General features: G+C 41.7%; 41 protein-coding genes and 2 tRNA genes (2 of these 43 cut by a window edge). 18 read left to right on the top strand and 25 right to left on the bottom strand.

What is annotated here, in order from left to right; all coding sequences use genetic code 11:
• Window positions 1–1,406: the 5' portion of an acyl-CoA dehydrogenase C-terminal domain-containing protein gene (locus L2764_RS01825; RefSeq protein ID WP_248938537.1), read on the bottom strand. The gene continues 385 nt to the left of window position 1, outside the view; 1,406 of the gene's 1,791 nt are visible here — the first part of the coding sequence; it begins with the start codon at window positions 1,404–1,406; its stop codon lies beyond the left edge, outside the window.
• Between the two features lie 241 nt (window positions 1,407–1,647).
• On the opposite strand from L2764_RS01825, the gene L2764_RS01820 reads away from it, so the two are divergent.
• Window positions 1,648–2,496, top strand: a complete 849-nt coding sequence (locus L2764_RS01820; protein WP_248938536.1) for a D-hexose-6-phosphate mutarotase — start codon at window positions 1,648–1,650, stop codon at window positions 2,494–2,496.
• A gap of 136 nt (window positions 2,497–2,632) precedes the next feature.
• Window positions 2,633–6,325 carry an intermembrane phospholipid transport YdbH family protein gene (locus L2764_RS01815; RefSeq protein WP_248938535.1) on the top strand — a complete coding sequence of 1,231 codons (3,693 nt, stop codon included), beginning with the start codon at window positions 2,633–2,635 and terminating at the stop codon, window positions 6,323–6,325.
• 236 nt (window positions 6,326–6,561) lie between these two features.
• On the opposite strand, the gene L2764_RS01810 is transcribed toward L2764_RS01815, so the two are convergent.
• The gene (locus L2764_RS01810) at window positions 6,562–7,155 is read right to left on the bottom strand and encodes a LysE family translocator (RefSeq protein WP_248938534.1); all 594 of its coding nucleotides are present in this window, start codon (window positions 7,153–7,155) and stop codon (window positions 6,562–6,564) included.
• 148 nt (window positions 7,156–7,303) lie between these two features.
• On the opposite strand from L2764_RS01810, the gene L2764_RS01805 reads away from it, so the two are divergent.
• From L2764_RS01805 to L2764_RS01795, 3 genes are all read left to right on the top strand, one after another.
• On the top strand, window positions 7,304–8,182 hold the full coding sequence (locus L2764_RS01805; protein WP_248938533.1) for a LysR family transcriptional regulator: 879 nt from the start codon (window positions 7,304–7,306) through the stop codon (window positions 8,180–8,182).
• A 200-nt stretch (window positions 8,183–8,382) separates the two neighbouring features.
• Window positions 8,383–8,541 carry a YnbE family lipoprotein gene (locus L2764_RS01800; RefSeq protein ID WP_376708364.1) on the top strand — a complete coding sequence of 53 codons (159 nt, stop codon included), beginning with the start codon at window positions 8,383–8,385 and terminating at the stop codon, window positions 8,539–8,541.
• A 27-nt stretch (window positions 8,542–8,568) separates the two neighbouring features.
• Entirely contained in the window at window positions 8,569–8,889 is a 321-nt protein-coding gene (locus L2764_RS01795) for a YdbL family probable chaperone protein (protein WP_248938531.1), read from the top strand.
• 73 nt (window positions 8,890–8,962) lie between these two features.
• Here the strand turns inward: L2764_RS01795 and L2764_RS01790 are convergent, their stop codons facing one another.
• A complete protein-coding gene (locus tag L2764_RS01790; protein WP_248938530.1) occupies window positions 8,963–9,427 on the bottom strand; it encodes a DUF2919 domain-containing protein in 465 nt (154 codons plus the stop codon).
• A gap of 554 nt (window positions 9,428–9,981) precedes the next feature.
• Between L2764_RS01790 and L2764_RS01785 the strand changes: the two genes are divergently transcribed.
• Together L2764_RS01785 and L2764_RS01780 are read left to right on the top strand one after the other, a co-directional pair.
• Window positions 9,982–11,241 (top strand): SGNH/GDSL hydrolase family protein, encoded by a 1,260-nt coding sequence (locus L2764_RS01785; protein WP_248938529.1) that lies wholly within the window; start codon window positions 9,982–9,984, stop codon window positions 11,239–11,241.
• Window positions 11,242–11,534: 293 nt separating this feature from the next.
• Entirely contained in the window at window positions 11,535–12,842 is a 1,308-nt protein-coding gene (locus L2764_RS01780; protein WP_248938528.1) for an MFS transporter, read from the top strand.
• 301 nt (window positions 12,843–13,143) lie between these two features.
• On the opposite strand, the gene L2764_RS01775 is transcribed toward L2764_RS01780, so the two are convergent.
• The 8 genes from L2764_RS01775 to L2764_RS01740 all read right to left on the bottom strand — a co-directional run bounded on the left by L2764_RS01775 (window position 13,144) and on the right by L2764_RS01740 (window position 32,255).
• Entirely contained in the window at window positions 13,144–14,154 is a 1,011-nt protein-coding gene (locus L2764_RS01775; RefSeq protein WP_248938527.1) for an HlyD family secretion protein, read from the bottom strand.
• A 72-nt stretch (window positions 14,155–14,226) separates the two neighbouring features.
• Window positions 14,227–15,243, bottom strand: coding sequence for an NADP-dependent oxidoreductase (locus tag L2764_RS01770; RefSeq protein ID WP_248938526.1), 1,017 nt, complete (start codon window positions 15,241–15,243; stop codon window positions 14,227–14,229).
• A gap of 56 nt (window positions 15,244–15,299) precedes the next feature.
• Window positions 15,300–15,911, bottom strand: coding sequence for a hypothetical protein (locus tag L2764_RS01765; RefSeq protein ID WP_248938525.1), 612 nt, complete (start codon window positions 15,909–15,911; stop codon window positions 15,300–15,302).
• Entirely contained in the window at window positions 15,908–17,533 is a 1,626-nt protein-coding gene (locus L2764_RS01760; protein WP_248938524.1) for an MDR family MFS transporter, read from the bottom strand. The genes L2764_RS01765 and L2764_RS01760 overlap by 4 nt, the downstream gene beginning before the upstream one ends.
• On the bottom strand, window positions 17,530–21,591 hold the full coding sequence (locus L2764_RS01755; RefSeq protein ID WP_248938523.1) for a non-ribosomal peptide synthetase: 4,062 nt from the start codon (window positions 21,589–21,591) through the stop codon (window positions 17,530–17,532). Before L2764_RS01755 ends, L2764_RS01760 begins: the two co-directional genes overlap by 4 nt.
• A gap of 64 nt (window positions 21,592–21,655) precedes the next feature.
• Window positions 21,656–27,136, bottom strand: coding sequence for a type I polyketide synthase (locus L2764_RS01750; protein ID WP_248938522.1), 5,481 nt, complete (start codon window positions 27,134–27,136; stop codon window positions 21,656–21,658).
• Window positions 27,137–27,179: 43 nt separating this feature from the next.
• Entirely contained in the window at window positions 27,180–28,985 is a 1,806-nt protein-coding gene (locus tag L2764_RS01745; protein ID WP_248938521.1) for a non-ribosomal peptide synthetase, read from the bottom strand.
• A gap of 102 nt (window positions 28,986–29,087) precedes the next feature.
• On the bottom strand, window positions 29,088–32,255 hold the full coding sequence (locus L2764_RS01740; protein ID WP_248938520.1) for an AMP-binding protein: 3,168 nt from the start codon (window positions 32,253–32,255) through the stop codon (window positions 29,088–29,090).
• 960 nt (window positions 32,256–33,215) lie between these two features.
• On the opposite strand from L2764_RS01740, the gene L2764_RS01735 reads away from it, so the two are divergent.
• Window positions 33,216–33,965: a hypothetical protein gene (locus L2764_RS01735; protein WP_248938519.1), complete on the top strand. Its 750-nt coding sequence runs from the start codon at window positions 33,216–33,218 to the stop codon at window positions 33,963–33,965.
• A 107-nt stretch (window positions 33,966–34,072) separates the two neighbouring features.
• Window positions 34,073–35,422, top strand: a complete 1,350-nt coding sequence (gene tolC, locus L2764_RS01730) for an outer membrane channel protein TolC (RefSeq protein ID WP_248938518.1) — start codon at window positions 34,073–34,075, stop codon at window positions 35,420–35,422.
• A 31-nt stretch (window positions 35,423–35,453) separates the two neighbouring features.
• Here the strand turns inward: tolC and L2764_RS01725 are convergent, their stop codons facing one another.
• Window positions 35,454–36,281, bottom strand: a complete 828-nt coding sequence (locus tag L2764_RS01725) for a DUF3891 family protein (protein ID WP_248938517.1) — start codon at window positions 36,279–36,281, stop codon at window positions 35,454–35,456.
• Between the two features lie 210 nt (window positions 36,282–36,491).
• On the opposite strand from L2764_RS01725, the gene L2764_RS01720 reads away from it, so the two are divergent.
• The 3 genes from L2764_RS01720 (at window position 36,492) to L2764_RS01710 (ending at window position 38,801) form a co-directional block, all read left to right on the top strand.
• Complete coding sequence (locus L2764_RS01720; protein ID WP_248938516.1) at window positions 36,492–36,803, top strand: hypothetical protein; 312 nt, start codon at window positions 36,492–36,494, stop codon at window positions 36,801–36,803.
• Window positions 36,804–37,231: 428 nt separating this feature from the next.
• Complete coding sequence (locus L2764_RS01715; protein WP_248938515.1) at window positions 37,232–37,711, top strand: CesD/SycD/LcrH family type III secretion system chaperone; 480 nt, start codon at window positions 37,232–37,234, stop codon at window positions 37,709–37,711.
• Window positions 37,712–37,739: 28 nt separating this feature from the next.
• Window positions 37,740–38,801, top strand: coding sequence for a hypothetical protein (locus L2764_RS01710; protein WP_248938514.1), 1,062 nt, complete (start codon window positions 37,740–37,742; stop codon window positions 38,799–38,801).
• Between the two features lie 114 nt (window positions 38,802–38,915).
• Here L2764_RS01710 and L2764_RS01705 read toward each other — a convergent pair whose 3' ends face one another.
• From L2764_RS01705 to thrS, 6 genes are all read right to left on the bottom strand, one after another.
• Window positions 38,916–40,199: an alpha/beta hydrolase gene (locus tag L2764_RS01705; protein ID WP_248938513.1), complete on the bottom strand. Its 1,284-nt coding sequence runs from the start codon at window positions 40,197–40,199 to the stop codon at window positions 38,916–38,918.
• A gap of 145 nt (window positions 40,200–40,344) precedes the next feature.
• Window positions 40,345–40,746 (bottom strand): GFA family protein, encoded by a 402-nt coding sequence (locus tag L2764_RS01700; protein ID WP_248938512.1) that lies wholly within the window; start codon window positions 40,744–40,746, stop codon window positions 40,345–40,347.
• A 171-nt stretch (window positions 40,747–40,917) separates the two neighbouring features.
• Window positions 40,918–41,277: a 50S ribosomal protein L20 gene (rplT, locus tag L2764_RS01695; RefSeq protein ID WP_248938511.1), complete on the bottom strand. Its 360-nt coding sequence runs from the start codon at window positions 41,275–41,277 to the stop codon at window positions 40,918–40,920.
• An 18-nt stretch (window positions 41,278–41,295) separates the two neighbouring features.
• Window positions 41,296–41,490 (bottom strand): 50S ribosomal protein L35, encoded by a 195-nt coding sequence (gene rpmI, locus L2764_RS01690; RefSeq protein ID WP_012155497.1) that lies wholly within the window; start codon window positions 41,488–41,490, stop codon window positions 41,296–41,298.
• Window positions 41,491–41,573: 83 nt separating this feature from the next.
• The gene (infC, locus tag L2764_RS01685; RefSeq protein WP_248938540.1) at window positions 41,574–42,116 is read right to left on the bottom strand and encodes a translation initiation factor IF-3; all 543 of its coding nucleotides are present in this window, start codon (window positions 42,114–42,116) and stop codon (window positions 41,574–41,576) included.
• A gap of 3 nt (window positions 42,117–42,119) precedes the next feature.
• Window positions 42,120–44,048 (bottom strand): threonine--tRNA ligase, encoded by a 1,929-nt coding sequence (gene thrS, locus L2764_RS01680; RefSeq protein WP_248938510.1) that lies wholly within the window; start codon window positions 44,046–44,048, stop codon window positions 42,120–42,122.
• A 436-nt stretch (window positions 44,049–44,484) separates the two neighbouring features.
• Here thrS and L2764_RS01675 point away from each other — a divergent pair, with 436 nt between their 5' ends.
• From L2764_RS01675 to L2764_RS01665, 3 genes are all read left to right on the top strand, one after another.
• Window positions 44,485–44,742: a hypothetical protein gene (locus L2764_RS01675; RefSeq protein ID WP_248938509.1), complete on the top strand. Its 258-nt coding sequence runs from the start codon at window positions 44,485–44,487 to the stop codon at window positions 44,740–44,742.
• 73 nt (window positions 44,743–44,815) lie between these two features.
• Window positions 44,816–45,565, top strand: a complete 750-nt coding sequence (locus L2764_RS01670) for a pteridine reductase (protein WP_248938508.1) — start codon at window positions 44,816–44,818, stop codon at window positions 45,563–45,565.
• A 40-nt stretch (window positions 45,566–45,605) separates the two neighbouring features.
• Entirely contained in the window at window positions 45,606–45,806 is a 201-nt protein-coding gene (locus tag L2764_RS01665; protein WP_248938507.1) for a CPXCG motif-containing cysteine-rich protein, read from the top strand.
• Between the two features lie 143 nt (window positions 45,807–45,949).
• On the opposite strand, the gene L2764_RS01660 is transcribed toward L2764_RS01665, so the two are convergent.
• Complete coding sequence (locus tag L2764_RS01660; RefSeq protein WP_248938506.1) at window positions 45,950–46,570, bottom strand: riboflavin synthase subunit alpha; 621 nt, start codon at window positions 46,568–46,570, stop codon at window positions 45,950–45,952.
• 403 nt (window positions 46,571–46,973) lie between these two features.
• Between L2764_RS01660 and L2764_RS01655 the strand changes: the two genes are divergently transcribed.
• The 3 genes from L2764_RS01655 (at window position 46,974) to L2764_RS01645 (ending at window position 48,821) form a co-directional block, all read left to right on the top strand.
• Window positions 46,974–48,341, top strand: a complete 1,368-nt coding sequence (locus tag L2764_RS01655; protein WP_248938505.1) for an MATE family efflux transporter — start codon at window positions 46,974–46,976, stop codon at window positions 48,339–48,341.
• Between the two features lie 195 nt (window positions 48,342–48,536).
• Window positions 48,537–48,613 (top strand) — tRNA-Val (locus L2764_RS01650).
• Window positions 48,614–48,744: 131 nt separating this feature from the next.
• Window positions 48,745–48,821 (top strand) — tRNA-Val (locus tag L2764_RS01645).
• A gap of 289 nt (window positions 48,822–49,110) precedes the next feature.
• On the opposite strand, the gene L2764_RS01640 is transcribed toward L2764_RS01645, so the two are convergent.
• From L2764_RS01640 to L2764_RS01615, 6 genes are all read right to left on the bottom strand, one after another.
• Complete coding sequence (locus tag L2764_RS01640) at window positions 49,111–51,651, bottom strand: Ig-like domain-containing protein (protein WP_248938504.1); 2,541 nt, start codon at window positions 51,649–51,651, stop codon at window positions 49,111–49,113.
• A 160-nt stretch (window positions 51,652–51,811) separates the two neighbouring features.
• Complete coding sequence (locus tag L2764_RS01635; protein WP_248938503.1) at window positions 51,812–52,360, bottom strand: pesticin C-terminus-like muramidase; 549 nt, start codon at window positions 52,358–52,360, stop codon at window positions 51,812–51,814.
• Between the two features lie 11 nt (window positions 52,361–52,371).
• Window positions 52,372–54,153, bottom strand: a complete 1,782-nt coding sequence (locus tag L2764_RS01630; RefSeq protein ID WP_248938502.1) for a hypothetical protein — start codon at window positions 54,151–54,153, stop codon at window positions 52,372–52,374.
• Between the two features lie 307 nt (window positions 54,154–54,460).
• The gene (locus L2764_RS01625; RefSeq protein ID WP_248938501.1) at window positions 54,461–56,098 is read right to left on the bottom strand and encodes a S1 family peptidase; all 1,638 of its coding nucleotides are present in this window, start codon (window positions 56,096–56,098) and stop codon (window positions 54,461–54,463) included.
• A gap of 2 nt (window positions 56,099–56,100) precedes the next feature.
• On the bottom strand, window positions 56,101–56,985 hold the full coding sequence (locus L2764_RS01620; protein WP_248938500.1) for a hypothetical protein: 885 nt from the start codon (window positions 56,983–56,985) through the stop codon (window positions 56,101–56,103).
• Between the two features lie 26 nt (window positions 56,986–57,011).
• Window positions 57,012–57,671, bottom strand: partial view of a hypothetical protein gene (locus L2764_RS01615; RefSeq protein WP_248938499.1) — the 3' portion only. It continues 354 nt past the right edge of the window; the window shows 660 of its 1,014 coding nt (coding positions 355–1,014); the start codon falls outside the window, past its right edge — the gene reads right to left on this strand; the stop codon is at window positions 57,012–57,014.

Below are 57,671 nucleotides of genomic sequence, written 5' to 3'. Positions count from 1 at the left end.
ATACCAGACCATAAGTTAAGTGCGGCCCCTTTATCTGACAGGAGTTTTCTACCAACTAAATCAAGTGCTTGAACACCATTAGTGCCTTCATAAATCATCGATATCCGCAAGTCTCGTACAAATTGCTCCATGCCCCATTCATGGATATAACCATGACCACCATAAACTTGTTGCGCATCCACACAAGCTTTAAACGCTTGATCAGTCACAAAGCCTTTTACAACGGGGGTAAAGAATGCCGCAAGGGCCGCCGCTTCTTTGGCTTTTCCGGGATTGCTATGTCGCTTTGATGTATCTAGCCATAATGATTGCTGGCCCATTAATCCACGAGTACCTTCATTAAACGTTTTTTGAGCCAGTAACATACGGCGAACATCACCATGTACCAAAATAGGATCGGCTGCTTTATCACTGTCTTTAGGACCACTTAATGCCCGCCCCTGAATACGATCTTTGGCATAAATCAGCGCATTTTGATAAGCAATATCAGACACGCCTAAGCCTTGAATCCCCACACCGAGACGAGAGTGATTCATCATGGTAAACATGGCACGTAACCCTTCATGAGGCTGACCCACCAGCTCACCGATTGCACCATCAAACAGCATGACACAGGTCGAGTTCCCACGTAGTCCCATTTTATGCTCGAGTCCTGTGGCGCTGAGCTGATTGGCCTCACCAAGACTACCGTCATCATTAATAAGATATTTCGGCACCGCAAACAGTGAAATGCCTTTCACACCTGCTGGCGCATCAGGCAACCTTGCTAACACAAGATGCACGATGTTATCGGTCATATCATGATCGCCTGATGAAATAAAAATTTTCTCACCCGTAATGGCATATTGTCCCTCCCCCACCGGTAAGGCTTTTGCTCTCAACAAGGCTAAATCTGTACCTGCATGAGATTCTGTCAAATTCATGGTACCCGTCCACTCTCCACAGCCAAGTTTTTCAAGATATTTCTGTTTGAGTTCATCACTTCCATGGGTATGGATAGCAAAATAAGCCCCATGGGTAAGACCTGGGTACATGCCAAATGACATATTCGTTGCTGCTGTTATTTCTAGAATAAACAAGCCTACGACACTCGGTAAACCTTGGCCTCCATACTCTGAATCACTGGTTAACGTGGCCCAACCGTTTTCAACAAATTGCTCATAAGCCCCTTTAAATCCTGTCGGCGTTTTCACCTGCCCACCTTCCAAACGACAACCTTCAAGATCCCCCACCGGATTTAAGGGCAACAAAATATTAGTACTGAAGTCCGCCATACCTTGTAATATAGCACTGACTAAATCAGTATCTATTTCATCGAACCCCTTAAGTCCATCTTGTTGATATACATTGAGCAATTCATTTAATACAAATTGATAATCACGCAGTGGTGCTTGATAAACTGGCATTTTGTCTTCCCTTTCTTGTTATTTTAACGCTGTCGTTACGTTAGGATCTGTTGATCCTTATTGGTTATTTCTGTAGACCCTAGATTCATTTGAGTAAAAACTCAGTATTATTCTCATTTTCGTCCTAAAAACGCAAATATAAACACAGCATTTTATTCAACTTGGTTTTTAACAGGCACGTTTCACTTAGTCCTAAGATACGGTAAGCTTACGTCAGATCAATCAATTAGAAGGAAGCACTATGGGCTCGGTGATCACCAAAACACACACAAATGGCTTAGAATACGTCGACATTAACACTCACCATTGCCAAGCCCGTATTTTTAAACAAGGTGCCCAAATTGATTTTTTTCAGCCTCAAGGCCAAAAACCGCTACTCTGGAGTTCAAGCAATAATGATTATCAAGTCGGTACCGCTATCAGAGGCGGGATCCCCATTTGCTGGCCTTGGTTTGGACTGCATGAGAATGCCAGCTGGCCTCAACATGGTTTTGCCCGCATCCAGATGTGGCAGCTCAGTGAGGTCAACATCAATGATACCGAAGTTGATTTACTCTTTACGCTAACGATCGATAAAAATAGCCAAACCTACTGGCCTTACCATACTCAACTCAGTGCGCGCTTTCGCTTAAGTGATCGATTAACAGTCAGTTTAATCAATACCAATCTTGATAGCCAAACGATAACGTTGACTCAAGCTTTACACTCTTATTTTCCCATTGGAGATATTCATCAGCTCCAAGCCAGTGGTTTTAGTCAATCGCACTATATTGAATTTGATAAAGGCCCTTTCGAACAAACGCAAGACAGAGTTCAATTTACCCAAGAAACCGACAGAATCTATCACCCATTAGGTCCTCAGCAATTACTACATACTCCCGATGGGATCATCCAAATCACCCGCGAGAACAGTCAATCCGCCATATTATGGAATCCTTGGCATGCTAAATCCAAGCGCTTATCACGCTTCAATAATGATGATTACCGCTCTATGGTGTGTTTAGAAGCGGCCAATGTCCTCGATGATAAGGTCACACTCGCCCCCAATGAAACTCATACATTAAGCACCACTATTCAATGGAAAAAATAATCAATCGTTTAGTAAATCCTACTTTAATTGCCACTTTACTAAACAACAAATAAGAAAGATCAAGAAAAAATAGCACAACATCGCTAAAATCAGCTGAGTGCCTGAAATAAATTTGGCTCAACACAGGGAGTTGTCATTGAAACGGCGTTTTGTTTTTTCTTTTTTTACTGTATTCGCCTTCATCATCGGCTTATTTATTGTGGCCAGCTTTAATGTTGAGCGATTAATGAAAAGCACCATTAATCACTATCTCGCGCCTTTTGATACACAAGTAACTCAAGTTGAAGTGTCTCCGAGAAGCTTAACCCAATGGTCTATTCCGACATTAAGTTTAAAAATAAACCAAAATAGAGTCCAGCTTAAAAATATTGACATACATTTTAAAACAGACACCTCTCTTTTTCAGTTATCGGCAGCCGATCTGAGTCAAATCGATATTCATCAAGCCGACATCGAAATAGAGACAACCGCATTCAAGCAACGGCTCACGCAGTGGCTCTTCACCGAGCCAAACACTGCTCCCGCCAATCCTGTCTTTAGCTTTAATAAATTAGATGCCAGCTTAGCATTATGGTTAACCCAATTGCCTCAGCTTAATATCGGCAAAACCCGTTTTCACCTCCATCAAGCCACGCCTGCAGACAATATCAAATACTCTGACAAAAACACTGGTATTGAAACTTGGGAAAGTAGCCAAGCTTCTGACGGTTCAAATGTAGATATTCCCCAGTTTAACTTGGACTATCTACACTTAAATCAGGGTAAGCTAACAGCTGAATTATCGATAAAAAACAAGTCACTTTTGTCAATCAATGCCACACTCATGCCCAAGCAATGGCAAGTATCTAGCACGTTGTCCTTGACGCAATTAGACCGTGTCTTGAGTACATTAAAAACCATGATGACATCGCTTTCATCGCACTCAGATCCATCAAAAAAAGATGTCTTTTCTCAATGGTACTCAAGCCTTAACGCATCTGCTTTTCCTCACTCAGGAAGCCTGTACAGTCAACTCACTTTGCAATTTCCAAATGCAACTGACATAAACGTTGTTAACACAAGCGTCGCTAATATCAACGCAGCGAATACGAAAGCTGCTAATACAAAGACCACCGACTCAAGTACCACTCACTCCAATCTATATCACACCCGTATAAACTTACAATCCGTACATCAACTGTGTGATGCCAATTTTAATTTCCCCCCCAGCATGTTAAAAGAAATAAGCTCTTCATTGAATACGGTCAATTTAACCCAAGCAGATGACATCCCGCTACTCATTGCATCCTTAGCGGACACCAAACCTCAAGAAGAGCAAAAGCACAAACAAGGGCAATGCCAAACACCTGATTTGGACTTTAGCGTCTCTGGGCCAATACAGAACCTAAACTTGTCAATACAACCAGCGTCACTCACTCTCAGTCCTAATGACGCACAGATTGCTGCACTTGTTTCTCGCTTTGAACTCCCTCCTGAATTACTGAGCCTATTATCACTTTTTAATAACAACGATCATCAAGAAAGCTTATCTCACGGGGAGGCTAGCCCTCTATTAAGCCTAACTATTGAACGCCCTTTGACACTGAATTTGGCATCGAAACAATTAAGCTTGCCACAAACCCGAGCTGAAATTGATTTAGCGCGACTAAAGGCTGTTGTTCATGTGTCAGATCTAGTGATAACCCCCAAAAAAGAGCATAAAATCACCTCGACGCCTTCTATAACAACATCTTCAATAACGGATATATCAGTACTTCCTCCTATCACGGCTAAATGGGTAATCGCCGTTGATCAAAAATATCCAATGACGCTCAATACTCAAACATTCAGAGCGCCATCAGTGACAGCCCAAGCTCGTTCCAATATGAGTAGTTATGATCTGTCTATTGATCGCTATAAATTAAGCAGCCGAGGAGCATTTACACAGCAAAAAAATGACAACCTAATTCAATATCTGATCCAGTTCGACTCGCCCATCACCATGAACACGGGACAAATCACCCTCGATGAAACCCCCACTGTAGTTTTAGCCACAAACGCTAAAGATAGCGCACACACAAAGCAGGCTCATTTCATACAGTTTGATGCCGCTAAGAGTCAATTCACGATAGCAGCAGGCTCAACGCTCCTTTATCAGCCCAACAAACAAATCGAGCTGACATTGAGTCCAGCCCATGTCGATATAGCGCAAGCAAGCACCCTGCTACAAACACGGACCGTCACAAAGAAGCCTTCATCACTCACCGCCACTCATGCCACACCAGCAGAGCCAAGCGATGAAGTCAATATAATGGATTATCAAGGCAGCGCGGCTCACTTGCATCTTGGCCTTTCGAAACCAGTGATCTTAACCCATTCACTGCAACCGCTGGTGACACAACATGATACACAAGCAACTGACAGCTCAGAAAAAATAGACAAAGAAATAGTCGATAAAAAAACAATCAATGCTGGTTATTTGAAGGCGCCTGCTCTCAATCACTTATTGGCCTCATTAGCCACCCCCATGAACGAGCAGCTTACCGTTATAGTGGATCAACTGTTGGTGAATAAGGTCGCCCATCAATCGAGCATCCATCCTAAAATCAACACACTCGTTCAGCAGAAAGGTAAAAATAAAGTACAAGAAATCATACGATTAAAACAAGCCAAATTAACTCAATCGATCCATGTGGAAAAAAAGCTAATTTCTACCCAAGAGGCGTGGCAATTGAATGCACTCGCACTGTCCAGTGAACATCAACTTCATTTAGATCCCACAACGTCTCCCACTTTATTGACAGGGAAATGGCGTTTTACTCAACCCTTAAATGAACTCGTCCTGCTGCTTAAAGAGACCAGCACCACACCTCTGGATGTTGATGTCACTGGCATGAGTCACTTTCAGCTAAACTATCAACAGAATCAACAGAATCAACAAAAGACCTTATCAGATAAATGGACATTTACATTAGCGGCCAATCTAAATGACATCGCGGGCCAGTTCAATCAATTACCCTTTGAAGGCGGTACACTGCATGCGACATGCCATTATGCACTTCCTTATGAGCAAGCAAAATATAATATCAATGATGAAAACCGCTCGCCCCTTGATTGCTCAACATTGAATTTATCCATGGCAGCGTTTAACCCTGGCATCATGATCACCGAACTTAACATTCAAGCCAAACTCGCACCGCTCAGTCAACCTTCTCTATCGAGCCCAATCATCTCACCCGAAAATCACCAGAGTGCTTGGCAAGCACTCTGGAAGCAACTCGGATTAAATCATACTCAACTTCAATTAAGCCTTAAAGGCGATACCTTAGAGGGACAATTACAGATCCCAAAATTCATCCTTAACACTAAAGGAGATACTGAGGCCGATATACTCTTACAAGGCGTAAGCCTCAAGCAATTACTGACACTTCACCCTGTGACAGGCGTTTATGCCGATGGTATTTTTGACGCCGTATTACCCGTGATCTATAACCAAGGTAAACTGAGGATCAGCGGAGGTGAACTGATTGCCCGCCCGCCAGGTGGACTTATTGCCATCAATGGCAACCCCAGTGTCGAGCAGATGAAACTGTCTCAACCCTATTTAGATTTTGCTTTTTCGGCATTGCAACATCTTGAATACAGTGAATTAAGTAGCCATTTTGATATGGATCCTAATGGCGATGCCATCCTTAAGGCTCAAGTAAAAGGTCAAAGTGAGGGCATCGAGCGCCCGATCCACTTTAATTACACCCAAGAAGAAAACCTGTTACAACTATTAAGAAGCTTACAAATCAGTGGCAAGCTTCAAACTCAAATAGAACAAGCGATGCAATCACCCAAAAAATGAGTGAGCTATATACCCAAGTTAATTGCAGACACTGGAGCAAGCGCTTCTCAAACGTACAATTTGAGTATTATAATTCAAATGATTATCGTTAAATGTCAAGAGACGTTTGAAAAGGGGTTTTCCCCTACATGAGTTGTTTGAATGATCTTGTCAATTTTTGAGATAAAAATGTCTATTCTCTGTTATTAAGCACGTCATCAACTCAAAAACCCTCATAGTGAAGCAGGATGTTCTCTCTAAATCATTTGGCTATAGGCTAAATATACAGCGACCAACATTAACCCTCCCCCTAAGATCTGATTGAAAATGTTGATTAACTTATGACTCTTTACATAAAAGCTAAGTCTACTCCCCGCTACCGCCCAACTCATAATCGATAAATAACAAATACAAAAATAAAGTAAGATAAACACATATAAAAGTGGATCGTTCGGTGACAGCTTAAAAACTGACACACCCGCTAAACAAGCAATCCAAGCTTTTGGATTAAGCCACTGTAATAAAAAACCTTCATTGAAACTCGGGCGAGCAACTTTTTCAAACGTCAGCTGACCAGAGCTGGTCATGAGTTTAAATCCAAGATAAATAATAAACAAACTTCCAAGAATACAAAGCGTATCCAAAAGAAATGAAAATTGTTCAATGAATGTCCCAAGGCCCAATCCTATTACCAATAAAAGTAAGCTAAAACCTAGCGTCGCGCCCAAAACAAAAGGCATCGCTTGTTTCTCACCATGATTCATGCCTGTTGATAATGTAATCATATTCACAGGGCCAGGTGAGATGGACATAACAAAAGAAAACACACAAATCATTAATAACGTAGACATAATACCTCCAATTTCAAATAAATTTTATATACCAAGTTGCTTAGATATGAACTTAAGGTACACACTAATGGATAAGCTTATTACATTGCGTTCTATATGATTAGATGCTTCAATTAGGTTTTATTGTTCGAATGATTGATGGAATTAAATGCTGATAAATGAATTAAGAGCGATGGCTATTTTTGCTGAAGTGGTCAAAAAAGGATCATTTAGAGGCGCGGCACGAACACTGAATTTATCACCCTCAGTCGTGAGTTATCATATTACACAATTAGAAAAACGTATTGGCACCACACTGACCTATAGAAGCACTCGAAAAATATCCCTTACTCATGATGGCGAAGATCTTTATCTACATGTACAACAAATGCTTCAATCGGCACAAACTGGCTTAGATGGTGTCACACATACCAATGACGATCCCAGTGGAAAATTAACCCTTTCATTACCGTCAGCATTAACATATTCCTTATTAAATGAACGGATCGCACAATTCAGTCTACAATACCCAAAAATCCGCCTAAGCATTTCCTATAATGATATTCAGCAAGATCTGATCCAAGATAGTATTGATATGGTGATTAGAGCAGGAAATTTGCAAGATAGCAGCCTTAAAAGTAAACGTATCGGAAGTATTCAGCGAAAACTAGTTTGTTCACCTCATTATCTAAAATCCAAAAGTATTCCAACTCATCCGGAGGAGCTATCGACTTGGCAATGGATTAAACTGAATATGCTACCCAATAGCCGGCAAGTTAAATTTAATAAAATAAATTATCTTATTAAATTTAAAAATAATATTGATGTTGATAATGTCGCCGCCATGACACAATTTACATTGTTAGGTTTAGGCGTTTCGACTCCGCCTAGCGACTTAATTGAATCTGCACTTTTAGAGGGAAACCTTGTTGAATTGCTTCCTCAATGGAAAGTCGATCCTATTCCCTTATATGCATTATGGCCAAATAATGTTTCACAACATAGTTTATCTAAACGATTGCTTTCCTTCTTGTCAGACAGTGCCTAATAAAACTGCCCATTTGTTACTCACTCTCAATTTAGCGCCGATCAAATCAATAGACTAGAATGAAATATTCTTATAACATTTTAATAAATAAGTAAATATATTTAAATTTACTCTACACTATCGATAAAAACATTCACTATATGATGTAAGGAAACTTAATGAACAGAATGGTGTTCACACACAAAAAACTCATCGGCTTTATGGTCTTACTGACCATAAGCGCTTGTACACCAACAATTAAACTGGCACCACCCGATAAACCGATAGTGATCAATCTTAATGTCAAAATTGAACACGAAATAAAAATCAAAGTCGATAAAGAGCTCGATCAGCTACTCACTAATGATGAATTATTTTAATATTAACCAAACAAAATGGAGCTTTTCATGAAAACTCAAGTCCTCGTCTTTTTTACCGCATTACTATTGAGTATTAATGCCTTCGCCATTTCTTTACAAGATGCCAAAAATCAAGGCATGGTGGGCGAACAACAAAATGGCTATCTAGGGGTCGTCAAAGCCAGTCCCGAAGCCAATAAATTGATAAACAGAGTCAATGCTGAACGCCGTAGTTCTTATCAAAAAATTGCCAAAAAGAATGCTATCACACTCAATGAAGTGGCCAATTTAGCCGCAAAAAAAGCCATTTCTGCCACAAAGAAAGGCCAATTCGTTAAAAATAAGCAAGGAAAGTGGGTAAGAAAATAGTGACCATAACCTAAGTCATTTGTCGAGCCCAGAGGTAGGATTCTAGGAGTCGACAAATGACTAGCCTCTGCTTTTAAGAGACTTTCCAATCAGACAAGTAATGCGATAATCGCTTTGATTTGAATAGATACAAGCCACTCCAAAACAAGAATAAACCATCGAGTCCAATACTCCAGCTGTATAAATAATGAGCGCTCATCACTCGAGCAATCAATAAGCCACCATCTAATATTAATAGCCCCAGCAGCAGCACTTTAATCTGACAAAAAAGACCCCGTAGCCATTCAGGCTTACGTTTTCGCTCTGCTATCACTAAAAAATAGATGAGTACGGCGCCTAAACCAGCGATCAAAGACATAATAAAATCAGCTTTTTGGGGATAAATCAATGTCACTAATCCAGCCCTATCGCTGGCTTGAGTTAATGATGCAATCCAAATACACCAACCTCGCGCAATAAAAATTAACATGCCGTAAAGATAAATCGGCGGTTTTATATGGCCTTTTTCATCGAGCCAGCGAATATGACTAAAATTCAAACTACCACCTGTCCATCAACGTCTAAAAAATAAAATTGGGCTTATTCCCAAGAATATAGAGATGGTGCTCCTTTCTGTTATTTCAATGCTCTGTTGCTCTCCAAGCGTAAAAAAACCAAACAGATCGCATTCAGATCTCCGCTTAACACCCCTACTAATTGACGTAAATCGATTGAAACACTCATTTCATAGCACGCCAAATGGTTCAATTCAAGGCGCATCAACCCGCAATCACATTCAATCACATTCAATCACATTCAATCACACCCATAATAAAAACGTAAAACAAACAATCTAAAACAAAATAATCACCAAACAACAAAGTAAATACATCAAAAAAGACATATAACACCACACTTACCCTAATTTAGAGCTAAAGCTCGAAAAAAACTTGGCGCTCTTCGCTTTAACTTGTTATCAATTGCATTAGACAATACTAATAAATTAAAAAATAAAATAAGTTCCCAAGATGATAAATAACACCCACAAATAATCATTCAGGCTCAACATTAACAAGATTATTGGCCTGCACTTCACCTGGAGAGACCCTCAATATGAATCTAAAAACCTCCCTATACCTCACATTATGCTTATTTCCGTTTTATAGTTTTGCGGCTAACAGTACCTTATCGAATTCGCAGATCAATCAATTACAAACAAAAGAAACCACCACCTATTTACGCTGCTGGTATCGACCTGCCGATAGTCATGATGACGTTGCCACCGATTGGGAGTGGGGATTAAACGATAATGGAAGCTATTACAAAGTCAAAGGTTATTGGTATTCGAGTCTCTCTTGGAAAAATATGTTCTATACCCAAACCAGCCAAGAAACCTTACGTGAACGTTGTGAAAAAACATTAGATACCGATTACACAGCAGCCGACATCACATTTTTTGCCGCCGATACTCGCTTTTCCTATAACCAAACCATTTGGACCAATGACATTAGCAGTGATAATGATGATAAAAGCTTGGTGAACAAAATAGTAAGCTTTGGCGACAGTATTTCAGATACAGGTAATTTGTATAATGCATCGCAATGGTTATTCCCTAATGATAACTCTTGGTTTTTAGGTCACTTTTCTAATGGCTATGTCTGGACAGAATATTTAGCTCAAAAAATGGGACTCCCCCAATATAACTGGGCGATTAGCGGCGCAGCAGGTGAAGATCAATATGTCATTTTACCCGGTGTCACCGAGCAAGTTGACTCATATGTTCAATACATGCAGCTGGCTGAAAATTACGATCCTAAAGACAGCTTAGTCACATTAGAATTTGGACTGAATGACTTTGTTAACTATAACCGCAGCGTGGCTGAAGTCAGTGGCGATTTTACCGAGATTATCGAAAAGCTCATTGACAGTGGCATCACCAATATGGTGGTGTTGAACTTACCCGATGCCAGTCATGCTCCTCAGTTTAAATATACCAGTGCAGCAGAAGCGATTGAGGTGAAAAATAAAATATCTGAATATAATGCTTTTATCAAGAACCAAGTCGCCAATTATCAAGCTCAAGGTTATAACTTTGTTTTATATGATACCTATAATCTATTCGAAGAGGTGATTGATTCTCCACAAAGTTATGGACTGAGTAATGTCACCGACTCTTGCTTAGACATTAACCGCAGTGCCTCTAGTGATTATTTACAGACCCATGCCTTACGCTCAGAGTGTACTGTCAACGGCTCCGACAGTTATTTATTTTGGGGCGTGACACATCCAAGTACTAAAACACACAGTATTATCGCCCAGCAGATTGTCAATAGTGCTTTATCGAGTTTCGTCTTTAAAAATCAAACAAACTAATACCACCGTCCTCTTCAATCGAGTCAAAAAATAGCCCTGAAGAATCCTATTCTCAGGGCTTGTTTAATAAGCAGGTATGAGTATGATGACGCTCAACCTCCTCTCTATTTGTTCTATACCCAAACTCATTGAAGATGCAGGATCGCAGGTATATATTCAAAAAAATATCCTATGATGTTAGAGACGGTTGATCTTTCGTGGTTAAACGGTGTTCGAAATAAACACGTTTTAATCGCGGCGTAGGTGATGCCGCCTAGCATTTCAGTCAATAGCCGACAACAAAGAGAAAGGTTATGCCTATGGTCAATAACACCGATGTCATCGCTTATAAAAATGTTCCTCGGTTTAGAATATCGTCATTAATGCTTGTTTGGTTACTGTCTTTAGGTTTTTATTTTCATCAATATATGTTCCGCATCATCCCCAGTATTGCCGTGCCTGCAATGAATGATAGCGGCTCAGCCCATCTATCCTCTGTGCAATTTAATGTGGTACTATTTATTTTTTGGATTGCCTTTGTTTGTTTTCAACCCGTCGCGGGACTCATCATTAATCGATTATCTTATCTATTGACCTTATTGGTAGTATTATTACTGCACATTATCGCCATTTTATTATTAGCAAGCTCAAGAGACTTTTATGTCATGTCCTTGGCATTATTACTCATGGGCATTGCCTCCAGTTTTGCTTTAGTCTTTAGTTTATTTGTCGCTAAAAAATTGTTTAAGCAAACCTTGTATCCCTTAGCTTCTGGCCTTATTTTTGGTCTCGGTGGAGTGGCCGCTATTTTAGCCAGCTTACTCTTTATGCCACTTTCTAAGACTTATGGCCCCAGCTACGCATTACAGTTATTCACTGTGATTCCGAGTATCCTTGCCATCACGATGCTCATTTTACTGTTCTTTCAGATCCGGCACGGTGAGCCCATTACTCACCCAATTGATCATATTGGATTAACCGAGCAATCAACGCACTCTCATGCAACAAATCATCCCAATTTAGCGAAATCCTATGCCTATGTCCTGTTTCATGGTCTGCCTATGGTGTCGTTTTACTCATCTTGGTTACTGCCCTTTATGTCTGATAAACTCGGGGCCAGTAATATCTATGCCAAATCATCGACAGCGGCCGTTTTTGTCGGTTACATTATTGGCTCTCCTTTTGCTGGCTGGCTCACGACAACCTTTTACCAGACACGCTCAATATTATTAACCTATGTGAGTGGACTTGGATTATTCATTAGTGCACTGGTCATTTATTCGCCAACCAACAATGTCACAACCTTATTATTGTTGTGTTTTTTAGGCGTTGTGAGTGGATTTATTGTCACATCCGTGTCCATTACTGCCGATCTCGCCCCAGCAGAGAAACAATCTTTTGCGCTGAGCATCAATAGCGTCTGTTCAAACTTGGGCGGCGCACTTGCCCTGCTTTTTATTGCGGGTTTATTTAAATGGTTTGATATGTCGAGTCTTTATCCTGATCTAAAAGAATTTCATATCATGTTATTCTTAATACCTCTTAGCTATGGAATTGCCATGTGTATCGGGTTTTCGATGATAAAATCTGAGCGAACTGTAACAAATGAGTCATCCATCTAACGCCATTATTCCAAGTTCAAGTGAGTCAACAAACCACCGGCTTATTGTAGACTATCCTCAATAAGCCAGTGGGCTATGTTTAAAGACTTACATCAACGATAACGCACAGCTGTCGAAATGCTCAATCTTCGCGTACGAAGGAATAAGAAAAAAATAAAACCATTCATGCTGATGCTCATGCCCCCAAGTATTGTCGGACTTGTAAAGTCCTTTGAACCCTATCCAGTCCCCTAATCAAATGCTCATAGATTCGAAGATAGGCTGTAATTTGGGTATAAGCTCCTCATTTATCGACTTAACACTAATGGCGAGTATCCACAGTTACCGTTGCGGACAAGCCACTGGCTAAATGCTCAGGCTGATCAAATGCAATACGCACAGGCAGACGTTGAACCACCTTAGTGAAATTACCCGTCGCGTTATCAAGCGGTAACAGCGCAAAGGTTGAACCTGTTGCGGGTGAAACACTGCTCACCTTACCTTGAAAATCACGGTCTGAATAAGCATCAAGGTGGATATCAACCGGTTGACCTATCTTCATCTGTGAGCGCTGGGTTTCTTTAAAGTTTGCCACAATCCAAACGGGCCTTGCCGACACAATGCTGGCGATAGTTTGCCCTGATTGCACCATCGTCCCCACTTGTTCACTTCGATCACTTATAATCCCGTCGATGGGCGAAACAATACGGGTATAACTTAAATCTAACTTAGCTTGTTCTAAATTAGCTTGCACTTCAGCCAAACTGGCTTGTGATTGCTTTACCTTACTTGCTAATACTGTTAATTGATCTTGCTGGGTTTTCAAGCTTTCACTGTCTTTTTTATATTGAATATCTGCTTGGGTATATTTCAATTTTTCATTATCCACATCACCTTGAGCAACAAAGTTCTTTTTGAGTAATTTTAAATACCGTTGATATTGCTGCTTCGTATAACCTTTATTAGCGAGATCTAACTTAGTTTGGGATTGAAATTCTGCCACCTTACTGATTTGCATTTGAGATTCTGCTTTAGCATTGTCGATCTCTGAAGACACTTGAGCAACATTCGCCTGCATTTTTTGTAACGTCACCAGCTGATCTCTATTATCTAATACGACCAATAGCTGCCCTTTTTTTACCGGTTGATTATCATGAATATATGACTCGACTACCACCCCAGTGGTCCTCGCACTCAACTTGGTGATGTCATTCGTCACATACGCATTATCCGTTGTTTGAAAATGACGGCCATAACTAAACCAATAACCAAAACCAGTTACCAAAACCCCTAATATCAACAGCAGCGATATTTGTTTAATGTATTTTTTCATGATATTTCCAACTTCAAGCCATCAAACATTTCTGTGATTCCTACTGGCAGCGCTCACTGCCAGCAAATCCCCCTAAATTTTGACCAACTGTTTTCCCATATTGAGCCCGTCAAACAAATCAATAAACGCCTGTGGAGCTTGTTCAAGCCCAGCATGCATGGTTTCACGATATTTAATCTGCCCAGACTCAACCGCATGCAACAACCATGCATCGGACTCTGGATAATCTTTGAGCCACTGGGTCACTAAAAAGAACTGGGCATGGGGCGCTGATGGTAAGGACTGGAAGAATTGCTCAGGTCCAGATGTTTTCATGTCCCCGCCCTTATTGTATTCTGAAATATTGCCACAAACTGGCACCCGTGCACCTTCGTTAAGCAGCTGAGCCACAAACGTGGCGATCTTACCCCCCACATTTTCAAAGTACACATCGACTCCTTCTTGACAGGCTTGACGTAACTGCACTTTAAAATCCTTAGTCTTATAATCCACACAGGCATCAAAGCCTAATGTATCAACCACATAGCGGCACTTTTTGTCTCCCCCCGCAATCCCCACCACATGCGCTCCGGCCATCTTAGCAATCTGCCCCGCAATCGACCCCACCGCACCTGACGCCGCTGAAATCACCACCGTCTCACCGGCTTTAGGTCTAGCAATCCGATCCATGCCAAAATAAGCGGCGCGACCCGCCGTGCCTACCGGCCCTAAGAAAACAGATTTAGGTAACGGGCTGTCTGGCAAAGGTAAAATAATCGTATTCTTCCCATTAGTCACAAAATAACGCTGCCAAGTAGACAGTAGAAAGACCCATTGCCCTGCGGCAACCTGTGGATTTTTAGACTCAATGATAAAACCAATTGCTTCCCCCTGGATCACCCCGCCTAAAGGAATGGGGTTCACCATTGACATGTCTTTATTGAGTCTAGGACGCACATAAGGATCGATAGACAACCAGTGATTCTCGATTAGTATTTCCCCCTCGTTAAGTGCTGGAAGTACTTGCTTCTCGATGCGAAAATCGGCCAGTATCACTGAACCTTTAGGGTGCTGCGCCAATACAACGGATTGATTGATTGTCTGTTCCATAATCTTCCACCTATTAATGATAATTAAAAGAGTCAAATAACACATAAAACCGCATGTTATACATCATGCTGCCAACGCTTCTTAGGCCATTTAACACTAAAGGCAATGAGTGCTAAGGTGTAAGGCCAGCTAAACAAAAACACAAGAAAATCCATACTATTAAGCCCTTCCTTATAACAAACCAACACGGCTAATAATTTAAATATCGTCGCGATAATCCACACCAAAGACACTTCATGCCAAACTCGGTTGTATAAACGCGTACCGTGTATGGGCAAGCTTTTTAACTGAGGCATACCAGATTCTGCTAATACCCTGATAATAGGACGATTTATTATCGAATAGACACTGAATACGACGATCGTCGTCAGCGCACTGGTCACCGATAGGAAAACACTCTCTTCGCTGATCCCTAAAGGCGTGAAGCCTTTCGAAAAGGCGTAATGGAATCCGCCGGAAAAGAGTAAAAGTAATACCACCGAAATCGAACTGTTTTCCTCGCGTATGAGTGCAACACACACACCATAAGCTGCGGTACCGATGACGGCCCATCCCGCCCCTAAGCTCCAAAAAAGTAAGCTATAGATCACGATAGGAAAAAGAATGGTTTCCAGTGCATTTCGACTCGTGAGATAGCGTAAAAGGTGGCTTTGATTTGATTCATTCATAACGTCTTATCCTCTATATGACGAAACAATTTAAAATCTCGGTTGGATAGAAAAACCCAAACGGCGGTCCCCAACATGAGCCAGCCCATGATGAGAAATAAGTCATTGAATGCCATGATTTCAGCCTGCTGTTTAATCCGATCACCCAAAATAGAGGTGGCGATTTGACTGACGCTGCCATTGATCGCGCCATGGGCACTGCTCATCACAAGGGCTTTTACTTGGCTAATAAAATGGTCATAACCTTGGCTTCCGACTGCGATACTGGTTTGAATATTGCTACTGTGTACATGAACTTGAGAGATAAAAAAGGTCGTCAGTACAGCGGTCCCAAATGAGCCGCCAATACTACGAAAAACATTAATAATGATGGCTGAAGATGCACTGTCTTTGAGAGTGACATTGGCCGTTGCCAGAAGCGCCAACGGCACCATGATAAAAGGTTGACCTAACGCTCTAATAAACAAGGAGAAGGTCATCTGTTCCCCCATAAAATTAATGCTCATTTGACTGTCCATGAAAGCACTCAAAGCTAAAATAGCAAAACCAATCGCGATCATGTACTTAAGGTTTAATATTTTTACTAGCTTTGGAATAAAAGGTAACACTAACAGTTGAGGTAACCCCATCCAAATCACCACAGAGCCAATTTGAGACGCATTGTAGTCATGCACCATAGACAGGTAATAAGGTACGAGAAACAAGGTGCCATAAATCGCCATACCCAGCATAGCGAACACCATCATGGCGTAAGAAAAATTAAAATCCTTAAACATACGCACATTAATCAAAGGATAATCACAATTGAGCTGATCATAAATAAACACCACAAAAGAGAGACTGGCAATCACCGTCAAATAGCAGATCAACGTACTATCAAACCAGTTGTCTTGCCCTCCCTTCTCTAAAATCACTTCCAATGATCCCAAAAACAACATCACCGATATCACCCCGATGAAATCACCTGCTCTAACCACTTCCCAACGCACTTTTTTAAATAAGACGCCTTGAAAAATCAGCACTGCCGACACAAGGCCTGGCAATACATTGATATAAAAAATCATATTCCAAGAGAAGTGACTGGTCAGCCAACCTCCTAATGTGGGTCCAATCGCTGGGGCAAAAGTCGACACAACACTGAACATTGTCATGCCTAACGGACGCTTTTCACCTGGCAGTAATTCAATGATAAGCCGAAAAGAAATAGGGATGAGCGCACCACCGCAAAATCCTTGCAAGGAGCGAAAAACCAACATTGAATCTAAATTCCAAGCATTAGCGCATAAAAACGACGCACCAATAAAGCCCGCAATACAATACAGTGCATATCGACCTGTGCCGAAGGCTTGGGTTAGCCATCCCACCAGCGGAATGGCTACAATTTCTGCGGTAAAATAGGACGTCATGAGCCAAGAGCTCTGATCTTGGCTCATGGATAACGCCCCTTGGATCACCTTAATCGACGAATTCATGATCTGGATGTCTAAAATAGCCATGAATCCGCCAATGAGCCCCCCTATAATGACCCACCATTCCACCTCCGACACCGTCCGAGGCTCAGGCATCGTTTGAGGAGATAGAGTTTGGGGAGGCATAGGCGCCGATGTTAAAACCGAGCTCATACCAACACCTGTAACAATCCTTTAGCCAAGCCGTTGATGTTAGGTGCATTCAACATTGATAAATGATCGCCCTCCACGGATAAGTGACACAAGGGTCGAGTACTAAAATCTTGCCATCCCAGTCCTTCTCTATCAAGTTTCATCCGCCCTTTCAGCACTTCTTTGGCTTCCACAACGATGATATCTCCCGCATAAACCGCCCCAGAATAACCTTCACTGGCTTCAATATGAGTCTGTAGTATTTTGATAAATTGAGCAAAATCATCCAATGTTAAACGATCAGGTACCAAGCCTGCTCGTTTGAACTCACTGAGAAATAACCCGGTGCGTTGCCTCTCATCAAGGTTAAGTAACTGGGCCGGTGTGATCCTTAAATCTTGCCCCATAAACTGACTGACTTTACCCGCAAAATGGGCCAACCTTTGTGCATCATTCATTTGACTTGAATTATCCACTTGCACTTGAGGTGCACTCTGATCGAGGATCAGCAAGCGAGGTAAACTCCCTTCTTGATCATGCAGTTGCTGAGCCATCTCAAAGGCTATCGTCGCGCCAAGAGACCAGCCCCCCAAGATCAGGTTTTGCGACTTAATCACAGAGCCTGCTGCATGAATGTATTTACTGGCAAGAGACTCAATATGAATATCTCTTTCATCCAGCTGAGAAAAGTCAGTCACTTGAATAGCATATACGGGTATATCCCCCCCTAATTCTGTTGTGAGGTTTTGATAACAAAGTACATTGCCACCCGCGGGATGCACTAACAATAAAGTGGGACGCTGCTCAGGCACACCTTTTTGTAAACAGATCAGTGTCTTTGCCGTTGAAGAGGTTTGCAGCTCAAGATAATGAGCCAATTGCACAATACTCGAATATTCAAAGAAGTCATTAATATTAATATTTTTATCAAACTTACGATTAATGCTAATCACTAAATTCAATGCATTGAGTGAATTTCCTCCGAGTTCAAAAAAGCTCACCTTAGTATCAATAAGCGCTTCTTTTAGGATCTCAGCAAACATCTGATGCAAGGCATGCTCTATTTCCGTTTGAGGCAAGTTAACCACTTTTCGAGTATGAAGTTTCACCTGCGCCAGCTGACGATAATTCACTTTACCACTGTGATTTAACGGTAAGCGCTCAAGCCACTCGATGTGATCCGGTTTCATAAAACTCGGCAGCTCATGAGCCAAACGCTGCTTAATTTGCGCTTGTTCAGACTTATTGACACTGGGAATATAGGCGACTAATTGCGCTCGCTGGACATGGTCCAAATCACCCTCGCGATAAAGTACTGCCACCGTTTGCCCACAAATGGCCGCCAGTCGACACTCAATCTCAGCAAGCTCCACACGAAAGCCGCGAATTTTAACTTGTCTGTCCATCCGTCCAATAAAGACTATCGCTCCACCTTCCAACCTCATGCCCCGATCCCCCGTGCGATACAATCGACAATCAGGCAGTAATGGATGGATAATAAAGGCCTTCGAGGTGAGCTCTGGCAGATCCAGATAGCCATTAGACATATGCTGACTGGTAATATAAATTTCACCCGCTATACCGACAGCCTGTATTTTGAGTTGCGGATCCAATACAAACAGCTGACTATCATTCAGCGATTGGCCAATAGGCACTGTCGCCAGTTCATCAGGAAGGACAGCAGGCACTTCATAACAGGCCACACCGATTGTTGTTTCAGTTGGGCCATAGTGATTTAGCATTCGACATTGAGGCGCTTTATCTCGCACCTTATCGACAAGTTGCTTGGTTAATGCCTCTCCCCCCAATACTAATAGCTGACTCGGTAGAATGTCTGCTGCATTTTCAAGCTGCAGCAAAGCACTCAAGTGTGAAGGAGTCATTTTAGCGCAATCGAGCGGGTTCGATTTTAAGTGAGCACACAGCGCAATGGGATCGTTAAGCAACGCGGTAGAGATGATTTCAAGACATCCCCCAGCCATTAATGCCGGAAACATCATGGTATGAGCCAAATCGGTATTAAAGGAGGAAAACATGCCATATCGCGCATTGGCCTTTTGTGCCAATGTTGGCCTGATCGCGTCACAATAATGCGCTAGCTGATTGTGAGTCACTTCAACACCTTTGGGGGTGCCTGTGCTGCCAGATGTGAATAAAATATAAGCGGCTAATTCGGGGTTATCTCCCCAATAATAATTCTCACACCCAGTGATTTCTTTTGGGCAATCATGCCAATTTAAACACTTAATCGGCGCGCCTAATCTGGGAATATCGCCGATTAATAGTACTGCTTTTGTCTGACTCAACAAAGGCCCAATTTGCTTGTCAGACAATGTCTCATCAAGTGGTAAATAACAAGCATTGGCTTTCCAAATACCGAGAATGGCCGTAACATAATGTTCGTTCTTGGGTAATTGCAGCGCCACCACATCACCGCTTTCCACTCCTTGCTGCTTAAGCCAACAAGCCAATGCCATCGCCTGTCGATCCAGTGCCTGATAGGACATGCTGCGCCCTTCACAACTTAACGCTTGTGCCTGTGGCTGCTGAGCCACTTGTTCATCAAATTGCTGACATACTGTTTTGGCATCTGCTTTAACCGAGACGGTCATCTCTTGAAATGCATCCGCTTGCGAGTGGTTAAGCAATGATAAATCACCAATCTTAGTATTAGGGAATTGCACTACCCAGGTTAACACCCGCCTCAGGTCGTTCATCATCTGCTCAATGTGATCGGCAGCAAACAGCACTGAGTTGTAGTACATACTCAGTAATAAACTGTCCCCTTCGGCCTCAACCCATAAATTAAGATCGAGCTTCGTCTCGCCGTAATCGACTTTTATCGGTTCATATTGAATCTTTTCAGGATCGTAAAAAGGAAAAATTTGATAGGTCAAAATCGCTTGGTAAATCGGATTACCGTGACTAAAATGCCTTTGAGGCAAGGTCTCTACAATATGAGAAAAGGGAATGCTCTGGTAAGAAAATGACTGATTACTTTCATTTTTTGCTCGTTCAATGACCTCTTTTATCGTTAAATCGGCTGTCATTGTGGCGCACAAAGGCAGCGTATTCATAAACACGCCCATGATTTGCTGACTCTTTGGCACATTTCGATTCGCAAAGGGGACGCCGATGATCACTTCTTCTTGACCACTGTATAAGTGCAATAACAATTGATAGGCCGCCACAAACAGATGGAACTCTGTCACTTGAAGCGCTTTACAACTCTCTTGTAGCTGCTGCCACAACAGCGGCTCTATTTTGCGAGAACACATGCTGCCCTGATGTTTATTCTTCTTCGCTCTCAATCTATTGGTCGGAATCGATAATTGCCCTTCGACATCGACGAGTTTATCGCACCAAAAGGAGAGTCCTTTCTGATATGCTTCCGATTTAAACCAAACTTGTTCATATAAGGCATAATCGAAAAATTGCAAACACTCGGTTAATTGAAGGGTGGCCCCCTTACTGAGTTGATAATAAGTCTCTAAAAACGCTTTTAAAAATAAATTAACCGTCCACCCATCGGAAATAATATGATGAAACATCATCAATATGGCACATCGATTTTGTTCAACTTTAATGAGGCGAAAAAAGACCAAAGGTCCTTGAGCCAAATCGAGTGGTCTTAAACCTTCCTCCAACGCGGCTTGCTCAAGCCACGCACGCTTTTCAACATCAGTACCATGACTGAAATCATCATAGGCAAAACGATGCGTTTCACCCGTTTGCCGTTTTTGCACTGGCTCACCGTTAATTTCAGTGAAAACCGTTCTAAAAATAGCGTGTTGCTGCACAATATGATCGACGGCGCTTGAAGCCAATTCGGGTAAAAAAGGTGAATTCACCTGACAAATTATCGCATAAGGATTGTTATAAGCGCGACCATTACCCTGCTTTTTATTCAGCAACCAAATGCTTTTTTGTGCCGAGCTCAAAGGATAATACGCTTGCTCAACACGGTGTTTTTGAATCGTATATTGTTTGTTTGTTTGCTGATGACTCTTTCTCTTCTTCGCTAATGCTTTTATTTCAGACAAGCTTAACGATTTAAGTTGGCTCATAGTAGACGTCATATTGGGATCCTCACAAAAGAAGCGGAATGGTCAGACAAGGAAAAGACCTTGCCTGACATTGGACTTAATCGAGTTCCAACAGAACTTCCAATTCTGAAACAACCAAATTAGCCAGACCCAATACCGTTTGATCTTGATAGAACAAATCCACTCGCACATCAATTTCAAATAACTCAGACACCGCTGAGATCACTTGTACGGCCAGTAATGAATTTCCGCCCAGTTCGGTGAAATTATCATTAACACCAACGCCTGAAATCCCCAAGATTGACTGCCACACTTTGACAATCTCACGTTCAATGTCGCTAGAAGGTTCAAGGTAGTCAACCGATAGCTCGGGTCGACTATGACCATCAGAGCCCGCTTTTTCTGCTGTTTCTATCTCAGTCGTGGTTCTTTCTGGAATAGTCTCTCGGATCAGCTGAGCAAAATCACTGGTTGCCACCACAATTTGCTCAAAATCCATATTCTCCATCAATCTTTGTACCGCACTCACGCCTTCATGATAGAGAATATCTTTATCGGCAAGTTCCACCTCTGGCACTTTAAGCTGTATCATTGCTTCACTGACGGTGGCAACGGGGTTATCCATATCCACCTTGATAAGCGTATAATTTTCAAGAATGAGTAACACTTCCCCCGTTAAGGAATAGAACACAATATTCATCATGATGCTGGGATCTTGGCTGCTAAAAGGTCGTTTGAGCTGTACATGCGCCCAGCAATCGGCTTCCAATGGCGCAAAGTAACTTATCTTGCCATAGCTAATGGGTAAAAAGTTATCTTGTGAGATTCGATTGATGCAAGCAATCGCTGTCGAATCGATCAGTGCAGGATGGTAAGGATATCGCTGTAGATCCTCACGAAACACTTCGGCTAACGATTTATGAATAAGCCATTCATCACGTCCTTCATTAATGGCTAAATGATTATCCCAACGGCGACTTAAAAATAAGAAGCTTTTTCCATCATCAATGCTTAAGCTACTATCAAGTGCAACATTTTCAACCTTTTTTTCGCAGCGCTGCTGTATATCAACCAGGGGATCTTTTGATATCGTTAAGGCTTCGGATACGCTGTTAATGATCCCAAAAGCATGCTCTTGCCACTCGAGATCTAAAATGCCGCGGCTACGCAAACTGTACTTATAGCCCGTCTCATTTTGGCTTACAAACAAGCTCATTGATTTTGGCCAAGCCGATTGATACACCACTGGCTGAGTCAACATCAAACTGCTTACCTGCAAAACCTCCTCTTTTTTAAAATGAGAAACCAGTTCATGGAGCATGGCCAAAATGGTGGTTCCCACCAGCGTTGGCTGACCTTTAAGCTTATGATCGTCTATCACCCAATCTTGATTCACCGCAAGATTAACGCGATACTCTTCCTCACTACGTTGCTTATTGATCTGGGTCAGTAGCTGACCTTCTTTTTCAACAAAATTAGGCATCAGCCCTTTAGTAATATCTTGGGTTTGTTTATTCCAATTAACCGCCATGCCCACATCGCCCCATTGTCCCCAATTGATAGAGGTAGTGTGACCCGCCTTTCTTTGATTGCGGTAAGCGGCATAAGCATCCATGAAGGCATTGCCAGAGCAGTAATCGATCCTCGCCTCATCCCCTAAAATGGCCGAAATAGAAGAGAACAACATGAAGAAATCAAGCGAATGTTCAGCCAATAATTCATCTAAAATCAAGGTACCTGTGACTTTAGGATCGAGCACTTGAGCACAATCTTTATCTTGTTTCAGCGGAATAATCCCGCCACCAGCAATGCCCGCAGTATGGAACACACCATGGATCTGTTTAAAGGGGGCTAACGCCGTCTGCATTGCCTCAAAATCACAACTATCAGCCTGAATTAAATGAACCGTATTTCCTCTTTGCTCTAACCGTAATATACTGGCAAGCTTCACACTAACGGGATCGTCAATGGCATGAGTTTGTAACCATGATTGCCATTGATTTTTTTCTGGTAAATCTGAGCGATAAGTGAGTAACAACGTACCGTTAGACATCACAGATAAATAATCTGCCATCAATAAACCCAATCCTCCGAGCCCACCAGTGATCAAATAAACGCCATTTTCACGAACGGATGTCGGCACGCCCTCTGATTGTTGATCGAGATAAACCGCTTGATATTCTTCCTCCCAACGCAGCTTGCCTCGATAGCCAATGAGATTCCCATCTGTAGGAACAAGCGCTTCGAAAATAAGCTGCTTAGCAAGCTTTATCGGTGAAACATCGCCCGACAAATCAATATCCACTTGATGACATTGGGCTTCTGAATACTCATGATAAAACACACGAGCGGGGCCCATGAGCAAGGCATTTTCAGGCGAGTACACCCGCTCACCCGCAATACTAAAGGTATTATTTGACACTAAGACCAACTGTAACTTGTCCACCAAATTGGCTTCAATCAGCATTTGTTGTAAGTAAAGCGGACTATAAAATGCATCAACTTGCTGCTGCTTAATACTTTTTGTCGATATTTCGGCTTGATCAATATCCGAAACATTCCAAAGATGGAGCACTCGATTAGGCGATAAGCCTTTTTCTTTCACCGCTTTTAATAAAGCGCGATAATCATCACTTTCGCTTGGGCACACCGTGAATGTATTCTTGTCTACAACTTGTGTGAAGCGCTCACCTTTGCTCACCCAAATAACAGGCTCTTCTCTTTTAAGCAGCTCAGCTTTAATACTCTCGCACAGGGCATGTTCTTCGGTGAAGATAAGCCAGCAAGAAGCCTCTGTGCTAACATGTTTATTGAGGTAAGACTGGCCCACACGTTTCCAAGACGGGATATAGAACCAATCACCTATATCGGCCTTTTTCTGCTTTAAGGCTTTCAACGTGCCAAGCTCTGCCCCCGTACCTGTGGTTTTCGCTTTAGGCAAGTTAAATTCTTTGCGTTGGAATGGATAACCGGGGAGTGATAACCGATTACGCACCTCACCTTCGTGCAGTCTTGCCCATGGAATGGTCACACCATTCGCCCAAAGGCTCGCTAAAGAGGTCGATAAATGTTCAAGTGACGTAGCTTGTTCTTTGGCGATAGGCAGTGAAGATTGAATAACAAAAGACTCGCCCGCCGGTATATGCTGTTTAACAGCCGAGTCCAGCGAACGCCCAGGCCCGACTTCTAAAAAGGCCAGTTTGGTTTCAGGCGACATTAACGTCATCAATGCTTGGCTAAATTTCACCGGTTGACGCACATGTTGAACCCAATACTCAGGATCGGTCGCTAACTCATCGGTGATCCATTCTCCTGTTACCGTTGATACAAAGGGAGTATATGGGGCATTCAGTGTGAGACTTTGAATAACGTGACGGAATTCGGTTAACACTGGCTCCATCATATAAGAGTGGAACGCGTGAGACGTGTCTAAGTGTTTACAGAAAATACCCTCATCTTCAAGCTTATCTTGTAAATGAGCAATCTCATCTAATCCACCCGCCAAAACGCATAAACCAGGGTAGTTCATGGCGGCAATTTCAATCTTTGTGCCATCAATATGCTGCGCGACGTCCTCTTCGTTAAGCAATACTGCCAACATCGAACCTGCCGGCAATGCTTGAACAAGCTGACCCCGTAATGCAACAGCTTTAAGCGCATCGTCTAATGAGAATACCCCCGATAAACACGCTACCACATACTCACCCACACTGTGGCCTATCATCACCGTGGACTCAATACCCCATGACTGCAATAGTTTTGCCATGGCATATTCCACAATGAAGAGTGCAGGTTGCGTAAATTGTGTCTCATTGAGTCGGTCAAGCTCAGTACTGTCAGACGCTTGAAAGATGATGTCTTTAATATTGCGTCCCAGTATAGGGATTAACATCTCACAGCAGGTATCGAACGCTTGCTTAAAGGCCGTATGGCTTTCATAAATCGGCTTGGCCATATTGATGTATTGGTTACCTTGACCAGGAAACATGAAAACCAGTTGTGGATCATCTCTAAAAGTCGATTTAATCACTTGAGATTTAGCCATTTTTTGTAGCAGCTCATCACGTTCATTCGCCACTATAAAGCTATTATAACGAAAGCGCTCACGCCCCACTTGGAGTGTATAGGCCACGTCGGCCAGATCGGCCTCAGGATGGGCTTCAAGGTAATGTTTTAAATTCCCTCTCATTGCCTCTAATGCATCTCTATTTTTTGCCGATAGAGGGAAAACAAGATTGCTTGTGGGACTGTCGCTCTTTCTTTGCTCTGGGGCTTCTTCAATAATCAAACATGCATTGGTGCCGCCCACGCCGAAAGAGTTCACTAAAGCCCTGAGAGGCTGTTCGCTATCTTTAAATTCTGACAGCTGAGTATTCATTTTAAAAGGGCTCTGCTCAAAATCGATATTAGGGTTAGGCGATTGATAATGTAATGAAGCAGGCAATTTATGGTGCTTTAATGACAACGATGCTTTAATTAAACTTGCTGCGCCCGATGCCACATCAGTATGACCAATATTGCTTTTAACCGAGCCTAACCAACAAAACTGTTTATCATCGGTATAACTTTGGAAGGTTTGAGATAATGAAGAGAACTCGATAGGATCCCCAAGGGCCGTTGCCGTACCGTGGGCTTCGACAAAATTAATCTGACTCGGATCAATACCCGACTCATCAATAGCGCTTTTCGCCACCGCAATTTGCCCATCAATGCTGGGAGCGGTAAAGCCTGCTTTTAAATTTCCATCATTATTAATCGCCCCGCCTTTGATAACAGAATAGATATGATCGCCATCACGCAGCGCATCATCAAGGCGTTTTAAAATTAAGACCCCCGCGCCGCGGCTAAAAATCGTACCATCGGCTCTAGAGTCAAAGGCATAACAGCGACCTTGAGCAGATTCCATTCCCCCTTGCATGTACTCATAGCCACGTCTTTCTGGCGTATCAATAGACACGGCACCCGCAACAATCAAATCACTATCACCACATTGAAGGCTACGCATACCCAGCACCGTTGCCACCATAGCGGTAGAGCAAGCGGTCTGCACATTAACACTCGGGCCTTTTAAATTCAGTTTGTATGACACACGCGTGGTCACATAATCTTTATCATTATTGGTCACAATCGATGTACCACTTGCATATTGGTGCACATCTGGATGAGAGTTGACTTCATTCAAATGCCATGCGGTGCCCGTTCCCCCAAACACGCCCACTTTTCCAGGATACTGTTCGGGCACATAACCGGCATCCTCAAACGCATGCCAACAGCACTCAAGAAAAACACGATGTTGAGGATCTAAGGTTTCTGCATCTCTTGGCGTAAAGTCAAAAAATTGCGCATCAAAATGTTTAGCATCCCCAATGATCCCTCTACGAGGCACATAACTTGGAGACGCTATCAATGCCTCATCAATACCTGACTCTCGCAGTTCTTCTTTAGAAAAGGTGCTGATACTTTCCACCCCATCGATTAAGTTCGCCCAAAACTCATTAACGTTTGATGCCCCAGGTAATCGCGCTGACATACCAATGATAGCAATATCCTGATGTTGCTTGTCTGTAGTAGACTTCATAATATATTCCTCTTTGTATAGCTAAACTAAACGGATGAGTTGACTATCGTTTGTCGATATATTGACTAATCTTTTTAATCGTTGGATATTGAAGTAAATCCATAATAGAAACATGCTCAGCAATATTCGTTTTAATCTGTCGATGCACTTTTGCCATGAGTAAAGAATTGCCACCTACATCAAAAAAGTTATCATTTAATGATATTGACTCTTTATTCAGGATCTGTTTCCAAATTGAGGTTATTTTAGACTCAACATCATTTTTTATACTATTTTTGGAGATAGGCATAATGTATTCTCTCTTAATTTTAGCAATGATTTTTTTAACAACAGCTAGCTGAGAATAATCCGTCTTCGCATTATTCAGCGTGGGCATTTTTTCTAACGCTATAAACTGAGATGGACACATATAAAAGGGTAAATATTGACTAAGATAATCTTTTATCTCCTGAGCATTTAATTCAGCACCGTCTTTTAATGTGTAATAGGCTTTTAGCTCTTTCTTATTTAATTTACTTCCTCTATCATTTTCATTACTATCTTCATAACTGACCGCCACATTTTTTATTTCATTCAAGTTGAATATAACGGATTCAATTTCACTTAATTCTATTCGATGGCCTCTAATTTTAACTTGGCGATCCATCCGCCCTAGATATTCCATTACACCATCTTCATGCTGGCGAACTCTATCCCCGGTTTGATACATTCGCTTTTCGATAAAAAAAGCATCAATGAAAGGATTATCAACAAAACGCGCATCGGTCATTGACTGATTATTAATATACCCTTTTGCCAGTATATCCCCAGCCAAATACAACTCACCCGTTTGACCTTGAGGAACAGGTAACCCTTTCTCATCGAGTACGTAGGCTTTAGCCTGTGGAATGGGCTTACCAATCGGCACGTAACCGCTGCGCTTATTAGGTTGTGCAATCCAATGAAAACAAAATATTGTTGCTTCTGTTGGCCCATATAAATTGTGAATAGTCGCGGATGTTTGCTGCGATAATTGCGCCACTAATGCTTGATCAAGCGCCTCCCCTCCAGAAAAAAGATGACGTAATAGTACGCAGCGTTGAAACACTTCGGCGTCAGCGATGGTATGCAGCGCAGTCGGTACAAACTGAGCGACACTGACATCATGATCTAGCATAAATGCTGCTAATTGCTGAGGATCATATTTTTTCTCATCGGCTATAACCGCGCAGCTGGCACCGACACAAAGGGGCCAGAACATCTCCCAAACCGACACATCAAAACTAAAAGTGGTTTGTGCCAGTACCACATCTGTTGACTGAAGACTAAAAGCCTCTTGCATCCAGCGTAAATAACCCACAACGGTGCGATGCGAAACCAGTACGCCTTTAGGCCTACCCGTTGAACCCGAGGTATAGATGACATAACAAGGATTGCTATCATCAAACGTTGGAGGCTCAAAAGACACCGCTTGGTGCCAATTAATCCTGTTTAAATCAATATTAAGAAGATCATGATTAACAGGGAATGCTTTATCTTGAATATCGTCAATAATGCCTTTTGTATGGGCATTATCTAGCATGTATTTTAATCTTTCTTCAGGAAAAGAAGTATCTAATGGTAAGTAAACCCCGCCAGCTTTTATTATTCCTAATAAGCAGGCAATCATTGCCGCACTTTTATTTAAATAAACGGCAATCACATCACCCACATTGATACCTTTATTGATTAAATCCTCAGCAATAATGTCACTCATGATATTTAATTGTTCATAAGTCACCTCCCTATCATCTGTTCGGATCGCGATATTATCTGAAAACATGTCAAATGATCGATTTAATACCGAATGCAATAGCTGATTTAATGCCATAATACGCCTCAACCCCAAATTTAATAACAATGGAACTTACTTTTGAAAAACGTTTAACAACACGTTATATAAAAATTTAACGAGAACTTTTAATGACCGTTATTAATGATAAATAGCCTCTATTAATGTTTGTTCAAATATATTAATCATTTTTTTTATCTCCTCGGGGTTATATTGATCCACATCTAAAACAAAGTGTGCTGCCAATGTTCCCTGTTGTTCTTCAATCGTCAACGAAATACCTTGCCTCAACGTATTCGATTGGATCTCTTTTATTAAAAAATGAGTATCCTCCGCGCGTAAACTCGGCAGTTGACTTAAATAATTAAAACCCGCTAAAAAGGCAATGGGTGCAGATTGATATTCTTGCCGATAATAATCAACCAGCTCACTATAACTAATATAACTGTATCGCAAACGTTCAAAAAAGCTTTCACGGACTGATTGTAAAAAATCAATGAAAGACATTGTTCCTTTGTCCTCAACACAAAAATTGATAATATTAACGAAGCAGCCCAAGGTATCTTTAAAATGGCCCCTAGCACGATTCGATACGGGGATCCCAACTTGACATTGTTGACCCGCGTGAATCTTTCTCAAGCTATAATAAAAAGCGGCCAACAATACTAGCGGTACTGTCACCTTATGTTGTTGTGCGTAACGTTCAATCGGCTCTTTGGCTCCTAGAGTATAATCACCTATATACAATTGTTCATTTTTATATTCGTTTACCAAGCTAAATAAACGCTCCTTTTGAGCGTATAACGAGCCAAATAAAGAGTAATATGAAGCGCCATTTATCCCTTCATTGATAAAGACTTCATTATCAAAATCACACTGTAATCGAGTTCCCCAAAAATCTAAGGCATCCTGACGTCCCGTTTTCTGCATGAAGTCATACTGCCAATTAGCGTACTCTTGATAACTCACAGGTTGTTTAGATCCATCGAAATCCTCATTTTTGAACATTTTATAATGTTCAATTAATTGATGAGACCACAATGAGATCGATTCTCTGTCAAAAACAGCATGGTGCACCGTCACAAGTAACACATGGTGATTGAGCGATATCCTTAACAGCTGTAAATGAATAAGCGGACCGACTTCAATATCGCTGCAAACCGATTGCGCACGCTCTCGGAGCCAGTGCTCATCTTGTACTTGCGCCAAAGACGCTTCGTTTTCATTAATCTTGATGTCATCAAACCTAAAAGGCACGTCAAGCAAACTCTTCTTATCCAAATTAATCCGAGTCAATAACACCGGATGACGCTTTAAGACGAAATGAATACTGGCCGTTAACCGATCTTTATCGAGCGAGCCCGTTATGACTTGATAAAAATAGATCTGGTAATCGGTATTTTCACTGAATAAATCTAAGGTGATAAAATACTGCTGCTCCGACGTAAGCAAAGGCACTGTCGATTGCGACAGCGCCATAGGCGGATGATCCACATGCTCAAATAAAGGAAGCTGCGCCGATAATGCCCTTGGCGTTGAATATTCAAAGAATTGATTAAAGTGAACGCGGTAACCTAATTTCGCTTGAATAAGTGATTGGGCGCGGATCAAATGTAAAGAGTTAGCCCCCAGTGCCATAATATTATCGTGCACACCGATCCCCTGACATTCTAAGACTTGTTGCCAAATGTCAATAAGGGCTTGTTCAATGACCTTTTCAGCGGATACGGGGACGACTCCTTGCGCTACGCTTCCTTCAATAGTCGTATTTAATTCAACCTGATTAGGTTTAGGTAAGCTCGATTTATCAACTTTTCCATTTGCAAGCTTTGGTAAAGCGGTTAAAAAGATAAAATGACTCGGGATCAATGAACGGGCCAGCTTTTGAGACAAAAAGTGTCGCAGACGCTCAGCGCCGATGTTTTCATGACCTCCGTTATCATCCTTAACAACATAAGCCACTAAGCACTGAATACCGTTTTCATTATGATGAATATCAATAATACAAGACGCTACAGCAACGTGTAAGCTTATTGCTTGCTCTATCTCCTCTGCTTCAAAACGAATGCCATGTAACTTCATTTGGCTGTCTTTTCGCCCAAGGTATTTAAGCTGTCCTGCTGAGTTAATTTGGGCGAGATCGCCACTTCCATGCGCCCACACCGATTTACCCGCCCCATCAAGTAATGAGCAGAAACGCGCTTGCGTGCGATCGAGATCGTTAAGATATCCTCGCGCTACGCCCTCTCCGGCAATATAAATCTCACCGATTTCCCCTTCAGCCACGGGATTTCTCTCTTCATCCAGAAGCTGTATTTCAGTGCCTTCAATTCCCAGCCCCAAATGCACTGGCACATTAGGATAAAGCTCACAAAACGTGGCATTCGCAGTGGTTTCTGTTGGACCGTATAAGTTATATAGACGTAACTTGGGGTGTCGTTGAAAACTCTCTTCTTTTAAGTTTTCAGGTACGGCCTCACCCGATAACAACACCACATTCGGTAAAGCCTGCTCCGCTTTGCGGCCCTCCGTTAATGTGAAAAAAGCGAGTAGCTCTCGCCAAATTGTTGGTACACAATAAAGCGCGGCATTAGGATGCTGCTGATACCACGTTAATAACACTTTAGGCGTCCTTAGACAATCTTCAGGTAATATGTGTAACGGTTCACCGCGGAGCAAAGAGTAAAATATTTGACTGACTGCTGCGGCAAAACTCACCGCTGATGTAAAGGGAAGACAAGCTGACCGTTCACCCCAATCTTGACTTGCAAACCACTGAGAATAATAAGCAAGCTGGCCATGTTCAATCATGACCCCTTTAGGTTTTCCGGTCGAACCTGAAGTATATAAAATATAGGCCAAATCATCTGGCAGTATATTCTGCACTGCTATATTTTCATTTGCGTCTGTCAATAACACTTCATCTAAACAGCAAGTGGCTAAGGCAAGCTCATCTTGAATCGCAATGTTATGCTCTTTATTGTCAGTCAATAAAATGAATGCATTTGAATCGAGGGCAATGGATGTCATTTGCTCAAAGGTATGAAATGTAGACAATGGAATATAAGCCAATCCTGCTTTTAATATACCCAACAGCACTGCGGGAAGGTAAACACACTTTTCAATATTAACCAGTACTAAACCACCTTGGGTATATTGAGAGTGACTTAAAAAATAACACGCGATGCGTTCTGATATTACTTTTAACTCACCATATGTGATTGATTGCTCAACATCGATAACGGCTGTGTCATTCCAGTATTCCATTGACACTTTATCAATGATCTTGGTTAAAGATAAAAACCCCATGTTAATTCCCCTAATAAATTAAGTCTCCTTTCCTTACAATTCATCATATCTATTACCACGCATAAAATGACTCATGGAATACCGCGACAAGCGAGACAATCAATATCATTTTTTATATGCTACGATCCAATAAGAAATATACTCCTTTAAATCAACCCCACTCATCCAACACAATAATGAAGTAGCTAGTCAATAAAACCCTGTCTTCATTTATCCTTACTTAATGTCTTCTTACTGACTCAAGCTCAATCACATTCTAGACAGCAGCATAGGCACTGTCAGGTTATTAAAATGACAACTTGAACATGATCAACACATGTGATAGAGCCACATTGTTTGAATGGAAATTAATAATAACTTTAATAACGAAGAGGTTAACTTATATATACATGACACTTTTAATAGTGTTAATAAAGTGGAAGGTAAAACCATCTACATGAATAATAAATTTAAATGCACATAGACATTTACACATAACACATTGATTTAAAGCACCAAAAAAAACAATTTAAACCGTCATAATAGAGAATGATAATAATCATTAATATAGAAGATGAATAACATTAGTCTTCTAGGTTTGCTAAACACTTAATCTAACATTAACCCACATTAATAAACACTGATATTTAAACAATAAAATATCAGTCTTTATTATCTTTTAATTTGCATTTTCATTTAAATATTACAATCTAAAAACACCTTAAAATTAATGATACTTAAGTTAGTGTTAATGCGTTAAGTAACTTTAACGTGAGTTATATGACGATATGAGTAAAATATATAAAAAATAAAAGAATCATCGTGTATTGACGTTATAACGTCATTTCCTGGTGGTGTATTTCACTGCCTCTACTATTTCATCATTGTGCTACTCGAATCCAGATCCAATGAATGAAACATACGATTGGATAAGAGGTAAGGATGCTAAATAATTAAAATAAGCTTTTTTACGGGGGAAATATGAATATTCATTCAATAGAAATGGAAAAAGCCTGTGCTTTTTTTAAAAAACAACTAATAAATCAAGAAGATGATATTATTCACACCTTCTTTGGAAAATTAAACATAGAAAAAAAAACCATCTACGCTATATCCAGTGACTATCACTGGCTGCTTGAATACTGGTCATCCGGCCTTTATAAAAAAATAGGACAGAGGATCAGCTCGGGGATCAAAACATGGGATCATATGGATGCAGAACATCGATGCGTGCTGAAAAAAAACAATATTAAATATAAAACAGATATTACCAAGAATTATGGCAACATTGTCGATATCCTCTCCGTTGCCACCGCTAGAAGCTTAAAAGATGAAGATCTGCTCTCTCTTTATTCAAAAAAGCCCATCATCAGCAGTATCTCAAGCTCTATTTGGTGTAAATTCAATATCCCCACTTTGCCTTTAAAGGGCATTGAATGCCCAACAAGATTAAAACCCATTGATATAGAAGTTAAACATGAATGTTTCCAATTCGGCAATATCAAATTCACTTGTAAAGAAATGGAGACTATTCATTGGCTATTAGAACTCAATTCATTCAAAGAAATTGCTTGGAAACATCAATGTAGCCAAACCGCAGAAAGAAAACGTATTGATACTATAAAAGCCAAACTCAATTGCCAAGGATTTTCATCATCAGCGTTATTCATTGCTTTAAAAGATAATGGCATTACGGCATCTTGTTTAAAAGACTACATCATGCCGCCATGAACATCTATTCAGCAAGTACCATTATAAAATAGCAATAATACTTATTTTAAACAATCGCTAAATATTAATACCTTCACCTTTAGCGAGTATTCCGATAAGGATAAACAATGAAATTTAAACGTTGTACACTATGCCTTGCATTTGCGTTTGCCGCATCAATGAATAACGCCGAAGCCACCAACCTCTTAGATATCTATAAACAAGCACTCACCAATGATCCAACGGTCTTGCAAGCCAAAGCAGAGCGAGATTCACTCTATGAAAATATCAATCAATCAAGAGCTTCATTACTCCCCTCTATTAGCGGTGACATTAGCGTCTCTCGCACATGGGATAATCAAACGTCGACCGTCAGCGCTGATGGTAATGTGGCCTCTGCCGGCTTGTCCTTATCACAAACCTTATATGATGGCAGTCTCTGGTCTAAACTCACTCTTTCTGAAAAAACAGCCTCACAAGCCGATATCACCTACGCAGATACATTACAGAACTTAATTGTTCGCGTCAGTAAAGCCTACTTCAGCGTACTTACATCACAAGATGACTACCGCTTTAAAAAAGCGGCCCAACATGCCTATAAGCGACAACTTGCGCAGACGCAAGAACGCTTTAAGGTGGGCCTATCGCCCATTGCTGATGTACAGTCAGCTCAAGCGCAATATGACTTAGCCACAGCCCAAGCCGTGACAGCTAAGAATACCTTAACCAATAATTATGAATCATTAAGAGCTATTACTGGTGTGGATTATACTGATATTGACATACTCGACACGCAACACTTCTCCACCAGCCAGATGATCCCAAGCAGTATGCAAAACTGGGTCAAGCTGTCAGATAATAAAAATTTATCCCTCCTCTCTGATGAAGTCGGTAAAGAAATCGCAAACGAAACCATCAATTATTATAAAGCAGGACACTTACCCACACTGAGTTTAAGTGCCAATGCCAATAAATATAATGAAGATATCAATAACCCCGACTACCCAAGCCCTTATAACTATAACAGTTCATCAGTCGCCCTCACGCTTAATGTGCCTATTTATTCAGGGGGAAAGGTCAACTCTCAAGTCCGCCAAGCGCAAGATGATTACGTCAAAGCCTGTGAAATATTAGAGCAAACCCATCGCGGTGTTATCCAAAATGTGCGCAGCGATTATAATAACGTGAATGCGTCAATAAGCACCATTAAGGCCTATCAACAATCTGTTGCTTCCGCCAACATTGCAGCAAAAGCCACACTAGCGGGTTTTGAAGTCGGTACCCGCACCATTGTTGATGTGCTTAATAGCACCAGCACCTTATATAGCTCCAAGAGCGAACTGTCTCAAGCACGTTACCATTACATTGATTCTGTTCTTGCCCTAAAACAAGCAGCGGGGACACTCACTGAAAAAGACTTAATCGCGATAAATAAAGGCCTAATCACTCCTGCATCAACACCGACGAAACAAAGTTAATAAGCGGCAGGCAGGAATATGACCAACACGTTTATTCACTCATCTCTTCGCTGACAATATGCACCACTTGTGCGGCCACGGGGGCCAAGGCTAGCGCTTCGAGTAATGCGTGTTGATCTCTTTTTGCTGGCATTAAATATTGCCCTTTAAAGCTCAGCGTGATGACGGGCTCATTAAAAGGAAAAGGCGTCATCAAATATTGATTACCTTTCAATGACTTAATTGTCACGGTTGTTGTTTCTGTGGCAGTTATCGGCACTTGAACCAAAGACAGCGACTGACGCTCCTGCTCACAAGTACCGTTAAAATATAATGCAAGCGTATCGAAAAATTGTAATTGCTTATAATTTTGCCATAGATGACGTTGAAGCCAATAAAGCGTCGTTGGTTGTTGATTTAACTGCGCCATTAATAGGGTTTGTCTTTGGGCTAACAATCGAAACTGTTCATTAAATAATACTTTGAATTTATTTGGAATATCACTAACTAAAGCACGCTCACTTAAACCATATCGCCCATGATAAATACCCCACATATGCATCGCGGCTAATAAACCACAATAAAGATGATGCGCTTGATTAAAATCGACCGACTTCATCATAGTGGTTACTTTTAACGCACTGGGCGTATTCGATAAATGCCAAGGTAAACCCGTTTGAGGATTAACGCAGGGGTTCGCATCAAGCTCAAACCAACCTCGATCGTGATGATCAATGAGATATAACATCTCAGTTAATGGCGTTATCCCTTCAAAATCAGTATTGCCAAAAACTCGCGCTAATTTCCCTGCAAAACCACTATGTTCAGCCATAGTCACAATAAAATGAGGCTGATCAGATGTCGCAGATTGCACTATCATGTATCCTCCTTTCAGTACTCTCATTCTTAGCTATTATCACAATATAGCACTTTAATATTTTTTAAGTCATGTCACCTCCAGTGAAGAAGCACCTAACACCATCTTGATAATAGCCATGCTAGCCGATTGTCGCCCCCTGATATCGATTAGTGACTCTGTTGATCTAAAAGAGTGTGACACCGCTGACATAATACCCGCAACTGCGCTTTGATGTTGTCATCCAATGGCCAACCAACAAAGCACTATGAATTAGTGCATCCTTGTCAACTCAATGTGGTGCTCTTTAAGCCTGTCACTGTGGGGCTGACGCTTAGTGATGCCGATAACATCACTCAAACATATCTTGAAGCCATAAACCAAGATGGCCGCCTGTTTCTCAGCCCTGGTCAATGGCAAGGGGCAAAGATCATTCGCGCCGCCATTAGCAACTGGCAAACGGATGAAAGGGATATTGAAATAGCCAAAGCCACACTTTGCGATGTCGCTGAGAAGCTGTCAAATTCAGTGGACTCACCTCAGTAAGTTAGCAATAAACACACGTTCACTAAGCTCATCAACCCACAATTATTATAATCACCGATGAGCTTAATCCGCTGTTGAACGAAAACAACCACGCCTCATAAATGCTAATGAGTATAAATAATCTACACACCACGGCATAAGAAAGAAACAACCAAGCCTCAACGGGCGCTAGACTTAAGTTTAACACCCTTTAAAACTGGTAAGATGAGTTTGTAACGTTTTGACTATAAAAGTGATAGCTATAACTTTACTTATCAATTTATTATTAGTTTAACATTTACTAATGTATAGCCCTATTTTTCTTAGGTCAATCACATTGAAGCCTTTGCCAATGTAGATACAGACAATCAACAAGGGCTAATCTTTTTTAGATATTTTCGATAACTGAATTTTTCATAGCAACACGTTGCTATATATGGAGTTAAAAAATGACCAGCCCTAATCAACTGACTCCTGAGCTTGAGCAGATTGCCAACGCTATACAGCGCGCCATCAGCGAACATCAAACTCAAGCGGACTATAACGGTGTGACTGACATTGAGCTCGATCAGGCCTATAGCGAAGCACTTTCTTACTATCAGCAACAAGATATGAATGCGGCATTAGTCGCTTTCACCTACTTAATCATGAACAATCCATGGCGTCGCCACTACATCGTTGGCTTTGCCTCTAGCTTGCATGCTCTGGAGCAGTACGAAAACGCACTGACTTTTTATGGCTATGCCGCTTTGATGGATGCTTGTGATGCTGGGATAACCTTTCGAATTGCTCAGTGCTTTTTCGCTATAAACAGACAAACAGAAGCCATCGAAGCCTTGAAAACCAGTATTGATCAGAGCTTCATCGAGCCCGTTCAACCTGAAATAAGAGCACTAGCACAAAACTTACTCCAAGAAATAATTAGCTAATAATACGCATCATTTAAGGAGAGTGATTATGACTCAAAATATACTCAATATAAGTAGAAGTAATTTGGCGTTAGATCTTGCTACCCCTCAAGAAAAAGCACCTGTTTCCGCCAAAAAATTTGACAGTAACCAAGTCCCACTCACTGATATCAGTTTAGATTGGGTACATGTTCCACGTCCGGTAGACAGAACAATTGCGGCGCTAGATTTAACCGAAATAAATGCTCCTGACAGAAAAAAACTCGAATCAATGAAATTAATTAAACGTTCAACGGAGCTTGACCAAAAAGCAAAAGAAAATGGCGTTGATCTTGCTAAGAAAAACTTTTTTAAAGCCTTATTTAATGTCGCGTTAGGCGGAGTAGGATTAGGGCTATCTATTGCGGCAACGGTATTAACGGGCGGAGCAGGCCTCCCCGTCATGGCGGCTTCAGGTGTTGCCTTTGCCCTTGTCGTCGCTGATGCCGGCTGTGCCTTTGCCGATTGGCGCAATAAGGCTGGCGGTGGAGATGGCCTTAAAATGGGCTCCGATGCCTTGGCAAATGTCGTACATACTCTGCTTGATAAGATGGGTATGAACGATGAGCGTGCACAATATTGGGCAAATACTGCATCTGTGGCACTTCGCACTACACTGATTGTCAGTACCTTATGGTGCAGTACAACTTCTAGTGCCAGTGTACCCGGCGCAATAGGCAGTGCGCTGTCGATGATAAAGTTGAGTAAAAGTGCTGTTGGCACCATAGGCGGACTGGGTCTTGATGTCAGTATCGATAATGCAAAAAATAATGAGGCTAAATTTAAAAAAGCGGCCACTAACGCTGATCTGTTCGAATCACAAATAGATCAGGATATTGCCCTAAATAGCGCTCAACACAAGGCCAGCCAGCTAGAAACAAAACTAAGCCAATTGGAGTCTCGTTCACAAATAAATCAGCTTGCTAGAGCCCAGACCATCACCAAGTTACAGCAAACCAATAACGAATTACAGTTACTCAAAGCGCAAATCATGAAGCTTGTAATCTCAGGAGAACTCAGTTATGAAGTACAACAGAGCCTAGGCTTATCAGGACAACAAGTGACGGTATGACTTTAATTAACTGAAATACTCAATTGACTTGGTTCAGATAATTAAACTCAGCTTTAATGGAAGTCATGGTTGCGCTAAAAAAAGCAACCATGACGCTATTAACGCGCATTGATTTTATTCATTTTCAATGACTTTGGTTTGCAACAGCTTAGCTTCAATGATATTAACTTGCCATTGGTTAGCATTCTGCTCCTTGGCAAGAGTTAATGCTTTTTGGTAATAATCGAATGCCAATTTATTATCCTTTGCCTTTTCATACGCCACCGCAATGGCCTTTATAAACTCAATTGAATGTTTAAAGTTCTCTTCTTTATCCAGCAATCGTTCCACTCCCGCTTGAGGCGAATCAAAATGTCCAACGTAACTGGCGAGCATCATAACAAACGCGGCTTCAGATGCTGGCAGTTCTTTATTAACCCTAAGCATAAACTGATTAATGTCTGCTTGTTTTTTATTGCGATAAAAATAGCTAATGGCAGCCCTGACACTGGGCGTTGGGATCGCTTGGTTGATATTAAACGCTGCTAATAATGGCTTATAATGATCGAGCAACGCATCAGGAGATTCAATTTTATTCAACTCTCTTTCGGCAATAAACCAACCACTAAAGATTTTCTTCAAGCTATGACGAAGACTAAATAATGCAACTGACACATGATTTTCATCCGGATAATGCTTAAAATGCCAATTGATATTCTTAGGCTGCAGATCGTCGAGCACATCAATCAACCCATATTGCCCCATGCGCGTTTCATCACCCAATGATAAATACAGCGACACGGGTTCATGCTGGCTTTTTGCAAACACTTTTTTAGCCCGTTTGACAAAAGCATAATCATTCAACCACACTGACGGACTCGAAGATAAATAATCAGTAAATGCATCCGGCGACTCCAGTAACGCATTTAGTACAAATAAGCCACCAATGGAATGACCAAATAGTATTGTGTTATCGGCAGTCCGATAGTTTTTCTCAATATAGGGTGTTAACTCTGAATTGATGTGGGCTAAAAACTCTGACGCTCTACCATTATCTTGCTCTTTTAGCGGTGCAGTCAATCCCTTAGGTGTCATATACTGTCGATATTTATCGGTCCCTTTATCCGCGATGCCGACAAGGATCACATCGGGAATAAGCTGACCTTTATTGGCTAACAAATCCAACAAGCCCGACGCACCATGAAACAGGTAATCACCATCTAAAAGATAGAGAACAGGATAACGTGTGGATGGATCCGCATAATAATTTTCCGGTAACAACACCTGAAATTCACGAGATTCTCCCAGCAATGAAGATTCGATCACAATCCGCTTTCCCTGCATATTCGATGCAGCAAGAGTCCAAACGGGCAGTACTGCAAAGAGCAGTAGCAAAATACAAAATATCTTTTTTATCATTATAAAACTCATTAATTGATCACCTCATTAAAAGGTGAATGTTCATCCCTAAAGCAATTCATTAAAGCTTCAACACACAGGTTAAGGTAAGTCGTGGTCAACTGCTCATAAAAAACAAAATTAACAGAATATTCTGGCTCTATGCTTATTTCTCAAATTCTTGCAGCTGTGGCAGCGCATCGGAAATCTCATGCCAAGCCGCTTTATGTGCCACATACACATGGCGGGTGGGTGTAACCTTTGGATCCGTATCCAAAGTGCCTAATGGAAACCCTAAAATATCAGGATGATGATCAAACCTTGTCAATAAACTAGAACCACATTCAGAACAAAAACCTTTGTGCTCGCCGGGAGAGGATTCATAAAATTTAATCAATTCTTCACCACATATTATTTTCCATGAATCCGTTTTTATTTTTGCTCTGGTTCTAAAAGCTGATGCATGTAATTTCCGGCACATACTGCAGTGACAATTGAGCACATCATCAAGTTCACCATCGATTTCATATTGAATTCGGGCACATAAACAACTTCCTTTATTAATCACAACACGCTCCCTATATTTGCTCACATTCACCATAAATGACATTTGAGCTGATAAAGTATCACCCCTAAATCTCCATTGTAAATAAATTGTTATTATGTACCACTCAGATACTATAAAAAAACCATAAAAAAAGGAGCCCTAAGGCTCCTTTTTTAAAGTCGAATTAACTGATTACTTAGCTAATGCTTCTTTTGCTTTTTCAACTAAAGTGGTGAAAACCACTTTATCGAAAACAGCGATGTCAGCCAAAATCTTACGATCGATTTCAATAGAGGCTTTTTTCAAACCATTAATGAAACGGCTGTAAGACAGACCATTTTGACGAGAAGCCGCATTGATACGTGCAATCCAAAGTTGACGGAATTGACGTTTCTTTTGACGACGATCACGGTAAGCATATTGACCAGCTTTAGTTACAGCTTGAACTGCAACGCGGTAAACACGTGAGCGAGCTCCGTAATAACCTTTGGCTAGTTTAAGTACTTTCTTGTGACGAGCACGAGCGGTTACACCACGCTTAACTCTAGGCATTGTTCATTGCTCCTTTAATTAAGCGTATGGTAGTTGACGTGCGATTGCTGGCACATCAGACTTGGCGACTTGACATTTTGCACGTAAGTGACGTTTACGCTTAGTGCTCTTCTTGGTCAAAATATGACGTAAATGGGCTTGCTTGCGCTTGAAACCATTGGCGGTTTTCTTAAAACGCTTTTGTACACCCTTGTCTGTTTTCATTTTAGGCATTGCTAAAACTCCGCATTGGGACATTAATAAAACGCAAGGCGAGCAGAGACCTTAACAGACCCTGCTACTTTTATGTTGCCTTACTATTTCTTTTTCGGCGCGAGCACCATGACAGCTTGTCGACCTTCCATTTTCGGGAAGGACTCGACGACTGCTAGCATCTCCAAATCCACTTTGATACGGTTCAAAAGATCCATACCTAGGTTTTGGTGAGCCATCTCGCGACCACGGAAACGCAGCGTAACTTTCGCTTTGTCGCCGTCATCTAGAAAACGCTTCAGGTTGCGTAGTTTTACCTGATAGTCATTTTCATCAGTACCGGGACGGAATTTTATTTCCTTCACCTGTATCTGTTTCTGCTTCTTCTTTTGTTCTTTTTGAGCTTTCGCTTTATCAAAAAGAAACTTTCCGTAGTCCATGATCCGACAGACAGGCGGCTCGGCATTAGGGCTAATTTCAACGAGGTCTACACCTGATTCATCAGCGACTTCTTGAGCATCTCTAATACTCATGATACCTAATGGCTCGGCATCAAGTCCGTTTAAACGGACTTCTGAAACACCAGTGATGAGTTCGTTAATTCTGTTCGGGGCCGCCTGGCGCCCTGCTGTTTTTTTGATCTTTATGACCTATTCCTCCAACAAATTGAGACTACGGAGCGAAATTTGCTTGTTAATCTTGGCGGCAAACTCTTCTATTTGCATTTTGCCTAAATCAACTCCCTCTCGGGTTCGCACCGCAACTTCCTTATTTTCAACTTCTTGATCACCAACGACCAATAAATAAGGAACACGCCTTAAGGTATGCTCGCGTATCTTAAAGCCTATCTTCTCATTTCTCAAGTCTTTAGTTGCTCTAATTCCACGTTCTTTGAATATATTTACCACTTCGTCGACATATTGCGACTGTTTATCGGTAATATTCATCACCACAACTTGCTGCGGTGCCAACCACGTGGGGAATTTTCCCGCGTACTCTTCGATGAGAATACCTAAGAAACGCTCAAGCGATCCTAAAATGGCACGATGGATCATCACCGGTGTTTGGCGGCTGTTATCTTCAGCGACATAAGTGGCGCCTAAACGGCCAGGTAACGCGTAGTCTAACTGAACGGTACCGCACTGCCATGCACGATCTAAGCAGTCATGCAGAGTGAATTCGATTTTAGGGCCATAAAACGCCCCTTCACCGGCTAAAATATCATATTCGATATCATTGGCTGTTAAGGCTTGCTTAAGCGCTTCTTCGGCTCTGTCCCACATATCGTCATCACCAATACGTTTTTCCGGGCGCGTCGATAACTTCACGGCAATATTTTTAAAACCAAAGGTCGCATAGGTGTCATACACCATCTGAATGCAGGCACGGACTTCTTGCTGCACTTGATCTTCGGTACAAAACACATGAGCGTCATCTTGGGTAAACCCACGCACCCGCATCAAACCATGTAAGCCACCCGAAGGTTCATTACGATGACAACAACCAAATTCCGCCATCCGCAGGGGTAAATCACGGTAAGATTTTAAACCTTGATTAAAAATCTGTACATGACCAGGGCAATTCATGGGTTTAATGGCATATTCTTTATGTTCAGAATGTGTGGTAAACATGGCATCGGCATATTTATCCCAATGACCACTACGCTCCCATAACGCTCTGTCCATCATCAAGGGGCCTTTCACCTCTTGATAAGTATATTGACCTAACTTTTGACGAATGAATTTTTCAAGTTCTAAATATAGACTCCAACCATCATTATGCCAAAACACCATACCCGGTGCCTCTTCTTGCATATGATATAAATCGAGTTGCTTGCCTATTTTACGATGATCACGCTTCGCGGCTTCTTCAAGACGATTTAAATGCACTTTTAAGGCTTTCTTATCTGCCCAAGCCGTACCGTAAACCCGTTGCAACATTTTATTGTCTGAATTACCACGCCAGTATGCGCCCGCCACACTCATTAATTTAAAATGTTGGCAAAATTTCATATTAGGCACATGAGGACCACGGCACATATCAACATATTCTTCATGATGATATAAAGCCGGTGTATCATCTTGACTGATATTTTCATCCAAGATGGCCATCTTGTAAGTTTCACCGCGCGCTTCAAACGTGTCACGGGCCACTTGCCAGCTGCCAACACGCTTTTCAACTTTATAGCTGGTTTTAGCCAACTCCGTCATGCGTTTTTGCAGCGCATCGATATCTTCCTGAGTCAGCTTATGCTCTAAATCAATATCATAATAAAAGCCATTATCGATAACAGGACCGATCGCCATTTTTGTTTCAGGAAAAAGCTGCTTAATGGCATGACCTAATAAATGCGCACAAGAATGACGTAATATTTTAACGCCCTCTTCATCTTTCGCCGTAATGATCGCCAGAGTAGAATCCTCTGCTATCATATCGCAAGCATCTTTTAGCTCACCGTTAACACGGCCAGCAATACACGCTTTGGCCAAACCAGGACCAATATCGGCGGCTACATCAAGGGTAGAAACAGGCGTGTCAAACTCACGTTTGCTGCCATCAGGAAGGGTAATTACAGGCATGAAAATTCCTTATCCAGTGGTGATCCCCACGTAGGACCACTTGGTTTTATCAAAAATTAATCGTTAATATCAACATCATCAAACAAACAAACAGTACAGGAGCCGGATGAGTGAGGATGTAAAGGGGGAGTAATTCTAAGGGGTACAAGGGGGTAATAGCAAGATCAAAAGCAAAAATGGCACACTTTTAGTCGTCAGTAGAATGATCCATTCAATCCACTCAGTTTCATACTCTCAAGTCAATTAACGTAAGCATCCATTTGCCCTAAATATGTCACCCCAATGTCATTAACAGCCTTTATTATGACGCCAATTGATGTAAGGGATACGTTTTCTCTTGGTTGTAGGCTATCGGCTTAAGTGACAGCCCTACACCGCGATTTTATCCCGAACAGAATTTAGCCATCAAAGATCAACATACCCTATGGAGTTTGTCATGATGAAAGCATGGATCCTCGCAGGTGCACTGGTTCAAAACGAAATCCCTCCGCACACTCAGGTTGTTAATGCCTCTATTTTTGATACTCAAGCATTAACACAAGAAATCGAAACCACCTTAAATGAACAAATGGCCCAGTTGGTAGAAGACAGCCAAAAGACATTACTCGATATCATTCCAACAACGCAAACACTGGCAAGTCAGCCTAAAAGTCATCACAGGCATCCTATTTCGATACAGAAAAAGAGCAAATAATCCCCCCTCTTATTATTTATCCGCACTGATAGTGATAAACTGGATCTTCATCAGGTTTAAAAAAGAGAGCGACATGGAAAAGTGGGCATTAGTCACAGGCGCAGCGCGGCGTATTGGTCGGGCAATTAGTCAGCAACTGCATCAAGATGGCTATAATATTATCATCCATTTTGGCCAATCCAGTGATGACGCACACAGGTTAGCCAGTGAATTAAACCAACGTCGCCTCGATTCTGCTTTTTGCGTACAAGCCAACCTTGATGACGAAAATGATATATCAAGCATGATTAACCTCATCAACGATAAACATATTCCTTTAACATTGCTCGTCAATAATGCCTCTGCTTTTTCGCCCTCTGAATTTGGACAAACAAACTTTACTCAATGCCAGAAAACACTGACAACCAATCTCATTGCGCCTTACTTATTAGCGCAAGGTTTATTCCCGCTTTTAAGCCAAGCGCAAGGCCTCGTCATTAACTTACTCGACATCCATGGAAAGCGACCTTTAAAGCATCATGGACTATACTCTATATCTAAGGCTGCGCTTGAAATGGCAACGCTTTCGTTAGCCCAAGAAATGGCCCCCAAGGTTCGGGTTAATGGGATTGCACCGGGCGCTATTTTATGGCCCCAAAACAGTAATGAGCAAGCTCAATCTGATGTGATCCAAGCCATTCCATTAGCCAGACTCGGAAAGAGTGAGGATATTGCCAAACTGGTGAGTTTTCTCGCAAACGCGCCCTACATTTCAGGGCAGATCATTGCCGTCGATGGTGGACGCAGCGCAACAGGCTTTAAAGGAGCAGAAAATATCGAGTAATGAGCGATATTCACTCGTCACAACGTTTGAGGTATGAATTATGTTGTATCACACTAAAACGATCAGCTGCCCACATTGTGGGCATCACCAATATATTGATATCGATGCCAGCGCAGGCGATCAAGATTATTATGAAGACTGCCGCGTTTGCTGTAATCCCATTCATTTGCGATTACATTTAGATGAATACCAAAAAAAGGTAGAAGTCTTTATTGGATCGGATGATGAACAACTTTATTGATCCTTCAGAGGAGTGAATTAACAATAAAGTGAATGGACAATGAAGTGGCATAACACACAAATGAATGTTTCATTTCAATGAACATTCATTTGTGCAATAACGTCAACGTTGCAACAAGCTCATCGCTACAAAAAATGGCCCCTCTAAACGTTGTGCCCAAAACGTTGTGCTAACACGCGTTCAACCGTATCAACTATCGCTTGTGTTTGACTATCTATTTCAATATTGAGCGTATCACCTTGTTGATATTGCTCTAAATTTGTCAAACGCAATGTTTCTGTGATCAAATGCAGCATAAAGCTATTTTCAGTCACCGCACCCACCGTTAAACTGCAACCGTTAACACCCACAAAGCCTTTATAAAGAATGTAATTCATCCATTGTGGATCCAGTGTCAATTCAAGATTATAATGGCTATCGGTCTTGCTCACTTCACTCAAAATCGCTTGAGTATGCACATGACCAGAAAGAATATGTCCACCAATCTCGCAGCCAAAGGTCAAAGAACGCTCAATATTCACCCAGTCACCGACCTGCAGATGAACTAAGTTCGTTAAACTTAAGGTTTCTTCCATCACATCAAAAAAGACATGCCCATTGACCTCTTGAGTCACCGTTAGGCATACGCCATTGGTTGCCACACTTGCCCCAATCTGTAATCCTTCACGAAGCGACTCATCGATGGCAATCTCAAACGTGTACATCCCCGTTTTAGTGTGGATCGCCATGACTTCGCACTTTGCTTGAACAATTCCAGTAAACATCACTTACCCCATTAACAGTATTCAGGTTTAACTTTCAAAACCATTTTACGCTAATCACCCCCTAATTACCCAAACACAAAAAATGAACCATTTCATCACCCTCCACAAGGATGAGTTTCGAAGACATACTCTTCGATGAAAAAACATAATCAAAACACAATCAAAACATAATTAACATTTTTATTTCAATAAATTAGTTTACTTCCCTTATCTTTCAAAACACTTTATAATTTGGTGTTAATATCATCACATATAACAACTTTATCGTTCCTACAACATTCCAGAATCAGCCTATATATTGATTATTAAAATAAATAATAACCAGGCCATTATCACAATGATGAAAAATTCCAGTGACTGTAACGATAAATTTTTTAGCGTCAACCTCGTTTAAGGCAGCTTCATGGAACATTCCGGCTTTCAAGCCAAACGCTTAATACAACTCGCACTTCCCGTTCTTATTGCACAAGTCACCCAAACAATGATGGGGTTTATCGATACCGTGATGGCAGGCAGTGTTAGTGCCTTGGATATGGCCGCCGTTGCTATTGGTATGAGCTTATGGTTACCCGCAGTATTATTTGTTCAAGGGCTATTGCTGGCCTTCACCCCTGTATTTGCTCATTTACACGGAGCCAATAATACCAAAAAAATACAACCCTTAGCCTTTCAAGCGATGTATATTGCACTCGTTGGCAGTGTTGGGGTAATTTTATTTCTGAATGCATCTGAATATGTCTTTAATCAAATGCAGTTAGATCCCCAGTTAGTCGCGGTCAGCGTGCAATATATTAATGGACTCATTTGGGGCGTGCCTGCGTTTATCCTCTACCAAGTTTACCGGGGCTGCAGTGAAGGCATTTCTCATACTCTTCCGACTATGGTGATTGGCTTTGTGGGACTAGCGGTCAATATACCGGCTAACTATATCTTTATATACGGACACTTAGGCATGCCAGCCATGGGCGGCGCAGGGTGCGGTATTGCCACAGCACTCGTCTTTTGGGCCATGTTGATTGCCATGCTGATTTATATGCTGCTAGACAATAGATTCAAAGAAATCACTCCCTTTAAAGCCTTTCATAAGCCAAATATCAACACGATTATAGAAATGAGCAAACATGGCTTTCCTATTGCCATGGCACTCTTTTTTGAAGTCAGTTTATTTGCGGTAATTGCGTTATTATTAGCGCCACTGGGAGCTAATATTGTTGCTGGACATCAAATTGCGCTAAACTTCTCCTCCATCGTCTTTATGATCCCTTTATCTATCGGTATTGCAGCCTCCATCCGCGTTGGCTATTACTTAGGCCAAGATAAAGCCCACTTATCCGCTTTAGTGACAAAGATCGCCCTCATTATCTCTTTTTCTCTTGCGATGATAACGGCAATCACCACCATCATATTTCGGCACCATATCGCACTCTTATACAATAAAAACCCTGAAGTGGTTAGCTTAGCAGGCAGTCTCATGTTACTGGCCGCGCTTTATCAATTATCTGACTCGATTCAAGTGGTCGCAGCGGGGGCATTGAGAGGTTATAAAGACACCAAGAGTGCCTTATATATCACACTCATTTCCTACTGGCTTATTGGTATGCTACTTGGGTTTATTCTCGCTCGCACCGATCTCATCGTACCCGCGATGGGCGCTCACGGCTTCTGGATTGGCCTTATCGCAGGTTTAACCGCAGCGGCGGTGTTATTTGGTTTTCGTTTACGCTATATTCAAAACAATCCCCTTATGGCTAAAATGCTGGAACATGACTAATTTTTCTTTTGGCTTAAGCTTTTGCTTCGCTTTTTGCTTAGTTCTACGTCAACTTGCACAGCAAAACAGCGTTTAACCAAAAAAAAGTATTTTTCACTTGCCTTGAGCACTATATCAACCTTAATATAGCGCTCATTCCAAGGGGGAAACCTAACGAACACAGATAACGTAGTCAGTTCGACACAAGTAAAATATACAACCGTAGCTCAGTTGGTTAGAGCACTACCTTGACATGGTAGGGGTCGGTGGTTCGAATCCACTCGGTTGTACCATCTCTTTTGAGAGATAAAGCAGTAAAAATTGATTGAAAATAATCAGCACAACCATAGCTCAGTTGATAAGAAGAGAGAAGCACTACCTACACTTTTTACAGAAAACTGAATGTGGACGTAAAAAAGACAATACAACCGTAGCTCAGTTGGTTAGAGCACTACCTTGACATGGTAGGGGTCGGTGGTTCGAATCCACTCGGTTGTACCATCTCTTTATTATCAAATCCATTTTAAAGTTAAAAATAACTGCCAAGTTAGTCAGTTAACGCACTACCTACTCTTATAAAAAGCGGCGGTAGCGGTCGATAGTCCAGATCCACTCGGTTGTACCATTTCCTTTAAACTATATCTCATTCTTTAAGTTAAACATCCAGTAATACCAATTTAATAAAATTCATGTCATAAAATGAAACCAGCTTTCAAATTTAACGCAAGCGACTTATCTTAATACCAATCCACATTGATCTTAATATGCTAAATATCACCTAACCAGCTTATCATTCATTTATCACCAGATTAGCTTGGCCATAGGCTAACTGATCATGTTCATTTTCAATAACATAATTGATTGTCACAAAGCGATTATCTTGGTTGAGTAATACCACTTTAATCACGTCTCCTTCTACGCTGGTATCCCCATCAATACTAAAAGAGGCCACCAATGTTATGTCTTCATCCGACGCTAAACGATCATTGTCGAGTACATCAAGGAAATACACTTTATTCTCTGTTTTGTTTTGGTAAATGACATCATTCAATCCCATTTTGTCAACCGCAATAATGTTCACATCGAACAATGCTGGCTCAGACGTTAAATCAAGATCCTGTACCGTTAAATAAAACACATCTAGGCCTAAATAATCCTTACTCGCTTCATAGGTCCACCCATTATCATCATTCACTAATTGACCAAACTCGGGCTGCTGATAAACCGATACCGTCAATTGATCATGATCATTATCAATATCATTGATCATGGGCCAAAAATTGATTTTACTCCCCGACACCAGCACAAACGATCCTCCTAAGATGCTTGGCGCATCATTAACATTCACCACGCTGAGATCAAAAGCCGGTAAATTCGCGGTACTGCCATTCTCATCGGAAACACTGATCACAATATTATTGGTCACACCCACATCGCTATTACTGGGTATGCCCGATAACCCCCCCGTTAGCGTATTAAAGCTAGCCCAACTGGGTTGATTAACGATGCTGAAGCTCAAGCTGTCACCATCGATGTCATTGGAGACTGGCGTAAAATGATAAGCGCTATCTTGAGTCACAGCCGTTAACGGCGTGCCTGAAATGGCTGGCGCGTCATTAACATTCACCACGCTGACATCAAAAGCCGGTAAATTCGCAGACAAACTGCCATCGGAAATCGCAATCACAATATCATTGGTCACCCCCACATCAGCGTTGGTCGGCGTACCGGTTAACTCTCCCGTTAGTGTATTAAAGCTAGCCCAGCTGGGTTTATTAACGATATTGAAGCTCAAGCTGTCGCCATCGATGTCATTGGAGACTGGCATAAAATGATAAGCACTACCTTGAGCCACAGCCGTTAACGGCGTGCCTGAAATAACGGGCGCATCATTGATATTACTCACCGTTAAATTAAAACTGGCTAAATTCGCGGTACTGCCATTCTCATCTAAAACACTGATCACAATATCAGTGGTCACGCCGACATTGCTATTACTGGGCATGCCTGTTAACTCTCCCGTTAGCGTGTTAAAGCTGGCCCAGCTGGGTTTATTCACGATGCTGAAGCTCAAGCTGTCACCATCAATATCATTGAAGACTGGCGTAAAATGATAAGCGCTATCTTGAGCCACCGCCGTTAACGGCGTGCCTGAAATAACGGGCGCGTCATTAATATTCACTATGCTGACATCAAAATCCGGTAAATTCGCAGACAAACTGCCATCAGAAACCGCAATAACAATATCATTGCTCACCCCCACATCGGCGTTGGTCGGCGTGCCCGATAATTCCCCCGTTAGTGTATTAAAGCTGGCCCAACTGGGTTTATTAGTGATGCTGAAACTTAAACTGTCGCCCAGATCAGGATCCGATCCCAAGGGAGAAAAATAAAAATGGCTATTTTGTAATATTGTGGTCGCGGGTGAGCCTGAAATAACAGGAGATAGATTAATGGAATTGGCTGTTATTTCAGTGGCACTATGAGTCACACTGCTAAAGCGACTATCATTAGCTATAAGAGAAAATATAGTGACAACAGAACGTCCAACTACAACCTGATCGGCCGTTGGAGTAAAAACAATTGATTGCAGTTTATTTTGTGCATTCGACAAAGTCTCTGAGGCAATAGAATAATGTCCAGGGCTACCGATTAACCCCGTTCCTGATAAAAGGCCATTTTCCGCGGAATAAGAAATACTGACCGATAAATTATCATCATCAGCATCGAAAAGTGTCAGTGTATTAAAGGGGATCACTGTTTGGTGATCATTAATCGTCACGACATTCGCTGTCCCCTTGATCTCTGGTGCAAAATTTGGCTCGATTAATGTTACCCTTGGTACAGGATTAACGCTATCAACGTCATGTCCACCCGTTGTTGATGTTTTTAGCCAACCAAAAGAACGTGAGCCTGCAATACTCGCATTGGTGACACCATAAAGGATCACCTCAACAATTGAACCAGCTGGTGTCTCTTCGGTGATCTGGATCCAGCGATTTCCTCCCCATGCATTACTGTTCGCACATGTCTTGACAATATTATTGATTTTAACTGCCAATTTTTGGCAAATATTCAACTCCTGAACATTGGGATCATCGACAATATAAAAACCACTAGGAAAACCGACATAGAAGACGGCGTGGCTTGCCGTTAAGTCGCTAACCGTTGTATACGAAAACGTATATGTTGCTATGGCGCCTGGTGTGGTGTCACTCACCGCCATATTCACATCAAGTAAATTAGCGGCTGATAGCTCCCAAGACAATACCCATAAGAGAACCCATAATCGATGTCTACTTTGGATAAAATTAATATAATAACAAAACAAAACAACCTCCAGCACCTCAAAAATATCACTCTGTTTTTAAATGTTTGCTTTTTACATTCTCATTGATTTAATCGATACCACTCACAAGATCCTTAAATGATCACGACACCGAGTTTGTTCAATGTCATATAAAAGCGCATTGATTGCTGTAAAAAACAGCTCACGCCCCCTTAATCAGCCACCCCTCCAATAAATTAGCTTCCTTATGCCTGCGGGTCGGGTATTTATCACCAAAATCACGTAAATTCTCTAACGCGCTAAACCAATCGCCAGCGGAGACCTGACGCCAAAAATTGGGGGTTCTACAGAGCAGGTTGCCATACTGAAAAGCAACCGACGCAATGACGGTCTGACAGGGCGACGGTAAATGCTCAAAGGGAACAAATGGATTTGAGCTTTGCCACAGAGATTCAAGCCGAGTGATGGCCTGTTGCTTAGCATACTCATTAACTTGAGTCATTTCGGTTTCACAAAGCGTTAAAGGAGACACCTGTAAAGCCGCTTGGGCCTGATGCCGTTTAAGACCGGCATAAGGCATGATTTTATTGGCAAGTGTTGACTCGAAGGCCTGTTCCAATTCACCGCAGGAACGTGCGCCTAAATCAAATCCGCAACCTATGGTCACGCCCGAATGACTATTTTCTGGATCCGGGACATAAGCCGTATTGCTGTTACCTTCTAGGGCTTCGATAAAAATAAAGTCGATCATTTGTTCATTCCTTATGGATAAAAGTTCAGGGCGTTAATCACAATAAAAGTGGTTGGTTCTGAGTAATATCGATACTGCTGATAGGCTTGGTGATGATTTAAAGGCAAGGTAACCGTAATAAACCCAGACGCATCGGCGCGGGTTTTTAATGTATTGACGTCAAGCTCGATGAGGGTTTGCCACTCGCTAGCGGCATCTAATCCTTGAATTTTAGGGGCATGACCAAGGTAGCTTGCATTGGCTGACAGTGATACCGATTGAGCATTGAAAGCAGAGAAATAATGAATATTGAGCCACTCAGCTTGCCCGCTGGCAATACTGCTTACCCAAACGGACAGGTTGTCATTTGAAATCACATGTTCGGGTGAAAAATATAGCGAAGAGACGGCAATACGGTCTGGATGAATATATTCATCTGTCACACAATCCCCGCTTAAACTCGGCTCCTCATGATAAAAGCAGAACGCCTCTAACCAAAAGAGGGTCGTTGGTGGCGATAACAAGCGAAAAGATCCATATTCTTTTTCAACCGCAAGGGCATAGACAATACTGACCGTGTTTTTTTCATCTATCACACCCGCATTGTCAATATAGGAGGATAAATCATCACTCAAGTCTGTCCAGATAAAATCTTGACGGCCTCGTCCTTGCAGCTTGAGATTATACCCTTGAAAACGTTGATCTAAAGACAATCTGAGATAACGCGGATTGATGGGGATCTCAAAATCTAATTGTAACCATTCGTTGTTGCCACTCTCTTTGTCACTTCTCCACCACCAACTCCTCTCTCTGGCATTACCGCTTGTCGGTGCCCAGTGACTACTTGAAGCGGTAACTGTCTTGATACCGGCATTAGCCATAATGGGATTATCTATGATTAAGGCATTAGCAATTTTTGCAAAATCTAACGCTGTATTCGCCGCTTGTTGAATTTGGTTTAATACGTTAGTTGAAATACCCGTAAAAATAGACAGCGCTGCGATCCTTTCGACTTCCTTGAGGATTTTTTTTTGTATCGCTTCTAACTGATTTTGCGCCTCAATATCGGTAGGATCGGCAGCAAAAGTGACTAATGCTAATAAGAACATATTGGCCAAACTTAGCTCATGGGAAAAGCTGGCATTAATCAAACTGAGCAAAACAATGTTTTCACTCACTCCTTGAAGATTTTGTTTTTCATTGAGATCAATTTGAAACATTGAGAAAACATTGAGATCGGAAGCTAACTGCAAACCTAATGCTCGGGTGATCACTTGAGTCCCATATTGGGCATAAAATGAATAACCTTTACCGTCAGCTTTAATCCTCTCGGCAACCGAAAAGTCTAACCATTGTTTCGCTAGAAACGTCAGCCCGTTAATTTGGATTTTGGCAGCTTGTTCCGTATTCAGATCATCAATAAGAAAAAAACTAGACAAGATAAGCTCATCGACACTGCTCCCATAGAGATAATCATTAAACGGATAAACCTGTCCGGTGTTAATATCGAGACAAACACTGGCATCACAGCGCATACGCGTATTGATACTGGGCGTCACTTCGATAGCAATTTCGCCCTTAAACGCTGACGAGATCGGTATGGAGACCCAACCTTTATCATCAGACTCGCCTTCCCAAAGCCAATAGCCGTCGCTGTCGAACACCTTCACCACGCCATTTTGCACCTTGCCTTTAAGCACAGAAGCATTCAGGAGAATGGCGTTATTACCGATATTCACCCCTTCTTCAATGCAACCTGAAATCATAAAAATAAGCGCCCACAACAAGCATAAATAACCTTGTCTCAGTGTCATGACATACACTCCAATAAACCCAAAAGATGAAAGGAAAACGAAAGAACCTGAGTCCAGGTTAAAGAAGAAAAAAGATTAGTTAACCTGAACTCGGGATAATGAGTGTCAAACAATCTCAACATTTCATTTAAAGTCAACAACTTAAAAAAACTGGTTATTCTTTATTTTCATATTTGGCGTAATGCCGAAACTTTTGTCGATATCAAGGCGGGATTTCGTATCTAATAGCTGGCTATTAGTAGAAAACACAACACAGATAGGGGCAAAAATAGCGGTATTAAGCGGCGCTGCTTATCCCGAGTTCAGGTTAGTTATTAAAAATACGATTGGAAAAAGAGGTTAAATGGGTGCTGGTCAGCACATTAAAGATCATCAACACATCACTGCATAAGCTGATTTGTTCCGCCGTCAATGACTCATCATTACGGCAATCTAATGCCGGATGGGCTTGAACTCGATCCATGAAGGCCGTATCAAATGGACTCAGTATGCCTTGGGCCTGAAACCAAGCATTGCGGCTAATGGCCGCTGAATAATAATTTAATTCAAACTTATCTTTGAAAGGCTCTGCAAAATCTGAAAATAATGCTCGTAACACATAACGATAACTGCCCGATTTCTCGATTTGGCGTAAATCAGAATATTCATCATAATCCCCTTCTTGATTCAATTCGTCCCAATGTTGATCGGCCACACGATGTAAAAAAGCATCCGGGTTTTTAGCGATGAAGGCTTGGCTTTTATCACTTAATAAACGCGCATGATATTGAATTTCATAAGCGCAAGTTCGACAAAAACCTTGACCTTGAGCCAAGAGAAAACCGGCATCATTAGTCACTAAATCAACGCCCGTTGGCACCACAATATTCAAGCCATAATGGGCGTCGGTATACACATCAAAACGCTGCTCATTATAGGCAATCTTCACCCCTGGAAAGAAGCGCTCAAATATCGTCAATACATGAGTAAGCTGTTTAGGCGTACCTGATGAGGCGATCATGTCAGCAAAACGGCGCGTTTTCACTTTAATAAAGCGAAATTGCTGATAGTCAACTTGCTTAAAAACGAACAGTGGCAAAAGAGTGGCGGTTTCTGCATAAGCGGATGCCATAAAAACATCCCGTGGATCCAGGCTTATTGCATCGAGATAATCGTAAAAACTTGAGGTAACATGGTCTCTCTCACGCCTATTCGGCTCTATTCTGTCTAATGAAAATAACGCCGTATTTTGTCGCATATTCACGGGTAATTGCGATAGTGGTGATTGCTCTAGCTGAGTTAAGTAGCGTGCGGGAATAACCCAGCTCACATTTGCCGCGCCATTTTCGAGTCCACCATCACCAATGCCTATCAATTGGCCCTCTGGATTAACGATCGGAGAGCCTGAATAGCCTGGCAGTAAACTGCCATCCAAATAATAAATCGGTAATGTGACACTGGGCATATTGGTTTTTCGGAGGATCTCCACCGCCTGACTCGGCAATAATTGCAGTAACACTTCAGGTTTAGCATAACCTTTAACCAACTCTCGAGTACTCATTCCCAAGGCGCCACGATGGTAACCTAAGGCCGTCACCCAGGTTTTGTAAGGCGGTTTTTGCCCGTCAAAATCCAGCAGCGGCACCCATTCCTCGATCGGACGCTTCACTTCGAGTAACACTAAATCGGCCTCAATTAACAGAGCCTTAATCGTTGCCTTACGGCGTTTTTTACCAAATTCAATAATGATCTGACTACTGGGTGAACTGTGCATGACATGTAGAGAAGTCACAATCTGTGATGGCTGTTTCCAAACAAAGCCCGTTGCCACAGCAACCACTGCGCCGTCATTTTTTATTTGTACCCTCACCGTCGACAAACTTAACCGATCAGGATCAAACTCAGCATGCCCGCTCACACCCTTTAGCAATAAACCCGCTAATAAAAAAAAGGAATATGGTTTCATCGTTATGGCTCACACAAGAGTGTTTGTACATATCCAAGCGCCTTCACATTAAGCGCTACAGGCAAGTCATATCGCTGCAATTGTTCAACAATATGTTGCCAGTTAGGCGTTAATATTTTAGCCTCTTCAAGCACTTGATCTAAGGGGGCTGTCATGATAATCGTTTGCATCGCAGGGCAAGCTGCACCATCAAATCCCCCGCCATCGCACACCAACGCTTTCACCGCTAACAGCATGGTTTTTTGGGGATCGCTAGGGAGCTGCTCTAAAATATTCAATGCTAACTCTTCCCATTGACCGCCTGTTAATTCAAAATTATTCACCACCTCCTCAAGCGGCAAAGATGCATCTGTTAGCAGCAACTCTTCACAAGCAGAAGCATTGACATTCGCCGCAAATAACAAGCTCGAGTGCTGCTGATAAACCCCGCGCTCTACCTCTACCACCACCTCCACCGCCTTGTCGCTTATCGGACGTTGAGCCAAGGTTTTTTCAGCCGTCGTACTCAGCCCTGCCTTATGTCGAGATAATGTCACACCAAACTCTTTAGCATAAATAAAATCAAGGGCTTGGCTTTCACTGTATCCCAAAGAGACATACTCTTGTTTGAGTTCAATTAAAGAAGGTGACAAGAGATTATTACTGCGGACAAACACCCCTAAATAAGCCCCTATCACACAGGCTAAACCAAAACTGCCCAATCTCACGGCTTTAGCATCATTAAAATAGCGATCATTGAGCCCTAAAATAGCCCCGAGTAAACTGGATAAGACCCCCAACATCGTCGCTACTGTCGGCGTGACGCTGGTCCCCATGATCACCCCAAAGAGTAACCCAATCCCACTACCGCCAAACAGCGACAAGGGTAAACTGACTTTTATTTTCATAAGGTAACTAATTTATTTTATTGAATTTAACGAATGAGTAATTGCGGTGTTTTTCGACGGCGGAGCCTTCTTTTGCCCTTATTAAGGCCAAATTGATATTCAAAATTAGCGAAAAAAGTATTGATATAATCCCCTTCCCCCAATTCAGTTCGCTCAGCTCTCAGTGACACTCGCATTCCTTTACCCAATTGATAGGTTAATTCGCTGCCGAAAGAATACAGGAGTGACGTATCCCAAAAATTATAAGCATCATATTCGGGGTAATAGGAAACACGAGTAAATACATCCAATATAAAATCAAACCCCCAACGATATCGGTAACGATTTAGCAGATTATGAAAATTTCTCGACTGCGTCTCAAAAGCCTTATCCCCTGGCAACACTTGCCGATGACTAAAAATATACTCCAGCGTTAAGTCCGCACTATCAAAATAGAATTGACGAGAAAACATCAGTCCCGCCCCCATTTCTCGATCGCGATAAAGCTGATTATCGCCATTATCTTTATAGCGACTCTCCCCGTAATACACATCACCCCCTAAGGTATAACCCCCACCGAGATCGTACTCCACAAACAGCTCTGTTTGCATCTTATTACGACTCAATGTAAATAACTCAGACTGTCGATAATCCGACTGATTAATATCTATCACCTCCCCTTCCATCGTCAACTGCTCATAAGCCAG

The sequence above is a fragment of the Shewanella surugensis genome, assembly GCF_023284005.1.
GTDB lineage: Bacteria > Pseudomonadota > Gammaproteobacteria > Enterobacterales > Shewanellaceae > Shewanella > Shewanella surugensis.
This window is presented reverse-complemented; position numbering and strand designations above follow the sequence as displayed.

Excerpts from the sequence above, each read along its gene's own strand:
- L2764_RS01820 (WP_248938536.1), top strand. The coding sequence starts at position 1,648 with ATGGGCTCGGTGATCACCAAAACACACACAAATGGCTTAGAATACGTC.
- L2764_RS01810 (WP_248938534.1), bottom strand. The coding sequence starts at position 7,155 with ATGTCTACGTTATTAATGATTTGTGTGTTTTCTTTTGTTATGTCCATC.
- L2764_RS01805 (WP_248938533.1), top strand. The coding sequence starts at position 7,304 with ATGCTGATAAATGAATTAAGAGCGATGGCTATTTTTGCTGAAGTGGTC.
- L2764_RS01800 (WP_376708364.1), top strand. The coding sequence starts at position 8,383 with ATGGTCTTACTGACCATAAGCGCTTGTACACCAACAATTAAACTGGCA.
- L2764_RS01795 (WP_248938531.1), top strand. The coding sequence starts at position 8,569 with ATGAAAACTCAAGTCCTCGTCTTTTTTACCGCATTACTATTGAGTATT.
- L2764_RS01785 (WP_248938529.1), top strand. The coding sequence starts at position 9,982 with ATGAATCTAAAAACCTCCCTATACCTCACATTATGCTTATTTCCGTTT.
- L2764_RS01780 (WP_248938528.1), top strand. The coding sequence starts at position 11,535 with ATGCCTATGGTCAATAACACCGATGTCATCGCTTATAAAAATGTTCCT.
- L2764_RS01775 (WP_248938527.1), bottom strand. The coding sequence starts at position 14,154 with ATGAAAAAATACATTAAACAAATATCGCTGCTGTTGATATTAGGGGTT.
- L2764_RS01770 (WP_248938526.1), bottom strand. The coding sequence starts at position 15,243 with ATGGAACAGACAATCAATCAATCCGTTGTATTGGCGCAGCACCCTAAA.
- L2764_RS01765 (WP_248938525.1), bottom strand. The coding sequence starts at position 15,911 with ATGAATGAATCAAATCAAAGCCACCTTTTACGCTATCTCACGAGTCGA.
- L2764_RS01760 (WP_248938524.1), bottom strand. The coding sequence starts at position 17,533 with ATGAGCTCGGTTTTAACATCGGCGCCTATGCCTCCCCAAACTCTATCT.
- L2764_RS01755 (WP_248938523.1), bottom strand. The coding sequence starts at position 21,591 with ATGACGTCTACTATGAGCCAACTTAAATCGTTAAGCTTGTCTGAAATA.
- L2764_RS01750 (WP_248938522.1), bottom strand. The coding sequence starts at position 27,136 with ATGAAGTCTACTACAGACAAGCAACATCAGGATATTGCTATCATTGGT.
- L2764_RS01745 (WP_248938521.1), bottom strand. The coding sequence starts at position 28,985 with ATGGCATTAAATCAGCTATTGCATTCGGTATTAAATCGATCATTTGAC.
- L2764_RS01740 (WP_248938520.1), bottom strand. The coding sequence starts at position 32,255 with ATGGGGTTTTTATCTTTAACCAAGATCATTGATAAAGTGTCAATGGAA.
- L2764_RS01735 (WP_248938519.1), top strand. The coding sequence starts at position 33,216 with ATGAATATTCATTCAATAGAAATGGAAAAAGCCTGTGCTTTTTTTAAA.
- tolC (WP_248938518.1), top strand. The coding sequence starts at position 34,073 with ATGAAATTTAAACGTTGTACACTATGCCTTGCATTTGCGTTTGCCGCA.
- L2764_RS01725 (WP_248938517.1), bottom strand. The coding sequence starts at position 36,281 with ATGATAGTGCAATCTGCGACATCTGATCAGCCTCATTTTATTGTGACT.
- L2764_RS01720 (WP_248938516.1), top strand. The coding sequence starts at position 36,492 with ATGTTGTCATCCAATGGCCAACCAACAAAGCACTATGAATTAGTGCAT.
- L2764_RS01715 (WP_248938515.1), top strand. The coding sequence starts at position 37,232 with ATGACCAGCCCTAATCAACTGACTCCTGAGCTTGAGCAGATTGCCAAC.
- L2764_RS01710 (WP_248938514.1), top strand. The coding sequence starts at position 37,740 with ATGACTCAAAATATACTCAATATAAGTAGAAGTAATTTGGCGTTAGAT.
- L2764_RS01705 (WP_248938513.1), bottom strand. The coding sequence starts at position 40,199 with ATGATAAAAAAGATATTTTGTATTTTGCTACTGCTCTTTGCAGTACTG.
- rplT (WP_248938511.1), bottom strand. The coding sequence starts at position 41,277 with ATGCCTAGAGTTAAGCGTGGTGTAACCGCTCGTGCTCGTCACAAGAAA.
- rpmI (WP_012155497.1), bottom strand. The coding sequence starts at position 41,490 with ATGCCTAAAATGAAAACAGACAAGGGTGTACAAAAGCGTTTTAAGAAA.
- thrS (WP_248938510.1), bottom strand. The coding sequence starts at position 44,048 with ATGCCTGTAATTACCCTTCCTGATGGCAGCAAACGTGAGTTTGACACG.
- L2764_RS01675 (WP_248938509.1), top strand. The coding sequence starts at position 44,485 with ATGATGAAAGCATGGATCCTCGCAGGTGCACTGGTTCAAAACGAAATC.
- L2764_RS01670 (WP_248938508.1), top strand. The coding sequence starts at position 44,816 with ATGGAAAAGTGGGCATTAGTCACAGGCGCAGCGCGGCGTATTGGTCGG.
- L2764_RS01665 (WP_248938507.1), top strand. The coding sequence starts at position 45,606 with ATGTTGTATCACACTAAAACGATCAGCTGCCCACATTGTGGGCATCAC.
- L2764_RS01660 (WP_248938506.1), bottom strand. The coding sequence starts at position 46,570 with ATGTTTACTGGAATTGTTCAAGCAAAGTGCGAAGTCATGGCGATCCAC.
- L2764_RS01655 (WP_248938505.1), top strand. The coding sequence starts at position 46,974 with ATGGAACATTCCGGCTTTCAAGCCAAACGCTTAATACAACTCGCACTT.
- L2764_RS01635 (WP_248938503.1), bottom strand. The coding sequence starts at position 52,360 with ATGATCGACTTTATTTTTATCGAAGCCCTAGAAGGTAACAGCAATACG.
- L2764_RS01630 (WP_248938502.1), bottom strand. The coding sequence starts at position 54,153 with ATGACACTGAGACAAGGTTATTTATGCTTGTTGTGGGCGCTTATTTTT.
- L2764_RS01625 (WP_248938501.1), bottom strand. The coding sequence starts at position 56,098 with ATGAAACCATATTCCTTTTTTTTATTAGCGGGTTTATTGCTAAAGGGT.
- L2764_RS01620 (WP_248938500.1), bottom strand. The coding sequence starts at position 56,985 with ATGAAAATAAAAGTCAGTTTACCCTTGTCGCTGTTTGGCGGTAGTGGG.